General features: G+C 32.4%; 52 protein-coding genes, 2 tRNA genes and 1 pseudogene (1 of these 55 running past the window's edge). 31 read left to right on the plus strand and 24 right to left on the minus strand.

Features of this window, described 5'->3' with window-relative positions:
• Positions 1–137: 137 nt before the first annotated feature.
• Complete coding sequence (locus ACIQ06_RS09470) at positions 138–845, minus strand: hypothetical protein (RefSeq protein ID WP_396145759.1); 708 nt, start codon at positions 843–845, stop codon at positions 138–140.
• A 258-nt stretch (positions 846–1,103) separates the two neighbouring features.
• Positions 1,104–4,808 (minus strand): phosphoribosylformylglycinamidine synthase, encoded by a 3,705-nt coding sequence (purL, locus tag ACIQ06_RS09475; protein WP_396145760.1) that lies wholly within the window; start codon positions 4,806–4,808, stop codon positions 1,104–1,106.
• Between the two features lie 264 nt (positions 4,809–5,072).
• On the opposite strand from purL, the gene ACIQ06_RS09480 reads away from it, so the two are divergent.
• Together ACIQ06_RS09480 and ACIQ06_RS09485 are read left to right on the plus strand one after the other, a co-directional pair.
• The gene (locus tag ACIQ06_RS09480; protein WP_396145761.1) at positions 5,073–5,540 is read left to right on the plus strand and encodes a response regulator; all 468 of its coding nucleotides are present in this window, start codon (positions 5,073–5,075) and stop codon (positions 5,538–5,540) included.
• A 4-nt stretch (positions 5,541–5,544) separates the two neighbouring features.
• Entirely contained in the window at positions 5,545–5,820 is a 276-nt protein-coding gene (locus ACIQ06_RS09485; protein WP_396145871.1) for a helix-turn-helix domain-containing protein, read from the plus strand.
• A gap of 12 nt (positions 5,821–5,832) precedes the next feature.
• Here the strand turns inward: ACIQ06_RS09485 and ACIQ06_RS09490 are convergent, their stop codons facing one another.
• Positions 5,833–6,201: a helix-turn-helix domain-containing protein gene (locus ACIQ06_RS09490; RefSeq protein WP_396145763.1), complete on the minus strand. Its 369-nt coding sequence runs from the start codon at positions 6,199–6,201 to the stop codon at positions 5,833–5,835.
• A gap of 333 nt (positions 6,202–6,534) precedes the next feature.
• Here ACIQ06_RS09490 and ACIQ06_RS09495 point away from each other — a divergent pair, with 333 nt between their 5' ends.
• Positions 6,535–7,470 carry a hypothetical protein gene (locus tag ACIQ06_RS09495; protein WP_396145765.1) on the plus strand — a complete coding sequence of 312 codons (936 nt, stop codon included), beginning with the start codon at positions 6,535–6,537 and terminating at the stop codon, positions 7,468–7,470.
• Between the two features lie 182 nt (positions 7,471–7,652).
• Here ACIQ06_RS09495 and ACIQ06_RS09500 read toward each other — a convergent pair whose 3' ends face one another.
• Both ACIQ06_RS09500 and ACIQ06_RS09505 read right to left on the minus strand, forming a co-directional pair.
• Positions 7,653–11,507: a T9SS type A sorting domain-containing protein gene (locus tag ACIQ06_RS09500; RefSeq protein WP_396145767.1), complete on the minus strand. Its 3,855-nt coding sequence runs from the start codon at positions 11,505–11,507 to the stop codon at positions 7,653–7,655.
• Positions 11,508–11,847: 340 nt separating this feature from the next.
• On the minus strand, positions 11,848–13,356 hold the full coding sequence (locus tag ACIQ06_RS09505; protein ID WP_396145769.1) for a right-handed parallel beta-helix repeat-containing protein: 1,509 nt from the start codon (positions 13,354–13,356) through the stop codon (positions 11,848–11,850).
• 131 nt (positions 13,357–13,487) lie between these two features.
• Here ACIQ06_RS09505 and ACIQ06_RS09510 point away from each other — a divergent pair, with 131 nt between their 5' ends.
• From ACIQ06_RS09510 to ACIQ06_RS09525, 4 genes are all read left to right on the plus strand, one after another.
• On the plus strand, positions 13,488–13,916 hold the full coding sequence (locus ACIQ06_RS09510; RefSeq protein WP_298305333.1) for a hotdog fold thioesterase: 429 nt from the start codon (positions 13,488–13,490) through the stop codon (positions 13,914–13,916).
• The gene (locus tag ACIQ06_RS09515) at positions 13,913–14,971 is read left to right on the plus strand and encodes an isochorismate synthase (RefSeq protein ID WP_396145771.1); all 1,059 of its coding nucleotides are present in this window, start codon (positions 13,913–13,915) and stop codon (positions 14,969–14,971) included. Before ACIQ06_RS09510 ends, ACIQ06_RS09515 begins: the two co-directional genes overlap by 4 nt.
• 29 nt (positions 14,972–15,000) lie before the next feature.
• On the plus strand, positions 15,001–15,717 hold the full coding sequence (gene bshB1 / locus ACIQ06_RS09520) for a bacillithiol biosynthesis deacetylase BshB1 (protein ID WP_396145773.1): 717 nt from the start codon (positions 15,001–15,003) through the stop codon (positions 15,715–15,717).
• Between the two features lie 62 nt (positions 15,718–15,779).
• A tRNA-His gene (locus ACIQ06_RS09525) sits at positions 15,780–15,853 on the plus strand.
• Positions 15,854–15,910: 57 nt separating this feature from the next.
• Here ACIQ06_RS09525 and lpxD read toward each other — a convergent pair.
• On the minus strand, positions 15,911–16,900 hold the full coding sequence (lpxD, locus tag ACIQ06_RS09530) for a UDP-3-O-(3-hydroxymyristoyl)glucosamine N-acyltransferase (RefSeq protein WP_396145775.1): 990 nt from the start codon (positions 16,898–16,900) through the stop codon (positions 15,911–15,913).
• Between the two features lie 120 nt (positions 16,901–17,020).
• Here lpxD and ACIQ06_RS09535 point away from each other — a divergent pair, with 120 nt between their 5' ends.
• A complete protein-coding gene (locus ACIQ06_RS09535; RefSeq protein WP_344816712.1) occupies positions 17,021–17,482 on the plus strand; it encodes a hypothetical protein in 462 nt (153 codons plus the stop codon).
• 44 nt (positions 17,483–17,526) lie between these two features.
• Here ACIQ06_RS09535 and ACIQ06_RS09540 read toward each other — a convergent pair whose 3' ends face one another.
• Together ACIQ06_RS09540 and ACIQ06_RS09545 are read right to left on the minus strand one after the other, a co-directional pair.
• A complete protein-coding gene (locus ACIQ06_RS09540; RefSeq protein WP_396145777.1) occupies positions 17,527–18,558 on the minus strand; it encodes a M28 family metallopeptidase in 1,032 nt (343 codons plus the stop codon).
• Position 18,559: 1 nt separating this feature from the next.
• A complete protein-coding gene (locus ACIQ06_RS09545) occupies positions 18,560–19,678 on the minus strand; it encodes a DUF3667 domain-containing protein (protein WP_396145779.1) in 1,119 nt (372 codons plus the stop codon).
• 108 nt (positions 19,679–19,786) lie between these two features.
• On the opposite strand from ACIQ06_RS09545, the gene ACIQ06_RS09550 reads away from it, so the two are divergent.
• The 18 genes from ACIQ06_RS09550 to ACIQ06_RS09635 all read left to right on the plus strand — a co-directional run bounded on the left by ACIQ06_RS09550 (position 19,787) and on the right by ACIQ06_RS09635 (position 35,022).
• Positions 19,787–20,242, plus strand: a complete 456-nt coding sequence (locus ACIQ06_RS09550) for a DUF1801 domain-containing protein (RefSeq protein WP_396145781.1) — start codon at positions 19,787–19,789, stop codon at positions 20,240–20,242.
• A gap of 2 nt (positions 20,243–20,244) precedes the next feature.
• On the plus strand, positions 20,245–20,874 hold the full coding sequence (locus ACIQ06_RS09555; RefSeq protein WP_396145783.1) for a Crp/Fnr family transcriptional regulator: 630 nt from the start codon (positions 20,245–20,247) through the stop codon (positions 20,872–20,874).
• 64 nt (positions 20,875–20,938) lie between these two features.
• Complete coding sequence (locus ACIQ06_RS09560) at positions 20,939–21,748, plus strand: sulfite exporter TauE/SafE family protein (RefSeq protein WP_396145785.1); 810 nt, start codon at positions 20,939–20,941, stop codon at positions 21,746–21,748.
• 56 nt (positions 21,749–21,804) lie between these two features.
• The gene (locus ACIQ06_RS09565) at positions 21,805–23,223 is read left to right on the plus strand and encodes a rhodanese-like domain-containing protein (protein ID WP_396145787.1); all 1,419 of its coding nucleotides are present in this window, start codon (positions 21,805–21,807) and stop codon (positions 23,221–23,223) included.
• 134 nt (positions 23,224–23,357) lie between these two features.
• Positions 23,358–24,764, plus strand: a complete 1,407-nt coding sequence (locus ACIQ06_RS09570; RefSeq protein WP_396145789.1) for a rhodanese-like domain-containing protein — start codon at positions 23,358–23,360, stop codon at positions 24,762–24,764.
• 7 nt (positions 24,765–24,771) lie between these two features.
• Positions 24,772–24,969, plus strand: coding sequence for a hypothetical protein (locus ACIQ06_RS09575; RefSeq protein WP_396145791.1), 198 nt, complete (start codon positions 24,772–24,774; stop codon positions 24,967–24,969).
• Between the two features lie 2 nt (positions 24,970–24,971).
• On the plus strand, positions 24,972–25,274 hold the full coding sequence (gene trxA, locus ACIQ06_RS09580) for a thioredoxin (protein ID WP_344816703.1): 303 nt from the start codon (positions 24,972–24,974) through the stop codon (positions 25,272–25,274).
• Between the two features lie 11 nt (positions 25,275–25,285).
• Positions 25,286–25,552 (plus strand): heavy-metal-associated domain-containing protein, encoded by a 267-nt coding sequence (locus ACIQ06_RS09585; RefSeq protein ID WP_396145793.1) that lies wholly within the window; start codon positions 25,286–25,288, stop codon positions 25,550–25,552.
• A 1-nt stretch (position 25,553) separates the two neighbouring features.
• The gene (locus tag ACIQ06_RS09590) at positions 25,554–25,751 is read left to right on the plus strand and encodes a DUF6132 family protein (protein ID WP_396145795.1); all 198 of its coding nucleotides are present in this window, start codon (positions 25,554–25,556) and stop codon (positions 25,749–25,751) included.
• A 96-nt stretch (positions 25,752–25,847) separates the two neighbouring features.
• On the plus strand, positions 25,848–26,039 hold the full coding sequence (locus ACIQ06_RS09595; RefSeq protein ID WP_396145797.1) for a hypothetical protein: 192 nt from the start codon (positions 25,848–25,850) through the stop codon (positions 26,037–26,039).
• Positions 26,040–26,139: 100 nt separating this feature from the next.
• Positions 26,140–26,475: a hypothetical protein gene (locus ACIQ06_RS09600; protein WP_396145799.1), complete on the plus strand. Its 336-nt coding sequence runs from the start codon at positions 26,140–26,142 to the stop codon at positions 26,473–26,475.
• Between the two features lie 56 nt (positions 26,476–26,531).
• Positions 26,532–26,732 (plus strand): hypothetical protein, encoded by a 201-nt coding sequence (locus ACIQ06_RS09605; RefSeq protein WP_396145801.1) that lies wholly within the window; start codon positions 26,532–26,534, stop codon positions 26,730–26,732.
• An 80-nt stretch (positions 26,733–26,812) separates the two neighbouring features.
• Positions 26,813–28,411 (plus strand): hypothetical protein, encoded by a 1,599-nt coding sequence (locus ACIQ06_RS09610; RefSeq protein ID WP_396145803.1) that lies wholly within the window; start codon positions 26,813–26,815, stop codon positions 28,409–28,411.
• A 136-nt stretch (positions 28,412–28,547) separates the two neighbouring features.
• On the plus strand, positions 28,548–29,861 hold the full coding sequence (locus tag ACIQ06_RS09615) for a TolC family protein (RefSeq protein ID WP_396145805.1): 1,314 nt from the start codon (positions 28,548–28,550) through the stop codon (positions 29,859–29,861).
• A 46-nt stretch (positions 29,862–29,907) separates the two neighbouring features.
• Positions 29,908–30,996: an efflux RND transporter periplasmic adaptor subunit gene (locus ACIQ06_RS09620; protein ID WP_396145807.1), complete on the plus strand. Its 1,089-nt coding sequence runs from the start codon at positions 29,908–29,910 to the stop codon at positions 30,994–30,996.
• Between the two features lie 174 nt (positions 30,997–31,170).
• On the plus strand, positions 31,171–34,365 hold the full coding sequence (locus ACIQ06_RS09625; RefSeq protein WP_396145809.1) for an efflux RND transporter permease subunit: 3,195 nt from the start codon (positions 31,171–31,173) through the stop codon (positions 34,363–34,365).
• A 132-nt stretch (positions 34,366–34,497) separates the two neighbouring features.
• A complete protein-coding gene (locus tag ACIQ06_RS09630; RefSeq protein WP_396145811.1) occupies positions 34,498–34,803 on the plus strand; it encodes a hypothetical protein in 306 nt (101 codons plus the stop codon).
• A gap of 27 nt (positions 34,804–34,830) precedes the next feature.
• Complete coding sequence (locus tag ACIQ06_RS09635) at positions 34,831–35,022, plus strand: DUF2892 domain-containing protein (protein WP_344816746.1); 192 nt, start codon at positions 34,831–34,833, stop codon at positions 35,020–35,022.
• 53 nt (positions 35,023–35,075) lie between these two features.
• On the opposite strand, the gene ACIQ06_RS09640 is transcribed toward ACIQ06_RS09635, so the two are convergent.
• Positions 35,076–35,684: an RDD family protein gene (locus tag ACIQ06_RS09640; RefSeq protein ID WP_396145813.1), complete on the minus strand. Its 609-nt coding sequence runs from the start codon at positions 35,682–35,684 to the stop codon at positions 35,076–35,078.
• Positions 35,685–35,802: 118 nt separating this feature from the next.
• Here ACIQ06_RS09640 and ACIQ06_RS09645 point away from each other — a divergent pair, with 118 nt between their 5' ends.
• On the plus strand, positions 35,803–36,234 hold the full coding sequence (locus ACIQ06_RS09645) for a hypothetical protein (protein ID WP_396145815.1): 432 nt from the start codon (positions 35,803–35,805) through the stop codon (positions 36,232–36,234).
• 121 nt (positions 36,235–36,355) lie between these two features.
• On the opposite strand, the gene ACIQ06_RS09650 is transcribed toward ACIQ06_RS09645, so the two are convergent.
• The 4 genes from ACIQ06_RS09650 to ACIQ06_RS09665 all read right to left on the minus strand — a co-directional run bounded on the left by ACIQ06_RS09650 (position 36,356) and on the right by ACIQ06_RS09665 (position 39,536).
• Positions 36,356–37,168, minus strand: a complete 813-nt coding sequence (locus tag ACIQ06_RS09650; protein WP_396145817.1) for a type II CAAX prenyl endopeptidase Rce1 family protein — start codon at positions 37,166–37,168, stop codon at positions 36,356–36,358.
• Positions 37,169–37,253: 85 nt separating this feature from the next.
• Positions 37,254–37,883 carry a hypothetical protein gene (locus ACIQ06_RS09655; RefSeq protein ID WP_396145819.1) on the minus strand — a complete coding sequence of 210 codons (630 nt, stop codon included), beginning with the start codon at positions 37,881–37,883 and terminating at the stop codon, positions 37,254–37,256.
• Positions 37,884–37,890: 7 nt separating this feature from the next.
• Positions 37,891–38,679, minus strand: a complete 789-nt coding sequence (locus ACIQ06_RS09660) for a prolipoprotein diacylglyceryl transferase (protein ID WP_396145821.1) — start codon at positions 38,677–38,679, stop codon at positions 37,891–37,893.
• Positions 38,680–38,882: 203 nt separating this feature from the next.
• Positions 38,883–39,536 carry an outer membrane beta-barrel protein gene (locus ACIQ06_RS09665; protein WP_396145823.1) on the minus strand — a complete coding sequence of 218 codons (654 nt, stop codon included), beginning with the start codon at positions 39,534–39,536 and terminating at the stop codon, positions 38,883–38,885.
• A 777-nt stretch (positions 39,537–40,313) separates the two neighbouring features.
• Between ACIQ06_RS09665 and ACIQ06_RS09670 the strand changes: the two genes are divergently transcribed.
• Both ACIQ06_RS09670 and ACIQ06_RS09675 read left to right on the plus strand, forming a co-directional pair.
• A complete protein-coding gene (locus tag ACIQ06_RS09670) occupies positions 40,314–41,141 on the plus strand; it encodes a sensor histidine kinase (protein ID WP_396145825.1) in 828 nt (275 codons plus the stop codon).
• Positions 41,138–41,785 (plus strand): response regulator, encoded by a 648-nt coding sequence (locus ACIQ06_RS09675; protein ID WP_396145827.1) that lies wholly within the window; start codon positions 41,138–41,140, stop codon positions 41,783–41,785. The genes ACIQ06_RS09670 and ACIQ06_RS09675 overlap by 4 nt, the downstream gene beginning before the upstream one ends.
• A 71-nt stretch (positions 41,786–41,856) precedes the next feature.
• Here ACIQ06_RS09675 and ACIQ06_RS09680 read toward each other — a convergent pair whose 3' ends face one another.
• Complete coding sequence (locus ACIQ06_RS09680) at positions 41,857–43,476, minus strand: hypothetical protein (protein WP_396145829.1); 1,620 nt, start codon at positions 43,474–43,476, stop codon at positions 41,857–41,859.
• Between the two features lie 132 nt (positions 43,477–43,608).
• Between ACIQ06_RS09680 and ACIQ06_RS09685 the strand changes: the two genes are divergently transcribed.
• A complete protein-coding gene (locus ACIQ06_RS09685; protein WP_396145831.1) occupies positions 43,609–44,307 on the plus strand; it encodes a DUF1826 domain-containing protein in 699 nt (232 codons plus the stop codon).
• Here the strand turns inward: ACIQ06_RS09685 and ACIQ06_RS09690 are convergent.
• The 5 genes from ACIQ06_RS09690 to ACIQ06_RS09710 are packed head-to-tail and all read right to left on the minus strand — an operon-like array spanning position 44,304 to position 51,403.
• Positions 44,304–46,223, minus strand: coding sequence for a beta-L-arabinofuranosidase domain-containing protein (locus ACIQ06_RS09690; RefSeq protein WP_396145833.1), 1,920 nt, complete (start codon positions 46,221–46,223; stop codon positions 44,304–44,306). The two genes, ACIQ06_RS09685 and ACIQ06_RS09690, sit on opposite strands and share 4 nt — an antisense overlap.
• A gap of 8 nt (positions 46,224–46,231) precedes the next feature.
• A complete protein-coding gene (locus ACIQ06_RS09695; RefSeq protein WP_396145835.1) occupies positions 46,232–48,385 on the minus strand; it encodes a GH92 family glycosyl hydrolase in 2,154 nt (717 codons plus the stop codon).
• Positions 48,376–49,740 (minus strand): sugar porter family MFS transporter, encoded by a 1,365-nt coding sequence (locus ACIQ06_RS09700; RefSeq protein ID WP_396145837.1) that lies wholly within the window; start codon positions 49,738–49,740, stop codon positions 48,376–48,378. The genes ACIQ06_RS09695 and ACIQ06_RS09700 overlap by 10 nt, the downstream gene beginning before the upstream one ends.
• Before the next feature lie 3 nt (positions 49,741–49,743).
• Positions 49,744–50,625 carry a sugar phosphate isomerase/epimerase family protein gene (locus tag ACIQ06_RS09705; RefSeq protein WP_396145839.1) on the minus strand — a complete coding sequence of 294 codons (882 nt, stop codon included), beginning with the start codon at positions 50,623–50,625 and terminating at the stop codon, positions 49,744–49,746.
• Positions 50,576–51,403 carry a phytanoyl-CoA dioxygenase family protein gene (locus ACIQ06_RS09710; protein WP_396145841.1) on the minus strand — a complete coding sequence of 276 codons (828 nt, stop codon included), beginning with the start codon at positions 51,401–51,403 and terminating at the stop codon, positions 50,576–50,578. Before ACIQ06_RS09710 ends, ACIQ06_RS09705 begins: the two co-directional genes overlap by 50 nt.
• A gap of 255 nt (positions 51,404–51,658) precedes the next feature.
• Between ACIQ06_RS09710 and ACIQ06_RS09715 the strand changes: the two genes are divergently transcribed.
• Positions 51,659–52,501: an AraC family transcriptional regulator gene (locus tag ACIQ06_RS09715; RefSeq protein ID WP_396145843.1), complete on the plus strand. Its 843-nt coding sequence runs from the start codon at positions 51,659–51,661 to the stop codon at positions 52,499–52,501.
• Positions 52,502–52,760: 259 nt separating this feature from the next.
• Here ACIQ06_RS09715 and ACIQ06_RS09720 read toward each other — a convergent pair.
• From ACIQ06_RS09720 to ACIQ06_RS09740, 5 genes and pseudogenes are all read right to left on the minus strand, one after another.
• A tRNA-Ser gene (locus ACIQ06_RS09720) sits at positions 52,761–52,845 on the minus strand.
• Between the two features lie 158 nt (positions 52,846–53,003).
• On the minus strand, positions 53,004–54,134 hold the full coding sequence (gene ribB, locus ACIQ06_RS09725; RefSeq protein ID WP_396145845.1) for a 3,4-dihydroxy-2-butanone-4-phosphate synthase: 1,131 nt from the start codon (positions 54,132–54,134) through the stop codon (positions 53,004–53,006).
• Between the two features lie 576 nt (positions 54,135–54,710).
• Positions 54,711–56,150, minus strand: a pseudogene (locus tag ACIQ06_RS09730) (LptF/LptG family permease); the annotation flags it as partial.
• 5 nt (positions 56,151–56,155) lie between these two features.
• Positions 56,156–56,797 (minus strand): outer membrane lipoprotein carrier protein LolA, encoded by a 642-nt coding sequence (locus ACIQ06_RS09735; protein WP_396145847.1) that lies wholly within the window; start codon positions 56,795–56,797, stop codon positions 56,156–56,158.
• A gap of 1 nt (position 56,798) precedes the next feature.
• On the minus strand, positions 56,799–57,671 hold the final stretch of the coding sequence (locus ACIQ06_RS09740; RefSeq protein ID WP_396145849.1) for a DNA translocase FtsK. The gene runs 1,635 nt beyond the window's last position; only the last 873 of its 2,508 coding nucleotides appear in the window; the start codon falls outside the window, past its right edge — the gene reads right to left on this strand; the stop codon is at positions 56,799–56,801.

Consider the following 57,671-nt stretch of genomic DNA (forward strand, 5'->3'; position numbering starts at 1 on the left):
AATTTACGATTTTGAACTTTAGCTAAAAAACAAACCTCTATTAAATCGCTTTAAAAGAGGTTGTTTTTTTATAATTTACGATTTTATTTTTAAAAAATGGTGGTTGTGCAACGGTTACCGCTGTTGGGAGAAGTGCTTCATTCTTCATTATATTCTATATTGATTTCTACAAAATTTTCAAGACCAGTTGCCTTCGTTTCTTCTAATTTTTGTTTTAAGCGTTCGGAGATTAAATATTCTGAATTATGTACATCGTGAATTAGAAATAAATCTTTAGGTTTTTTATGTAAAACTAATTTATAATAACTTACTCTGTCTGATAAATAAAAACGATTTTCAACATTAGAAGCATAATCATTTGCATTCTTTATTGATAACATTTCTATATTATTTCCCCACTCAAATTTTCTTGTATTTTCATTAAATAATCTTTCTTCGCTAAAAAATTTAGACTTTTCAAAATCAATCATTGAGTAATCAACATTACCTCTAACTAGTTGTAATAAATAATAATTATAATCAATTCCTTTAAATTCATAAATTGGTAATTTATACAATTTGTGATTCATTAAATTAAAATCTAATATTATTTTTTTTATTCTTTCTGAAATAATAAATCCACAACCATTCATTGTAGATGGGTAAATAAAATCGACCAATCTAAAGCCTCTTTTAAAAATTAATTTTGAAAACACAGGTTCTTTAGAATAAAACTCCCAAACATTCAAGTTCTGTTGAGAAAATTCATTGTCGGGATTGTATTTTGGATAATAATTTGGTTCGAAACCATCAATTATTGCTGTGTTTTTACTTTCTGTTGATGTACTTAAAATATAATATTTCATAATTTTTCAACTTAGTTTAATTTTTTGTGAGCGTTTTGCACTTTTTCTGTTTTTTTGAAATGTTTCAAAACCAAATTTTCTATAAAATCTATAGATTATGTAATTCTCCGGTTTTTTGGGCATTTTTGCCAACTTGTATTTAGCCGCCACAAACAAACATTGATAAATACCTATAACTGTTTGTAACTATTCGTAAATATATAAAAATCCTTAATTGCTTTAACACAATTAAGGATTTCAAATGTTTTATAAAACGAGTTATTGTTTTTCAATCCAAAGTCTTGCATTGACAAAAGCTTCAATCCACGGCGAAACTTCATCTTTTTTATCGGTTGGATAATACGCCCAATTCCAAGGAAAAGTAGAACGCTCAATGTGTGGCATCATTACCAAATGTCTTCCTGTTTTGTCACACATCATCGCTGTGTTGAAATCAGAACCATTTGGATTGGCAGGATAACCTTCGTAAGCATATTTGGCTACAATGTTGTATTTATCTTCAGCATAAGGTAATTTGAATTTTCCTTCACCATGAGAAATCCAAACACCAAGAGTAGTTCCAGCCAAAGTATTCAACATCACCGAATGATTTTCTTGAATCGTTACTGAAGTAAAACCGCTTTCGTGTTTGTGCGAATCGTTATGATGCATTTTTCCATGAACTTCATGTTCCGGATTGATTAATTCTAATTCCATAAACAACTGACAACCATTGCAAATTCCAACAGAAAGCGTGTCTTCACGTTCAAAGAATTTTTTCAGAGCAATGTTTGCTTTTTCGTTGTATTTGAATGCTCCAGCCCAACCTTTAGCCGAACCCAAAACATCCGAATTCGAGAATCCACCAACAGCTCCAATAAACTGAATGTCTTCCAAAGTTTCTCTTCCCGAAATCAAATCGGTCATGTGAACGTCTTTTACATCAAATCCAGCTAAGTACATAGCATTCGCCATTTCACGCTCAGAATTACTTCCTTTTTCACGAATAATAGCCGCTTTCGGACGAGGTTTTGTAGCATCAATCACAGGTTTCAATCCTGTAAAATGACTTGGAAATTGATATTGTAAAGGTTGATTAGGAATATTTTCAAAACGCTCTAGCGATTTTCCGTTTTTAGTTTGTTTTTGGTCGAGTAGGAAAGAGGTTTCAAACCACATTTCTCTATAATTTGAGATTTGAAATTTGAGATTTGAAATTTCAAGAATACCACTTTCTACAACATTTCCTATTTTGAATACATCCATTCCTTCAAATGCTTTTTCAAAAACAGTATCGTCATTTGCTTGAAGTACGATTCCGATATTTTCTGCAAATAGAACTTTGACTAAATCTTTTTCTTTGAAAGCATCAAAGGATATTTTTGCACCCAAATTTACATCAGCAAAACACATTTCTAATAAAGTTGTGATTAAACCACCACTTCCAATATCGTGTCCTGCAGCTATTTGTCTGTCTTTAATTAACTCTTGAATTGTATTGAATGCTTTTTTGAAAAATGCAGCATCTTTAATAGTTGGAGTTTCCGAACCAATTTTATTTAAGGTTTGGGCAAACGAACTTCCACCCAATTTGAAATCATCTTGCGATAAATTGATGTAGTAAATAGAACCTTTGTTTCTTTGTAAAACAGGTTCCACCACTTTAGTAATATTAGAACAATTTCCAGCAGCCGAAATGATTATGGTTCCAGGAGCAATCACTTCATCATTCGGATATTTTTGTTTCATTGAAAGCGAATCTTTTCCTGTAGGAATATTGATTCCCAATTCGATAGCAAATTCTGAACAAGCTTCAACAGCTTCATATAATCGTGCATCTTCACCTTCATTTTTACAAGCCCACATCCAGTTAGCAGAAAGTGAAACCGATTTTAAATTATCTTTTAAAGGCGCAAAAACAATATTTGATAAAGCTTCGGCAATCGCATTTCTACTTCCAGCTTTTGGGTCAATCAATGCCGAAATAGGAGCGTGCCCAATTGATGTTGCAATTCCTTCTTTTCCGTTATAATCCAATGCCATTACACCAACGTTATTCAATGGTAATTGCAATGGTCCAGCACATTGTTGTTTGGCAACTTTTCCACCAACACAACGGTCGACTTTATTTGTTAACCAATCTTTACAAGCAACAGCTTCTAGTTTTAAAACTTCTTCTAAATAAGCCGGAATATTTTCTTGCGAATAGTCTAAATCACTATAATTTCTAACAATAGTTTTGTCAGTCATAATGGTTTTAGGCGAACTTCCGAAAAAGTCTTCTAGCGCATAATCCATTGGTTTTGCACCAGTAGTTTTCGACTCAAAAGTAAATCTGTGGTCATTAGTAACATCACCAACTTGATACATTGGAGAACGTTCTCTGTCGGCAATTTTTTGAAGGGTATCGATATCTTTTTTACCAATAACCAATCCCATTCGTTCTTGCGATTCGTTACCAATAATTTCTTTAGCAGAAAGCGTTGGATCTCCAACAGGTAATTTATCTAAATCGATTAATCCACCAGTTTCTTCAACCAATTCTGATAGGCAATTCAAATGTCCACCAGCACCATGATCGTGAATAGAAACGATTGGATTGTTATCGCTTTCTACTAATCCACGAATGGCATTTGCAGCTCTTTTTTGCATTTCAGGATTTGAACGTTGAATCGCATTCAATTCAATTCCAGAACCAAAAGCACCAGTATCAGCAGAGGAAACTGCAGCTCCACCCATTCCAATTCTATAATTTTCACCACCAAGAATTACAATTTTATCGCCTTCTTGTGGTTTCTTTTTGATGGCTTGATCTAATTTTCCGTAACCAATTCCACCAGCTTGCATGATTACTTTGTCGTAACCTAGTTTCCTTGCATCGGAGCTTGTGGCAATCGTATCGGAGGCTGAGGCACTCGAAGCCTCACTATGCTCAAATGTCAAAACCGAACCAGTAATCAAAGGCTGTCCAAATTTATTTCCAAAATCAGAAGCTCCATTGGATGCTTTTATCAAAATATCCATTGGAGTTTGGTACAACCATTTTCTTTCAGGCATACCATTATTTTCATATGAACGATTGTTGGTCAATCTTGAATACGATGTCATGTAAACCGCAGTTCCAGCTAAAGGAAGTGAACCTTGTCCTCCAGCTAATCTATCGCGAATTTCTCCACCAGAACCAGTTGCTGCGCCATTAAAAGGTTCGACAGTTGTTGGGAAATTATGCGTTTCAGCTTTTAAAGAAAGTACAGAATCAAATTCTTTTTCTTGGTAAAAGTCAGGTTTATCAGCACTTTTGGGAGCAAACTGAGTCACTTTCGGACCTTTTACAAAAGCCACGTTATCTTTGTAAGCAGAAACAATATCGTTCGGATTTTCAGAAGATGTTTTTTTGATTAATTTGAATAAAGAACTTTCTTTTTCAACACCATCAATGATAAATGTTCCGTTGAAAATTTTATGACGACAATGTTCAGAATTAGCCTGTGAAAAAGCAAAAATCTCTGAATCAGTTAGTTTTCTATTTAATTTTTTAGATAGATTTTCTAAATAAATTACTTCTTCATCGTTTAGCGCCAAACCTTCTTGTTTGTTGTAAGTGGCAATATCTTCTATTTCTAAAATTGCTTCTGGTTGAATGTTAATAGTAAAAATATCTTGATTTAACTCCGTATATTTTTGCGAAAGCATTGGATCAAAATCAGAGAAATCACTTGAAACTTTTTCAAATTCTTCAATTCTGATGATGCCTTCGATTCCCATGTTTTGGGTGATTTCGACAGCATTGGTGCTCCAAGGAGTAACCATTGCGGCACGTGGACCAACAAAAAAATCCGCAAGTACGGATTTATCTATTTTATGTGCGTTGCCAAAAAGCCAATTTAATTTTGAGATAGTTTCTGCAGATAATTCTCCCGAACCTTCGGGATTGGTTTGAACAGCAAATACAGTAGCGGTTTCGTTTCCGAAAAAGTGAATCATTGTGTTGTGTTGTTGTGGTAGAGACAAGTCATCGACTTGACCTTACATTGTTGTGGTGCAAATTTAAGTCAAATAGTGTGGAGTGCCAAAAAAGAAGTAAATAGTTTTTATTAAATAATTAAAGGAGTTTTTATTTTTTCTCTAAAATAGTATTAAAATTTATAATTTTACTTTCTAAAAATAATGATTTAAGAAGGAAACCATTATTTAATAAATTTTTTAATCTTGGTTAAGGAAAAATAAGGAATATAAAATAAAACTTATATGAATAAAAAAATAGTTATTGTAGATACTGATTTAAATTCGATAAACTTTATCAAAGAAAATTTAGACCAAGAAAATTATGAAATTTTTGCTGCCAGTAGTACCGAAGAAGCAATAATTTTAATTGAAGAAAAAATACCCTGCTTAGTTTTGATTGATGTTGAAATGAATCTCGATAATGATAGAATACCACTAGGTGACTATCTTTTAAAGAAGGATATTGTACCTTATATTTATATGTCAAAAGAAACAACTATTATAAATATAGATATTACTAAAAAAACTCGCCCTTACGGTTTTCTAATGAAGCCCATTAGAAGTTTTGATTTGACTACATCATTAACATTTATATTAAATAATTTTTCACACCGAAAAATAGATATTGTTAGAGAAGAAATTTTAATTCCAGACATAGCTACTGTTGCTGTAAAAAAAAGCCATAAGTTATATAAACAACAATTACACTAATAACATAACACTTGACCAATTAGCCGAACTAACCAATCGCGATAGAAGTTATTTAATTAGATGTTTTAAAGATAAATTGAAAATATCACCATATCAATACATCTTAAAATTGCGAATTGATGAAGCCATGAGACTAATTGAAAACACGGATGACGCGCTATTATCAATATCTAAAAAATTAGGGTTTAGATCTCATCGCAATTTTTGTGATGCTTTTAAAAAGCAAACTGGACACACACCAATAAACTACAAATACATTAAAAGTATCCGAAAAGGCTAAAACTCTTTGGCACTACCCTTTCAAAATCTTTTTAATTTCTTCTAAACTTTTATCTTCAAAAAAAGCAGCAGGATTTACAACTTCTTCATCAATTAACTGCAATTGATGCAGTTGATGATGTGATGGTAAATCTAGATTACGCAAAGCAAATAAATCGTTGGGTGTGCAATTTAAGTGAGTGCAAAGTGTGGTGAGTTGCCTAAAATTTATTTGTACCGCTTCACTTTTTAACATCTTGTTAGCCGTATTACTGTTAATCCCTATTTTAAGTAAAAAAGCAAACGGACGAACGATGTTTCTTGCTATTAAAATAGGCGCAAGATGCAAAACTATACTACTATTATGAGGTTTTAAGCTACCTCGTTTCTTTTTTAGTGACATAAATTATAAATTTTATTATAAATATATAATAATTGTATACAATTGTATATTAAAAGTAACAAATTAATTTATATAAGTATAAATATAATTATTAATAATATAATTTAATTTATTAAAAGTAATTTTTTATATATTAAAAATAAAATTATATATATTAAAAGTATTAATTTGCACATTAAAAATATATTTTTATTTATTAAAAGTATTTAAAAGTTATTGAATGAATTTATTTTTAGATTAATTTAAATTTTAAAAAAATGTTAACGCATAATTATTTTAAAACAGATTTATTATTTTAGTAATCCTATTTCTAATCATTTAAAAACTTAAATTATGACAAAAGATCAAGAAGCTTTTTTTGGTATGGTGCTTAAAGTAAAGAACTTTAATGCTAAGAATGCTACAAGTATGACTGCTGTGCCTGCTGTTGCAGGGTTTTACACACAGTTAAATACTCTAATTACACAACTTATTACTGCCGATGTAGGCAGTAGAGCCGACCTTACCGGGTTTGCGCTTTCTAAATCGGTAAAACGAACTACACTTGAAACATTGAGTTTAAAAATTAGTAATGCAATTAGTTCTTACGCTTTAGTAAACAATGATGTCGTTTTGCAAAAAAGAGCAGATTTCCCTACTAGTAAATGGTATTCGTGCAGTGAAGAGGAATTGGTTACTCAAGCCAATATTATTAAAAATTTAGCAACACCAATAGCAGCAGCTTTAGCGCCGTTTGGAGCTGCTGCAACAGATGTTACAGCACATGGCACAGCACTAAATGCTTTTACAGACGCTATTTCTGACCCAACTCTCGCTATTGACCAGCGCAAGGAAGATAATGAAAAAGTGGTTGAAACTATAGACCAACTACGTACTTTACTAAATGAAAAGCTTGATGTATTGATGCGAAGTTTTGAGGTAAACAATCCTAGTTTGTTTGGTTTGTATCGTTCGGCACGCGCTATAGATTCTAATGGTTCTGTAATGGCGCCAACTACCATAGCAGATGTTTTGGCTAACACTACTAAGACGGTTCATACAGCAACACTATACAGCCCAGATACTTTTTATACAGTACAAAACATGGGTAATGAAGCGGTGTTGTTTAGCCTTTCTGCTGTAGTTGATACCGAAGGTGAAGAAAAAGTATTATTAAGCCCTGGAGAAACTCGCTCAAGACTTGCCGAAAATCTTTCACCAACTGGTGTTTATCTTACAGTGAAAAATGCGGCAGCTATTCCTGTAAAAATTAGGGTTTGGGTGGAGTAGTTTAAATTTTGTATTCTGTTTCAAAGGTCGTTCAAAAGTTTTGAGCGACTTTTTTGTTTTAGTAATTGCAAAAAAAAAGTGAGTGCAAAAATACTTTTGCACTCACAATTTTTAACCCCTAAATTTTGGTTTATGAAACAGATTTCAAACTTAATGAAAACGTTTTAAACTTACAAATTATTTTATTGTTTTATAAGTTTTAGTTGAACCGTTTTTTCATCATTCTTTACTTTAGCAATGTAGTAACCACTTGAAAATTGCGAAAGGTCGATTGTTACATTAGATCTGTTGTTTACTGTTTCACTAAAAACTTTTGCACCAAATAAATTGTAAACTTCTATAGTTTCATATTTTTCATTAACGTTTTCTAAATTGATAGTAAAGACACCATTACTTGGGTTTGGGTAAACAATTAAGTTCTCATCATCTAAAGTATTCTTCATCAAAGAAAATGATTCTATTGAAGTTGAATTAGTAGTATCTTCATTACCTTTTAATAACTGTTGTGGTATTACCTTTACTGTGACAATACCATTAGTGCAAGTAGTTGGACTGCCTGAGGCACAAATTTTATATACAAGTGAATAGGTTCCTACAGGAACAGTTGAACTAATTGTAATTAAACCATTTGATATATTAAGAGATATTCCTTGATGAGTAGAGCTAACAAATGATAAAATGGAATTTTGAACGATAGCTGAAGTACCGTTATATGTATCATTTGACCTAACATTAATATTTGAAGTACTAGTTACTCCAGATTGTACTGTTACTAAATCAGGGTTGGCAACCAAAACAGGAGGATTAACAATAACAGTTACTGTACCATTAGTACAAACGCTAAGGTTATTTATAGCACAAATTTTATAAACCAAATAATAAGTGCCAGGAGGAACAGTTGTTGGGTGTACAGCAACCCCACCACTTGTAGAACTAAGTAAAATACCTGGATGTGTAGTACTTACTAAAGTTAATTCCACATTTATAAGTGCAGCTGCCGTAACACCATTGTAAGTGTCATTTGAAAGAACACTACTATTAGGAATACTATTTACACCAAATGTAGTAATCACTATATCAGGATTAGTAATCAAAACTGGAGGAGAAACAATTATTGTCACAGTACCAATTACGCAAACTGTTGGACTTGAAACTGCACAAATTCTATATTTCAAAGTATATGTTCCAACAGGAACATTTGCATTTACATAAATCGAACCTGTTGTCGTATTTAAAAGAATTCCTGAACTCGTGCTGCTCACAAGAGATAAATTTGTATTTGATGCAGTTGCAACTGCGCCATTGAATGTATCATTTGCACGAACATTTGAAATTGATACACCTGCAACACCAAACATTGCTGTTCCACTATCTGAATTTGCTACTAATTGAGGAGCTGTAATAGTAATTGTAACTATACCATTAACACAAGTTGTTGGGCTAGCAATAGCACAGATTCTATAAGTTAAAGTATAAGTACCTACAGGAACATTAGCTGCTACATTAATAGCACCTGTTGAAGTAATTAAAAGAATTCCTGCATTAGTAGAACTTACAAACGACAATGTTGTATTAGAAGAAGTTGCAACCGCTCCATTAAATGTATCATTAGCACGAACATTTGAAATTGGCATACTTGCACCACCAAAAATTATAGTTGCACTGTCTGAATTTGCTACTAATTGAGGTGCAGCAACTGTAATAGTAACAACACCATTAACACAAGTCGTTGGGCTAACAACTGCACATATTCTATAAGTCAAAGTATAAGTACCTACAGGGACATTAGCAGCTACATTAACCGCACCTGTTGAAGCATTTAAAGTTATTCCTGCATTAGTAGAACTTACAAACGACAATGTTGTATTAGAAGATGTTGCAACTGCTCCATTGAATGTATCATTAGCACGAACATTTGAAATTGGTATACTCGCAACACCAAACATTGTAGTTGCACTATCTGAATTTGCTACTAATTGTGGTGCAGCAACTGTAATAGTAACAACACCATTAACACAAGTTGTTGGGCTAACAACTGCACATATTCTATAAGTCAAAGTATAAGTACCTACAGGAACGTTAGCAGCTACATTAACTGCACCTGTTGAAGCATTTAAAGTGATTCCTGTATTAGTAGAACTTACAAACGACAAAGTTGTATTAGAAGATGTTGCAACTGCTCCATTGAATGTATCATTAGCACGAACATTTGAAATTGGCGTACTTGCAACACCAAACATTGTAGTTGCACTATCTGAATTTGCTACTAATTGAGGTGCAACAACTGTAATAGTAACAATGCCATTAACACAAGTTGCTGGACTAGCTACTGCGCAGATTTTATAGGTTAAAGTGTAAGTACCTACCGGAACATTTGCAGCTACATTAACTGCACCTGTTGACGCATTTAAAGTGATTCCTGTATTAGTAGAACTTACAAACGACAAAGTTGTATTTGAAGATGTTGCAACTGCTCCATTGAATGTATCATTAGCACGAACATTTGAAATTGGCGTACTTGCAACACCGAACATTGTAGTTGCACTATCTGAATTTGCTACTAATTGAGGTGCAACAACTGTAATAGTAACAATAGCTGTATCACAGTTTGAAGTATTTCCAACTTCACAAATTTGATAAGTTAATGTGTAAGTACCGGCAAGGACATTAGCGGCAACATTAATAGCGCCAGTTGTGGTATTTAGAGTAATACCTGTATTTGTTGAGCTTATAGATGATAAAACTGTATTTGTAGAGGTTGCTGCTACTCCATTAAATGTATCATTAACTCTAACATTTGAAATAGGCGTACTTGCTGTACCACTTACAATATTCGCAACATCATCATTTGCAATTATTGGAGAAAGTGGTGTCGAGCATGTGGTTATAGTTTGTAAAAAAGTAGTTGAATTATTATTATTTCCAGAACCTAACTGACCAAATGTATTATCACCAGAACCATATAAAGTAGAATTGTTTTTAATTAATAAACTAAATCTATTTCCAACGCTTACAGTTTGCCAATCATTTTGAGTTCCAATTTGAGAAGGTATGATAGAATTTGTTGTTGTAGAATTTCCAAATTGCCCATTTGAATTAGTACCCCATGCCCATATTGTTCCATCAGTTTTTATAGCAAAGCTTGAATCGATGTAACCAATACTTACAAATTTCCATGAATTGGCAGATGAAATTAGAGTTGGAGTATTTCTATTGATATTTGTACCATCACCAAGTGCATAGTTACTGTTTAAACCCCAAGTGTAAAGTTTTCCATTATTTTTTATAGCTGCCGAAACATAATATCCTCCAGATGCTGAAATAGAATTCCAATCGTTATCTACTCCTACTTGTATTGGTGAACTTCTATTTACAGATGTTCCATCTCCTAGATTTCCATACGGATTATTTCCCCATGCCCATAATGTACCATTATTTTTGATTGCTAAAGAATAATTTACACCATTGTAAATTGTTTTCCAATCATTAGCTGTTCCTATTTGAATTGGTGAATATACATTTGAGGTAACAACTCCATTTCCTAAACAACCAAATATGTTATATCCCCAACCCCATAATGTTCCATCAGTTTTAATAGCATGAATGCATCCACCACTATTTGCCATTACTATTTTCCAATTGTTTGCAGTTCCAACTTGGGTAGGTAATAAAAAGTTAGTATTACTTGTAGATCCATTACCTAATCTACCATTATAGTTAAAACCCCAAGACCAAAGTGTTCCGTTTTGTTTTATCGCAAAGGCACAATTTATTGAAGTAGAAATTGATTTCCAATCATTTGCTGTTCCAACTTGACTAGGTATGTTTCTATTTATTGTGGTGCCATCTCCTAATTGTCCACCATTGTTTTCGCCCCAAGCCCATAAAGTGCCATCAGTTTTAATTGCCAGTGAATAGTAGCCTGATGATGATACAGTTTGCCAACATTGTGAGTAACCAATGAAATTTGAAATTAAGATTAGTGCGAAAAGGATTTTTCTTAAAGATTTTGCTTTATTTTTAAAAATATTTTTCATGATTTTATATGATTTAAAATGATTTTTTAACAGTTAATTTTTTAAATGCACATAAATCTCAAGGAGAACGAATATACAATAAGTATAATTTTTTCATAAACTGCGATGTTTTTTTAAATAACAACGCAGGCTAACTCTCATTTACTTATGCCAGAAGCCCGACCAAAGGCAGCAACAAAAAGCAAAAGGAACGCCTGCGTATTCGCAGACGTTTCCACTTTACCTTTCCCTTGTTGCTTTTTAATATGGTCGTATTTCTGGCAAGGAAAATTTTAAAGCGCAAACGCTATTATGTGTTTAATTTTTATCTTATTTCATTTTCAAATTTATCTAATGTATTTTATGGTATATATTCATAAGCACCAATTGTAGGTGGATTACTTCTTGGATTATTAATTATATCCTTTGAAACTTGAGGTATAAACGGAGTAGTACTATTTATTGCTGCAGAACCTGCAAGTACATTTAATTGATGTTTAGCTACGTTTTTAAAATTAGGGTTACCTGTAAAAAAGTTGTTAGTTCCAGTTAAAGCTAATTCGTTACTGGAGTTGTGTTTGATCAAATTATTGTTAAATGTACAATTTTGATTACTACTAGTATCAATAAATTTTTTAAATATTTCTTTTTGATTAGAACCATAAATGATACAATTTTTAAAAAATGTAGTAATAAATGGGTTAGTAGTAGTTTCATCAAGATAATCATCTAAATATACTGCTACTTGTTTGCTACTATTCCAGTTGTTGTTAAATGTGCAGTGGGTAAAATTATATTTTCCTCCAAAAACAAGTCCAACACAAAACTGTCCGCAATTATTTATTACGCAATTTATACCTTCTATTTCTGATGCTAAAGAATAAATACCTGCATAACTACAATTTAAAATTTTTGAATTGTTAATTTTCAACTTTGCAGTATTAGGATTGTTTATCGCATCAAGAGGTCTATTGTAAATACCAATTGTCGCATTTTTTATTGTTAAATGATTAATAAAATTTTGATTTGTTGAAAAATTGATAACTCCAAACCATTGACCAGGAACATTGTCAAAAGAATATTCTAATCGATCTCCTTCAAATATAACTTCGTCTTCAATGTTATTATTAATGGGGTCTCCAATATTTAATGTTCCATTTTGGGCAACCATAATCCCAGCTCCATCATGAAAATAGACTTTAGCACCTGGTTCAATGTTAAGAGTTTCGCCATCAGGTACAAAAGCAAAACCATAGATTACATAGGGTTTATTAGTGTTCCAATTGAGAAGAGGACCACTTAATATTTTTCCTCTAGGATATGCAGGTTGTTGATTTGTACCAAAGTTGTACGGAACAGTTTCATAGTTATATCCACCTACATTATTTAATGTACGATTTGGATAAATGAAAATAGCATCTTGAATTAAAGTCACCAATTCAACCGTTTGCGGCGCTCCAGTTACATTAGTAAATTGTATTTGGTCAGTGTAAAGAAAATCAGTAGGATTAGCACTTGCAACATCACTTGTAACTTCAATGAAAACAAACAAACTGTCTTTAGCAAGCAATTCTACATTACTAAAGATTTTACCTTGAGCACCAGCATCTCCAGTCATTCCGTCAATCATTAATCGGTACTTAGAGTTGATGCCTTTTCCTAATTGAACTTTAGGAATTGAGATATCTTTGTCACTTTTGTTGTAAACTTTTAATCTGTAGGTACTTGAACCAATGTTAGTAAAAACTGTATCCAAATAAACGGTGTCTTTTGAAAATGATAATCCGCCAGTATTCGGTTCAAATTCAAAGTCTTTTCTACAAGAACTTAGAGCAATAGTTATAAATAATAAAAAAAGTAATTTACGCATGGATCACTGAATTTTGGTAAATGTATGTAATAATTTGAAAATTCAAAAATAGATAACGTCAAAAGTTACTTATTAGTTTACTTACTAATCAAGTAATTTAAAAATGACTAATTTTGTATAAAATTATTGCTATGTCATTTGATAAAGAAAAGATGTTACAACTATGTAACGAGTGGTCTAAAAATACTTTGATGCAAACATTAGAGATTGAATACATCGACGCTGGAGAGGATTTTCTAGTGGCAACGATGCCTGTAAATCCAAGAGTGCATCAACCCATGGGATTGTTGCATGGTGGAGCTTCTGTTGCTTTAGCAGAAAGCGTTGGAAGTGCAGCATCTATTATGTTTGTTAATCCAGAAAAACAAGAGGTTCGTGGAATTGAGATTTCTGCCAACCATGTAAGAAGTAAACGTGAAGGAATGGTAACAGCGACAGCCAAAATCCTTCACAAAGGAGCAAGTATTCACCTTTGGGAAATTAGGATTGTAGATGAAGCCGATAGATTAATATCGTTATGTAAATTAACGAATATGATTTTACCAAGTAAAGGACGATGAGTTTCTTATTTCAAAAAGTAAAAGAGCAGTTTAATAACAAACTTCCATTTGTTTGTTATTGCAAACCCAATTCCGACAAGATAATTGCTTTTCTTCAGAAAAATGATGCGTTATTTGAACTTGAAAATGATAGAAGTGGTTTTGCATTTGTATCTTTTGATAATCAAAAGCGGTATCTAATTCCTGAGGATAATTCGGATATTTATTTTGAAACAATATCAAATTCTGATTTTATTTTTGAAAATACTTTTAAATCAGAAACCAATTTAGAGGAAAAAGTTAAGTTTGAGAGTTTGGTAAAAAAAGGAATTGACTCTATTCAAAATGGAACATTTGAAAAAGTAGTTTTATCAAGAAAAGAGATTACACAAGTTGATAATTTTGATATTGAATTGGTTTTTAGAAAACTACTATTTAATTACAAATCGGCTTTTAAATATTCTTTTTATCATCCTAAAATTGGTTTTTGGATGGGTGCAACACCAGAACAGTTTTTAAAAATTGACGAAAATTTAATTAAAACTGTTTCTTTAGCTGGAACACAATTAAACACTGGTTTAGAATTGATTAAGTGGCAAGATAAAGAAATTGTTGAACAGCAAATAGTTACCGATTTCATTGTAAATAATTTAAAATCATTTTCAGAAAATGTAACTTATTCGAAACCTTATAATCAACAAGCTGGAAATTTAGTGCATCTTAAAACAGATATTCAAGCTGAAGTTGAGGATAGGATTAGTATTCCGAATATTATCGATTCTTTACATCCAACACCAGCTGTTTGCGGATTTCCAAAAGAGGTTGCCAAACAATTTATTCTTGAAAACGAAGGTTATAATAGAGAATTTTATGCAGGATTTTTAGGAGAATGGAATAAGGATTTTCAAACCTTTAAAGAAGAACAAACGGATTTATTTGTGAACTTGCGATGCATGAAAATTGAAAATAAAGAAGTAAATTTATATATTGGTTGCGGAATTACAAAAGATAGTAATCCTGAAAAAGAGTTTATTGAAACACAAAACAAGTCTTTGACTATTAAAAATGTATTATAAAATTAGATAATCATTACACAATATTAAAAATGAAACTAGATATATTAGCATTTGGCGCTCATCCAGACGATGTCGAATTGGGTTGTAGCGGAACTATTGCCAAAGAAATTTCTCTTGGGAAGAAAGTCGGAATTATCGATTTGACTCGTGGTGAATTAGGAACTCGTGGTTCAGTTGAAATTCGTAATTCGGAATCAGCTAAGGCTTCTCAAATTCTGGGTGTTTCTGTTAGAGAAAATCTTGATATGCGAGATGGTTTCTTTGTAAACGATGAAGCACATCAGTTGAAAATCATCGAAATGATAAGAAAGTACCAACCTGAAATCGTGCTTTGTAACGCTATTGATGATAGACATATCGATCATGGAAAAGGAAGTAAATTAGTTTCTGATGCTTGTTTTTTATCAGGTTTACGAATGATTGAAACAGAATGTAATGGTGAAAAGCAAAGTGCTTGGCGACCAAAAGTTGTATATCATTACATTCAATGGAAAAATTTGGAACCCGATTTTGTAGTAGATATTTCAGATTTTATGGAAGTTAAAATGCAATCAATTTTAGCATATGGCTCACAATTTTATGATCCAAATTCTAAAGAACCAGAGTCTCCTATAAGTTCGAAAAATTTCTTAGATAGTGTAAAATATAGAGCCCAAGACTTAGGAAGAATAACTGGTGTTGCTTACGCTGAAGGATATACTGTAGAAAGATATTTGACAGTCAATAGCTTAAGTGATTTGAAATAATTTTTTTAAATTTTTCTTTGTAAAATAAAACTTTTGCAATACATTTGCACTCGTTAAAAATGGTGGTTGTAGCTCAGCTGGTTAGAGTATTGGTTTGTGGTGCCGAGGGTCGCCGGTTCGAACCCGGTCAGCCACCCTTAATTAAAAAGCCTTGAAGAAATTCAAGGCTTTTTTCGTTTATATAGTTTAAATGTTATTCTGTAGCCATTCGTTTTAAAATTGCCCATTGTTTTAAGGCTGTTCGAGCGTCTACTGCTGGATATCCTAAAACAGTTTTTCCTGCTTCAACATCGGCTGCAACTCCAGAACCTGCTCCAACTATAGCTCTGTCACCAATAGTTAAATGGTCTTTTATAGAAGCACTTCCTCCAATCATAACTCCATTTCCTAAAGTTACTGAACCAGCAAGACCGCTATTTCCTGCCATGATACAGAATTTTCCAAGTTTACTATTGTGTCCAATTTGAACTAAATTATCAATCTTACATCCATCACCAAGAATTGTTGAACTGAATTTTCCTCTATCTACAGAAGAGTTTGCACCAATTTCTACATTATTTCCAAGTATTACATTACCAATTTGTGGAATTTTTGCCAATCCTCTTTCAGGACATGGTCTAAAGCCAAAGCCATCAGCGCCAATAGTACAATTAGGATGTAAAATACAATAGGCACCAACATGACATCTTTCACGTACCACAGCTCCAGGCCAAATCACAGTATTGTTTCCAATAGTCGATTCGTCAAGAATGGTTACATTAGGATATAAAGTAACATTTTCGCCTAAAACTACATTTGGACCAACATAACATCCAGCTCCAATTCTAGAACCATTTCCAATTTTTGCAGAGGCATCAATGGTAGCTGTTGGATGAATTTCGTGACTAAATTGTGGAGTAGGTGGTGCAAACATCTCAAGAACTTGAGACATCGCTAAATCGGCATTTTTTACTTTTATGAACACTCGATTTTCACCTGGTTCTATTGAAATATCTTGGTTTACTATCGCAGCACAAGCTTTTGAAGCAGCCCAATATTTTTCGTATTTTTTATTTCCAATGAAAGAAATTTCATTTTCAGTAGCTACTTCTAATTGCTCTGGAGCAGTTATCGTGTTGTTGGTAGTTCCGATAATTTCACCATTTAGAATGGCATTAATTTCCTGAATTGTATAATTTTTCATTTAATTTGGTTTGGTTATAGCTTTCAAATTAAGTAAATAGTTTTCATATTCACTAATTATTAGTTAAATGCCTTATTTATTTTTGAAAATATTTTACTTTTGTTTCTACAATTTTAAAAGATGAAATATTTATTAATATTATTTTTAGCTCCAATCTTAACCTTTGGACAGATCGAAAGAGCAATTAAGCTTAAAGTTGCTGTGATGCAAAATTTTGTTGCCAAAGGAGCAGAAGGTGAAACTATGTTCTGGCAAACAAAAGGTAGGATTACTTTCGGAATTGTAAATTATACTGAAGAACAAAATCCAATTTTTAAGGATTTATTCATTAGTCAATATAAAGAATTACTTGTTATTTATAACAAAATGAATGTTTCCGAAGATGAAAGAGATACGGCTCTATATATTAAAACCTTGATTCGTCAAGAGCAAGATTATAGAAATCTATTAACCAAAGAACAACTGAAATTATATCTAGATAAATTAGCCGATTTCGAATTAAATAATCCACAAGCACATGATTCTTATTCGTCTTTATTTTTTTCAGAAAAATTATTAAAGGAATTTATTTCAAAATTCTAATATAAAAAAAAGCTCTGAATATTCAGAGCTTTTTTATTTATAATCTATTTACCATCTTTATCTACTACTATTCGTGCCTCTCTGTTGGCTATTTCCCATACAATTGAAAAGGCTAATTGGGTTCTTTTTGCTAATGCATCAAACTCAATTTTATCGACTTCATCAGTTGCTTTATGGTAATCAGCATGAACTCCATTAAATAAAAATACTGATGGAATTCCATTTTTAGCAAAGTTATAATGATCGGAACGATAGTAAAAACGATTTTTATCGTTTCTGTCATTGTATTTATAATCCAAAGTTAATTTGGTGTATTTATTATTTACTGCTTCGCAAATATTGTATAAATCGGTTGAAAGATAATCGGAACCAATTACATAAACATAATTGTTTGAATCAGCATGTGCTTCATCACGACGTCCAATCATGTCAATATTTACATCAGCAACAGTATTAGCTAAAGGAAACAAAGGATTTTCAGAATAATATCTTGAGCCATGTAATCCGTGCTCTTCTCCAGTTACGTGAAGTATTAGTATGGAACGTTTTGGTCCGTGACCTTCTTTTTTGGCCTTCTGAAAAGCTTGTGCAATTTCTATTAAACCAACAGTTCCAGAACCATCATCATCGGCACCATTATAAACTTCGCCATTTTTCATTCCAACATGGTCATAATGTGCCGATACAACTATAATTTCTTCTGGTTTTTCAGAACCTTCAATGAAAGCCCAGATGTTTTCTGAATCAGGTAGTTTAGGACTAAACCCTTTTTTCATGTATTCAGAAGGCACTTTTTGGTAATAGCTATCAGCTCCTTTTGGAAAAGGAATTCCCATTTTTTTGTATTGTTCAATAATATAGTTTCCTGCTTTTTTTTGACCTTCACTTCCTGTATTTCTGCCTTCCATTTCATCGGATGCAATAACGGTGAGATTAACTTTAAGTTCTTCAGCAGTGATTGAGTTAACATAGCTATTAACATCTAAGGGTTTAGCTGTTTTGGTAGCTGGACTTTTTTGAGTTCCAGAACACGATAATAGTATTAGCGCTAAACCTGTAATTAGTATTTTTTTCATATTAGTGAATGGTTATAAATGAGTAGATGATGAAAAACATTAAAACAAAAAACATCAAAATTGTATTTAGAAATAGAAGCAAACTACTTTTTATGAATGATGTTATTCGAGTACCTTGATAGAAATTTTTACTTGCTCTGTAAAAGTAATATATAAACCAAATAGGAATAATTAAGTTCAATGAAATATCAATGGTTTCTGTAACTCCATTTTCTCCAAATAGATAAATAAATTCAATTAAAAATGTTGAAATTAAAATTATTAAAAGCATGAAAGAAAAGTAATGCAAAGTAAAAATACCATGATCAAAATAGTACCATTTCTTTTTATCATAAAAGAGCCATAATAAAAAGGCAAATAAAGGCATGTAAATAAATAATGCTTTTGGAATGTTGCGTTTGAAAGATTCTATAAATGCAGGAATTATTTCTTCATTGTCTTTATTTTGAGTTACTTTCATTAACTTTCTTGCAAACCAATAACTAACAGGATTTAACTTATCTTTTCCATATTTTTGTAAAGAATCCATTTGTTTGATGGATTTATATTTTTTACCACCAAATGCGAAATCTACCCTTTGTTTTTCTTCAGATTTTTGGGTGTAATCTAATAAAGTATCGTATTCTTTTTTAGATAATTTTCCTTCATTTAATAAGGATTTTAATTTTAATTCTTGAGGAGAAACGTCAACAGAATCTTCCTTGACTTCACTTTCTTTAATTTTTAAAAGTCCAACACTTGTTGTTTTAGACTGCTTTTTTTCTGTTTTAGCTTCCTCAGCTTTAATTTCTTCTTCAATATCACTTGGTAAAAGTGAAATTAGAAAAAAAGTAACAAAACTTATAAAAATATACAACCTTATAGGAGCAAGGTAAGACAATCGTTTTCCAGATAAATATTCTTTTGTAAGTGAAGCTGGTCGAAGTAATAGATTTTTAATAGTTTTCCAAAAAGCATTCTCATAATGCGTTAAATCTTCAAAGAAATGCACAAACAAATGATAAAACGTTTTACGAGATTCAGTGTTTTCTTGACCACAATTGGGACAAAAGCGACCTGCAACAACGTGATTGCAATTCAAACAAGTTTTATCTTCTCTTAAAGGACTTTTGTGCGACATAAAGTAAACGATATTTTATGTTGTAAAGCTATTAAAAAAAATTAGTTTTACTTTTGATACTATTAATTAGTTATAAAATTTTATTTTTGTTACAAATACATTTAGAATATGCAATCAAAAGCCACAACACCTGAACAATATTTAGCAGAACTCCCAGAGGATAGAAGAGAAGCTATGTCAAAACTTCGTGAAATAACGTTACAAAATCTTCCAAAAGGTTTTGAAGAGCAAATTAGTTATGGTATGTTGGGGTATGTTGTGCCACATTCTATCTATCCAAATGGTTATCATTGTACACCTGAATTGCCTTTGCCTTTTTTCGCCATCGCTTCTCAAAAGAATTCTATAAACATCTACCACATGATGGTTTATTCTGATAAAAATCTACACGATTGGTTTTCGGCTGAATATCCTAAATATTGTAAATCAAAATTAGATATGGGAAAAAGTTGCATACGCTTTAAGAAAATGAACGATATTCCTTATGATTTAATTGGAGAATTACTTTCAAAAGTTACTGTAGAACAATGGATTTCTGAATATGAAAATACGCTAAAAAAATAATAATGTTAGATATAGTAAAAGAAAATTACAGTGCCATTTTTGAAGAAAAACTTCTGGAAGAAATAGCTCAAGTAGCAAGAATCTATGATTTTAAGGAAGGAGATGTGCTGATAGATTTTGGTGATTATATCAAAAATATGCCATTATTATTGAAAGGCGCTATCAAAATTCTAAGAGAAGATTTTGATGAAGGTGAACTATTATTATACTTCATAGAAAAAGGAGATACTTGTGCCATGACAATGGCTTGTTGCCTTGGAGATACTAAAAGCGAAATTAAAGCTGTAGCCGAAACCGATGTGAAACTAATCATGATTCCGGTCAATAAAATGGAAGAATGGTTGGGAAAATACAAATCATGGCGCAATTTTGTTTTCAATAGCTACAACAATCGATTGAAAGAAATGTTAACAGCAATTGATAATTTGGCATTTATGAATATGGACGAACGTCTTTTGAATTATCTTTTTGAGAAAGCAAAAATCAATAAAACGAATCACGTTCAAAACACCCATCAAGAGATTGCCTATGATTTGCATACTTCACGTGTAGTAATTTCAAGATTGCTAAAAGCTTTAGAAAACGAAGGAAGAATAAAATTGCATAGAGCTTCCATTGAAATTGTTGTATAATTGTAACAATAGTTACGCAATTTAAAAGTATAAATACGAACCTTTGTTCCGCAAAATTTAATAAATGGAAATATCTCATATAATTGGATACATTTTAGCGGTTTTTGTTGGAATCACTCTTGGTTTGTTAGGAAGTGGTGGATCAATTTTATCGGTTCCCATTTTAGTATATGTTATGGGTGTCGAACCTATTTTAGCAACAGCCTATTCTTTATTTGTAGTTGGAACAACAGCATTATTTGGTGGAGTTCAAAAGGCAAAACAACAATTAGTCGATTTTAAAAAAGTAGTTTTATTTGGTGTTCCCACAATTCTAGCCGTATTCTTAACACGAAAATTCATTGTGCCCAATATTCCTGAAGTTATCTTTTCTACAACTTCATTTACATTGCATAAATCGGTTTTGATAATGGTTGTTTTTGCCATTGTTATGATTGCTGCATCTATCAGAATGATAAAACCTTTAAAAGAAAAAATCATTAACGATGATAGCAAACTAAACTATATTGCAATTTTTTATCAAGGACTTTTTATAGGATTGGTAGCAGGATTCGTTGGTGCTGGTGGCGGATTTTTAATTATTCCTGCCTTATTGTTTTTAGCAAAAACTCCAATGAAAATGGCAGTCGGGACATCACTTTTTATTGTTTCAGTTCAATCATTAATAGGTTTTATTGGTGATATTCGTCCAGAACAAAATTTGGATTGGAATTTAATTATAATCTTCACAGTTTGCTCTATAATTGGTGTTTTTATAGGGAGTTATCTTTCTAAAAAAATCGAAGGAGAAAAACTCAAAACAGGTTTCGGATGGTTCGTTCTCGCCATGGGAATTTACATTATCATCAAGGAGACTTTCTTTGGTAACATCTGATATTTATCATATTTTCTAATTTTTTGTTCCTCTATTTTTGATAAAATTTTTATCTTATGAAATTAGAGCAAATTTATACTGGATGTATCGCAGAAGCTGCCTATTACATCACTTCCAATGGAGAAGCAGCAATTGTTGATCCTTTAAGAGAAACCCAACCTTATTTAGATAGATTAGAACGTGATAATGTAAAGTTAAAATATATTTTTGAAACCCATTTTCATGCCGATTTTGTTTCAGGTCATATAGATTTAGCAAAGAAAACTGGAGCTACAATTGTTTATGGACCAACTGCAATGAAAACAGGTTTTGAAATGCACGTTGGAACGGATGGCGAAATTTTTAAAGTTGGCGGAATTGAAATCAAGCTTATTCACACGCCAGGTCACACTATGGAAAGTTCTTGTTTTTTAGTTTCAGATGAAGATGGAAAAGAGCAAGGATTTATTTCTGGTGATACTTTATTTATTGGAGATGTTGGTCGTCCTGATTTAGCACAACATGTCATTGCCGATTTAACTCAAGACAAATTAGCACGCCATTTGTATCATTCGCTTCGCACTAAAATTATGCCTTTATCAGATGATTTAATTGTGTATCCAAATCACGGTGCTGGTAGTGCTTGTGGTAAAAATATGAGTAAAGAAACTACTGATACACTTGGTAATCAAAAGAAAACCAATTATGCTTTGCAAGAAATGACCGAAGATGAATTTGTAGAAGCAATTTTAACTGGATTGACAACGCCACCACAATATTTTCCAAAAAATGTATTGATGAACATTCAAGGTTACGATTCGTTAGATTCAATCATGAAGAAAGGTCAAAAAGCATTTTCAGTAAATGAATTTGAAGTACTTATTAACGAAACGAAAGTTTTAATTCTGGATACACGAAGAGCCGAAATTTTCGCAAAAGGATTTATCCCAAATAGTTTAAATATTGGTTTAGAGAGCAATTTTGCTTCTTGGGTTGGCGAATTGATTTTAGACATCAAACAAGAAATTATAATTGTTGCAGAAAATAATGAAAAAGTAAAAGAAGCTATTATTCGTTTATCGCGTGTAGGTTACGACAATGCCATAGGATATTTAGATGGCGGATTTGAAGCATGGCAAAACGCAGGAAAAGAAATTAATATCGTTCACAGAATTACTGCCGAGCAACTTGAAAAACACTGCAATCAAGAAAAACAAATTATTATTGATGTTAGAAAAGTTAGCGAATTCCAATCAGAACATTTGGTAGATGCAATCAATATTCCATTAAATGTTTTGCACAATCATTTAGCTGAATTTCCTAAGGAAATGCCTTTCATATTGCATTGCGCAGGTGGTTATCGTTCCATGATTGCAGCTTCCATGTTAAAGCAAAAAGGGTTTGACAATTTTGTTGATGTCATTGGTGGTTTCGCAGCTATAAAAGACACCAATTTGGCTAAAACAGATTACGTTTGTCCTTCTACATTGTTATAGAAAAATTATTTAGTTTATTTTTAAAAAGCATCAGTTATTTAATTGATGCTTTTTATTTGTTAAAATGTAACAAAAGTTACGCTATTATCGTTCAAAACTGATTAATTTTACATTATCAAATTAATGATATAGGTATGATTATAGAACAAATTTATACAGGTTGCTTAGCACAAGGTGCTTATTATATTGAAAGTAATGGTGAAGTTGCTATTATTGATCCACTTCGTGAGGTGCAACCTTATGCTGATAAAGCTACTGCCAATGGAGGCAAAATAAAATACATTTTTGAAACCCATTTCCATGCTGATTTTGTTAGCGGACACGTTACGTTAGCTGAAAAAACAGGTGCTCCAATTGTTTTTGGACCCAATGCCAATCCAACTTTTGAAGCTCATATTGCTAAAGATGGTGAAGTTTTTCAATTGGGAGAAATAACAATTACATGTCTTCACACACCAGGACATACTATGGAAAGCTCGTGTTATTTATTGAAAGATAAAAACGGAAAAGATTATGCGCTTTTTAGTGGCGACACCTTATTTTTAGGAGATGTTGGTCGTCCTGATTTGGCTCAAAAAGCTGCTGACATGACGCAAGAACAATTGGCTGGAATTCTTTTTGATAGTTTGAGAACTAAGGTGATGACTTTAGCAGATGACGTAATTGTCTACCCAGCGCATGGTGCAGGAAGTGCTTGCGGAAAAAATTTAAGTAAAGAAACTGTAGGAAGTATTGGTGACCAAAAGGCGACTAATTATGCGCTTCGTGCCGATATGACACGTGAGGAATTTATAGCAGAAGTTACCGATGGTTTATTGCCACCTCCAGCTTATTTTCCTATGAATGTGAAGTTGAATAAGGAAGGCTATGGTAACGTAGAAGATATTGTAAGAGAAGCAAAAGCTTTTGACGCAAAAACATTTGAATTAGTAGCTAACGAAACAGAAGCTTTAATTTTAGATGTTCGTAACCAAGATGATTTTGAAAAAGGACATATTCCGAAATCAATATTTATTGGTATTGATGGACAATTTGCTCCTTGGGTTGGTGCTTTGATTTTAGACATCAAACAAGAAATTCTTTTGGTAACACCAGAAGGTAGAGAAGAAGAAACTATCAAAAGATTAGCAAGGGTAGGATATGACAATACTTTAGGTTATTTAAAGGGTGGATTTGAAGAATGGAAAAAAGCTGGATTAGAATATGACACAATTACTTCTGTTACGGCACAAGTTCTCGAAGAGAAAATGAAAGAAAAGGTACCAGTTTTTGACGTAAGAAAGCCAGGTGAATATGCTTCTGAACACATTTTAGATGTTCCTTCGACACCTTTAGATTTTTTAAACGAACATTTAGCAGAGTTTCCTAAAGAAGAAGATTTTTACTTGCATTGCGCTGGAGGTTATCGTTCTATGATTGCTGCATCGATATTAAAAGCACGTGGTTATCATAATGTAATCAACGTATTAGGTGGTTTTGCTGCCATAAGAAATACCGGAATAAAAACAACAAATTACGTTTGTCCATCTACATTGAAATAAATAAAAAATGAAACAATTACTTTTTACCAATTGGCATTTTATGCGATTCCTTAGAGTAGCATTGGCTTTATTTTTATTTTATAATGCTTATCAAACGCACGAATGGTTTTTTATAGTTTTTGGAATCTTCTTTTTGTTTCAAGCCATTTTTAATATGGGTTGCGGACCAAATGGATGTAATGTAAATTACGATAAAAATAAATAATTATGAACGATTCATTTAAAGATATTATCAATTCTGACAAACCTGTTTTAATAGACTTTTTTGCCACTTGGTGTGGACCATGTCAAATGCTTGGACCAGTTTTGAAACAAGTAAAAGACAGTTTAGGCGACAGAGTTTCTATTATTAAAGTAGATGTGGATAAAAACCAAGAATTAGCCGCTATGCAGCAAGTTCGTGGTGTTCCAACAATGATGTTGTATCAAAGAGGACAACAACTTTGGCGTCAATCAGGAGTTTTATCTAAAGAAGAAATTATTCAAATCATTTTAGAAAAAACAAATTAATAAATAAAAAAATGGAAACAATTTTTGAAGTTGAGAATATAAAATGTGGAGGTTGTATGAACAGTATTAAAACAGCTTTATTAAAAATTGATAACGTAGAAGAAGTTACCATTGATAAAGAAATTGATACCATAGTTATAAAAGGAGCCGTGAATAGAGAAACAATTATTGCTAAACTAAATGAGTTAGGTTATCCAGAAAAAGGAGACAATACATTACTTCGTCAAGCCAAATCCTATGTAAATTGTGCTATTGGAAGAATGAGTGAGACTAAATAATATGAGTAAAAAAGCAATTATTATAACAGCAGTTGGAGTTGTAATTGGAGCAATTGCAGGATATGCCTACTATCATTATGTAGGTTGCGCTAGCGGAACTTGTGCCATAACCTCTAAACCATTGAATAGCACATTATATGGTTCCTTAATGGGAGGATTGTTATTCAGTTTATTTGTAAAGGAGAACAAGAATAAATAAAAGTTAATTTATTTTTGTTTAATGAATAAAATAGTATATTTGGAACACTATTTGATATAAATAAGTAAAGAAACATTAATTTTAAAAATATAAAAAATGAAAAAAGTAGCATCAATGTTAGCTGTAGTAGCGTTTTTATTTTCAATGAATGTAAACGCTCAACAAGAGCCAAAGCAAAAAAAGAAAAAAGCTAAAACTGAAAAAACAGCTTCAACAACAGAAGAAAAAAAATCTTGTAGTGAAGGTGAGAAAAAAAGTGGATGTTGTGCTTCAAAAAAAGCAGCATAATTAGCTAAGATATTTTTAAAAAAGCGTTCAAGAAATTGGACGCTTTTTTTATGTAACATTTGTCACATTTTTATTTATTTTTATTGATTAAATTTGCTATATGAAATATTTTGCAATTTTATTATGCTTCTATTTTAATGCCTTAACCATTCTTCCATCGGTTAAAGCTATAAAAATGCAATTTGCTCAAAAAGAACAAGTTTCATGCAATAAATCCAATTCTGATTGCGAACCAACTAAAGGTTGTGAGAAAGAAAAATGTCTCTTAAGTTATAGCTTAAATAGTCCAACATTTTTAGTATTTGCTTCAACATATTCTTTTGTAAACAACATAAGTTTTATTCCAAAAAAGGAAAATATTTTATACCACAAAAACTTTATTTCTAATTATAATGTAACTATTTGGCAGCCGCCAGAATCGTTTTTAGTGTCTTAAAGAAATGTAATTTTATTAATTACAACAAATCAATTTAAAATTTAAAACATAAAAAAATGAAAAAATTAGTTTCAATATTAGTAACAATAGCTTTCTTATTTTCAATGAATGTAAATGCTCAACAAGAGCCTAAACAAAAAAAGAAAAAAGCTAAAACCGAAAAATCATGTTCTTCAGAAGAAAAAAAATCTTGTGGTGAAGGTGAGAAAAAAGGAGGCTGTTGTTCTTCTAAAAAAGCAGAAGAGAAAAAAGCGTAATTTTTTAATGTAATAGTGATGATTAGTGTCAGTTTTTAATTGGCACTAATCTTCTATTATACAATTTTAAAAATCTTAAAATGAAAACATTATATAAAATTGTATTGCTTTTAATCTCAAGTTTTGCCATTTCGCAAACTACTTTTGATTATCAGGTGCAATTAAATCCGATAACCATTCCGAATTTTCCTGGAATTCATTCGTATGCATTTGCACAACACAATGGTAAATGGCTCATTATTGGAGGTAGAGTAGACGGAATTTATGCGCGCCAACCTTTCAATGCTTTTCCAGCTGCAAGTAATAATACCAATATTTTTGTGGTTGATATTGCTACCAATCAGTTTTGGTCGGCTTCTGTAAATTCTTTGGCAACTGCTTTAAAAGAACAATTGCAAGCAACTAACTTCAATTTTTACCAAGATGACACAACTCTTTATTTAGTTGGTGGTTACGCGTTTTCGGCTACAGCCAATGATCATATCACGTTCAATAAAATGACATCAGTTGATGTGCCCAACTTGATAAATGCAGTAATTGCAGGAACTTCAATTGCTAGTAATTTCAAGCAAATGACTGATGAAAATCTAGCGGTCAATGGTGGACATTTAGCCAAAATTAATAATACGTTTTATTTAGTTGGTGGGCATCGTTTTGACGGACGCTACAATCCAATGAACAATCCCACTTTTACGCAAACCTACACCAACAGCATCAAGAAATTTCAAATTGACAATTCAGGTTTGCAATTGAGTATTTCAAATTACCAAGTCGTTACGGATGCGGTTCATTTACACCGACGTGATTATAATTTGTTGCCTCAAGTTTTTCCTAATGGAGAATTGGGTTACACGATTTCATCAGGGGTTTTTCAAATTAATGTCGATTTGCCTTTTCTTTATCCTGTAGATATCAAAGAAACAGGTTACTTTCCGCAAACCACATTCAATCAGTATTTGAGTAATTACCACAGCGCTGTTTCTGCTTTGTATGATGCGACCGAAAATAGAATGCACAATTTGTTTTTTGGTGGGATAAGTCAGTATTATTATAACGGAACCACTTTGATTCAGGATAATGCGGTTCCTTTTGTTAATACAATTAGTCGCACAACACGCTTTGCAGATGGTTCTTTGCAAGAATATCAATTACCAGAAACAATGCCGAGTTTAAAAGGTGCTAGTGCTGAATTTATTCCAAATGAAAGTTTACCCCATTTTTCAAATGAAGTAATAAAATTGGATGAAATTACAGCAAATGAATTTGTAATTGGTCATATTGTAGGTGGTTTGAGCAGTCCGACGCAAAATCCGTTTAGCGTGAATCAAACTAGTACAACATCGGCAAGTGCAACCATTTATGAAGTAAAATTGATTCGAAATCAACCATTAGGAGTTCAAGAAATCAACGGAAAAAATCCATTTTCTATGTCGGTTTCTCCAAATCCAACTCAGAATAACGTTGTAAAAATCAACTTTAATATGGCTTATGAAACAACAATTGATTATTTCGTAACTTCATTAGACGGAAAAATAATTACTGACGGTGAAGTTTCAGATGCCAAACAAGGAGAAAATTCAATGAATTTTGAAATCGATGGCGTTGCAAATCAAACTGTTATCATAACTTTTATCTTTAATGATAAATTCTATGTTTCTCAAAAGGTAATAGTTAACTAAATAAATCATACTATTTATTCAAAAAGCGTTCAAGAAATTGGACGCTTTTTTTGTAACATTAGTTACTCTGTAACATTTGTAACTGTAAAGCCATTTTTACCGTTCTACTTTTGCTTTATAATTCAGATATAAAATTATGAAGAAAATAAGTTACATCATTTTTACAGGAACAATTTTGAGTTCGTTTTTTGGTTTTAGTCAAGATACTTTGGCTATTTCTAAAGGTGAATTATCTCAGAAACTATCCGAGAAGAATTTACAAATAAAAATTGCCGAAAAAACCTATCAATCGGCAAAGGCAGATTACAATCAATCCAACGCACTCTTTTTGCCCAACATCAATGTGTCGCATACCGGAATTTCTACTACCAATCCATTGATGGCTTTTGGTTCTAAATTGAATCAAGAGATTTTGACTATGGCAGATTTTAATCCAGCGCTGTTAAATGATCCAGCTAAAACGCAAAACTTTGCTACCAAATTTGAAATCCAACAACCTTTAATCAACGTTGATGGTTTGTTTGAAAGAAAAGCTGCAAAATCTAAAATGGAAGCATTTCAATTGCAAACTGAACGTACTAAAGAATATTTAGAATTAGAAGTTTCTAAAGCGTATATGCAATTGCAATTGGCTTACAGAGCTGTGAAAGTTTTAGAAAAAGCCAATACAACTGGGAAAGCCAATTTGAAGTTAGTTGATAATTATTTCAAACAAGGAATGTTGCAAAAAACCGATTTATTGAACGTTCAAGTTCGAGTTAATGAAATCGCAAACCAACTGCAATATGCCAAAAGTAATGTGCAAAATGCGTCCGATTATTTAGCTTTTTTATTGAATGAAGATAGTAATGGGAAAATCTACAAACCATCGGAAGAATTAGATAATGCAATTGTAATTGAAGAAATAAACACTTCATTATCAGATAATAGAAAAGATATTCAAGCGATGAGTAAATCGTCTGAAGCTTATGCTAAAATGTTAAAATCGTCTAAAATGGCTTTCTTGCCAAGATTAAATGCTTTTGGAAGTTATGAATTGTACGACCAAAACTTTTTAGGAACTGCTGCCAAAGGATATCTAGTTGGAGCGCAATTATCATGGAATGTTTTTGATGGATATAAATCGATTGGGAAATTTCAAAAGGCAAAAGCCGAATCGCAAAAAGCCGATGTTGAAAAAGACCAATACAAAAAACAAAGTCAATTGGAATTAAACAAAACCAATCGCCAATTAAAAGATGCTGAAAATAAAGTAAATCTGTCAAAATTAGCATTGGAACAATCCCAAGAAGCTTATAGAATTCGTCAAAATAGATTCACACAAGGATTAGAAAAAACAACCGATTTATTGCAATCAGAAACTCAAATGATTCAAAAAGAATTAGAGCATTTGCAATCGGTTTTCGAGTATAATTTCACTAAGCAGTATTTGCAATTTTTAACTAGATAAAAAGAGTATTAAGATTTTAGTATTAAGTATTAAGACATATCAAATCATGAGAAAAACAATAACCATTCTAACACTTTCAACGTTCTTATTCTTGTCATGCGGAAAGGAAACGAAAGAAACTACTAACAACCAACCAGCAATTGCAGTTCAAGTAAGCGGAATTTCAGCAGATAATAACGGCGAATTTGTAACCGCAAGTGGAAAAATTGAAGCCGAAAACAGTGCGAATGTATCAACTAGAATGATGGGTTATGTGACTAAAGTTCACGTAAAAGTGGGACAAAAAGTAGGAGCAGGACAACTTTTAGTTAGTGTAAACAACACCGACTTACAAGCCAAAAAAGCTCAAGTAGACGCTTCAATTCTACAAGCTACTGCCGGATACAATAATGCCAAAAAAGATTACGAACGATTTACAGCTTTATTCAATCAGCAAAGTGCTTCTCAAAAAGAATTAGACGATATGACTTCGCGTTACGAAATGGCTAAAGCAGGTTTAGAAGGCGCTAGACAAATGCGAAACGAAGTAATGGCGCAGTTTTCATATTCCAATATTACGGCTCCATTCTCTGGCGAAGTTACTAATACTTTTGTAAAAGAAGGTGATATGGCGAATCCAGGAATGCCTTTAGTTAGTGTTGAAGGAGTTTCAAGAATGCAAGTAACTGCAATGGTTTCTGAAAGTGATATTGCTCAAATTACTAACGGAATGGCAGTAAAAGTTTTAGTGAAATCAATCAACAAAGAAGTGGCAGGAAAAGTTTCCGAAGTAAGTGGTTCGGCTAAAAATACTGGCGGACAATATTTAGTAAAAGTTACTTTAGACGCTACCGACAAAGCCATTTTATCAGGAATGTTTGTGAATGTTCAATTTCCAATAGCTAACAAGCCAAAAGCGGAAACAACTGTAAAATCAGATAAAGTAATGGTGCCAGAAAGTGCTTTGGTAAAACAAGGTCAACTTACAGGTATCTACACAGTAGCCAACGGAAAAACAGCCATTTTAAGATGGATAAGAACCGGAAAATCATTCGGAAACCAAGTAGAAGTTTTATCAGGATTATCGGCTAACGAACAATACATCGTTTCCGCAGAAGGTAAATTGTATAACGGAGCTTTGGTTAGTGTTCAGTAATCAGTAATCAGTGTTCAGTGTTCAGTGTTCAGTCGCAGTATTCAGTCGCAGTAATCAGTCACAGTATTTAGTGTCACACTGAGCGCAGTCGAAGTGCTTTTTAAATATAAGTTTTTAGTTTTTAAGCATTGCCTTTTAAACTCATAAACTTCTAAACTCATAAACTAAAAAAAAATGCAAGAAGGTATATCAGGTAAAATAGCCCATTTTTTTATCAACTCTAAATTGACCATTCTATTGATGGTTGGTTTGATGATAATCGGCGTATATAGTTCGTTCTTAATTCCGCGTGAAGAAGAACCACAAATTAATGTTCCCATGGCCGATGTTATGATTGGTTATCCAGGAGCAAGTCCGGCAGAAGTGGAAAGCCGTGTTATAAAACCATTGGAAAAAGTATTGTCCAACATCAAAGGTGTTGAGCATTTACATAGTATGGCTATGAATGGTCAAGCCATGATTATTGTGCAATTTTACGTAGGTGAAGATTCAGAACGTTCGTATGTAAAATTATACGACGAGTTAATGAAAAACGAAAACATGTTTCCAAAAGGAGTTTTCAAACCTATGGTAAAAACGCGTTCTATTGACGATGTTCCCATGATGGGATTGACCCTTTGGAGCGAAACTTTAAACGATTTTGAAATTCGTCAAATTGCCGAAGAAGTAACTTCTGAAATAGAAAAAGTAAAAGACGTTGCCATTACCAAAGAAATTGGAGGAAGAACTCGTGAGCTAAAAGTAGTTTTAGACAAAGATAAAATGGCTGAAAATGGCGTGGATGCTTTGTCGGTTATGCAAATGATTCAAGCCAATAATGGAAGTTCTCAATCGGGAAGTTTTGTTTCAAATGATAAAGAATACTTGCTTACAACAGGACAATTTCTATCGAATTCAGAAGATGTTGAGAATTTAGTTGTTGGTGTAAATGCAAACATGCCAGTGTATTTAAAACAAGTCGCTGCTGTTCAAGATGGTCCTTCAACACCAAGAAGTTACGTTTCGTTTGGTTACGGAAAAGCTAATGAGAAATATATTAAAAACAAATCAGAATATCCAGCCGTTACTATTTCTATCGGGAAAGTAAAAGGAGCTGACGCGATGAAAATTGCGGACAAAATCCTTGAGAAAGTAGATGGTTTGAAGAAAACTTTAATTACCGACGATGTTCATGTGGAAGTTTCTCGTAATTATGGAGAAACGGCTTCTCACAAAGTAGGAGAATTATTAATGCACTTAGGAATTGCGATTATTGCAGTTACGCTTTTAGTTATGTTAGCTATGGGTTGGCGTGGTGGATTAGTGGTATTCTTTTCTGTGCCATTAACGTTTGCATTGACCTTGTTTGCTTACTACATGTTGGGTTATACGCTGAACAGAATCACACTTTTCGCCTTAGTTTTCGTGGTCGGAATTGTAGTAGATGACAGTATTATCATTGCCGAAAACATGCACCGACATTTCAAGATGAAGCGATTACCATTCAAACAAGCCGCTATTTTTGCGATTAATGAAGTTGGAAATCCTACCATTTTAGCAACATTTACCGTTATTGCAGCAATTCTTCCAATGGCGTTTGTGTCAGGAATGATGGGACCTTATATGAGTCCGATGCCAATTGGAGCTTCTATTGCGATGTTACTTTCATTGTTTGTGGCTTTAACGGTTACGCCTTATTTGGGTTACCATTTATTACACGAAAAAGACGAACAAGAACACAAAGCCGAACAAGGATTAGAAACGTCTTGGATATATAGAGTATATAACAAAATTGAGCGTCCGTTTCTAGAAAATTCTACTAAACGTAGAGTGATGTTGGGAATTACGGTTGTACTATTAGTAGGTTCTGTTTTGATGTTTTTCACCAAATCGGTTTTGGTAAAAATGTTGCCTTTTGATAACAAAAACGAATTCCAAGTGGTAGTTGATATGCCCGAAGGAACTACGTTAGAAAGAACGGCAGCTGTGACACAAGAAATTGCTCAATATCTTACAACCATTCCAGAAGTGGTGGATTATCAAAATTACATCGGAACTTCTGCACCAATTACGTTCAACGGTTTGGTTCGTCATTACGACTTGCGTGGAGGAAGCAATATGGCCGATATCCAAGTGAATCTGTTACACAAAGAAGACAGAGATTTACAAAGTCATGATATTGCCAAATTGGTTCGTCCAGAAGTGCAAAAGATTGCTAAAAAATATGGTGCAAATGTCAAAATTATCGAAGTACCACCAGGACCACCAGTTTTATCAACATTGGTTGCCGAGATTTACGGTCCAAATTATAAAGACCAAATTGCCGTTGCCAATCAAGTAAAAGGTATTTTAGAAAAAACCTCTGATATTGTAGATGTCGATTGGATGACTGAAGATAATCAAACCGAATATCGATTGGAAGTGGACAAAGAAAAAGCAATGCTTAACGGAATTGCACCACAACAAGTAGTTGGAAATCTGACTTATTTGTTGAAAGAATATCCAGTTTCTAATTTGTATGATGAAAATTCTAATAACAGTGTTGGAATCGTATTGTCTCTTGATGATAAAGACAAAACATCGTTACAAGACATTCAGAATTTAAAAATTAAAGGAAGTCAGGGTAATGTAGTTCCAGTTTCCGATTTGGTTAAAGTGGTTGCTGATACTTTGCAAAAAACAATTTACAGAAAAGACCAAAAACGAGTAGTGTATGTAACAGCTGATATGGCAGGAACATTAGAAAGTCCGGTATATGCTATTTTGGGAATGAACGAAGAATTGCAAAAAATGAAATTGCCAAAAGGCTACAAAGTCAACGAATTGTATATGGATCAACCATCAGACGAAAGTGATTTCACGGTAAAATGGGATGGAGAATGGCAAATAACCTTAGAAGTGTTCCGCGATTTAGGAGTAGCTTTTGCAGTTGTAATAGTGATTATTTATATGTTGATTGTAGGTTGGTTCCAAAATTTCAAAACGCCTATGGTTATGATGATGGCGATTCCACTTTCGTTAGTCGGAATTGTATTTGGACACTGGTTATTGGGCGCATTTTTCACAGCCACTTCGTTCATCGGTATGATTGCTTTGGCAGGAGTAATGGTCCGAAACTCGGTCTTGCTTATCGACTTTATCGAAATCCGACTGAACGACGGAATTCCATTAAAACAAGCCATTATCGAGGCAGGAGCAGTGCGAACCACACCAATCTTACTAACAACAGGAGCCGTTGTAATTGGAGCCGTAATCATCCTATTCGATCCAATTTTCCAAGGATTAGCTATTTCATTAGTTTTTGGAGCCATTGTTTCAACAATTCTTACTTTGATTGTAGTGCCATTAATCTACTACATCACTGAAAGAAAAAAATGGGAGAATAATTAGTGGTCAGTGTTCAGTGTTCAGTATTCAGTCAATTGTCACACTGAGCTTGTCGAAATGCATTTTAAATATGAGTTTTAGTTTTTAAGCTATGCCTTTAAACTCTTAAACTTTTAAACTCTTAAACTTTTAAACATGAAACTATTATTAATAACAGCAGTAGCCGAATTTGAAAACGAAGTAAAACAAATTCTAAAAAAAGCACAAGTCAAAACGTTCTCTTATAGAGAAGTTACAGGCTACAGAAACACTTCAGAAGACGCCATTGAAAGCAATTGGTTTGGCACAGAAATGAACGAAAATGAATCCATAATGTTTTACGCCTTTGTAGAAAAGGAAAATGTTGATATAGTTTGTAGCGCAATTACAGAATTCAATGCAAAACAAGAAACATTATCACATATCCATTCCGCAATTCTAAACATAGAAAAATCTAATTAATTTGATATTTAATATCTAAAATCTAATATTAAAATGAAAACAAGAATTATTCACGCTGTTGCAGGAACTTTTATCCTTATAAGCATACTTTTATCTTTATATGTAAATCAAAATTGGTTGTGGTTTACTGCCTTTGTCGGTGCTAATCTTTTACAATCATCCATTACAAAATGGTGTTTGATGGCCGATATTTTGACTAAATTAGGAGTGAAAGATTAAATCAATTAATTGCTTTAAATAAAAAATGGTTCTCTAAGTGGGAACCATTTTTATTATTTATTCATCACTTCTTTTATTTGCTTTAAGTAGTATTTCTTTACCACAGCGGTATCACCACTTAAATCAGAAATACTTCTTTTTCTTTCGTTGAACATAAAGATGAAAAAACTTGTAAATAACAAAGCGTTGATGCAAATCATTTGGATATAAAACATACTTGAATTCATACTTTGCAAGTATTCCGATTGCTTCATCCAACTCAAATCATTGTATACCTTTGCATCGGCTTTACTTACTGCAAATAGGGTATTAATTATCGCAATAAGTCCAAGTAGTAAATTGGGCAAGTACCTTCTAAAGGCGTCACTATAGGTTATAGCATCACCATTCATTTTCAATATATGCAATCCTAAAGCAAGTTTGCCTGGTGTAGCAGCAAATCGGGCAGGGAAGTAGATGTGGTAGAAAATGGTAATGACGTTACTAACCAAAATTCCTGCATAGACATTATTTAGATCCATACTATTAAAAACAAAAAATCCGACAGATATTGGAGCAAGGATGATTCCATCAAGGAGTAAAGCAGCAAATCTATAGCCAAAGTTACCATAAATACTTTCGTAACTTCCTTCTAAATGAATAGGTAATTGCTTGTCTTCCATGAGATTGTTGGTGTAAATAATATAGTTTTAATAGCACTATTTTATACTTCAAACCTATTTATTTTTTTTGAATAATACAACTTTAGTTTTTTGTATCTTTATACATAAAAAAATAGCAATGAGTAGTTTTATTTCTGTTATGAATCTTAGGGCAAATAGAGCTATGCCTTTGAATCGAGTGCTAAACACTACGAATAAATTTACACTATTGCTATTCGAACCTATGGAAGAAAAACTGCATCCAGAATGCATTAAAATTAGCATCACAGAAGAAGAGCATAGCGAAGAATTTACTATTGATCTCAATTACAATGCAACTTTAAAAGCTTATGATTTCCATCAAGTCAATAGAACATTCTATCCTAAATTTCAATCCATAAAAGTTGAGGTTGTAGTAAATGAGGAAGATATAGACAAAGACCTTAAATACAGTTTTACACTAATTATAAAAGAAGATAGTGACGACGACGGTGATGGCTATTTCATCAAAATTCCTAAATCTTCACCAGGGAAAACAGTAAGTTCTAAACACCTTGAAAAAGTAGAATAAAAAAGCCCCAAAAATGATATTTGGGACTTTCAACAAAAAACTAACCTCAAAATTTATTTTAGTTTAGCACGGATTGCAAATCCGCTCTATCGGGTTTTACGGATGAAAAATATAGTTAAAACTAAAAATGTAGTAAATCTTTTTGCCAAAGTGCAAAGAGATCCATTGTAATTGCTATACTGCAATGGATAAAAACTCCTAACCAAATGTTTTTACTTTTTAAAGCAAAAGTTCCGAGTACGATTCCAGCAATTATTGCGGCTATAGCTTCGGGCATTGGTTTTGCAAAATGAATCATACAATAGGGTATTGTCATTATAAAAACAGAGTAATATCCAAATCGGTTTTTTAATCCATGAAGTAAAAATCCACGGAAGAAAAATTCTAAAGTAAAAAATTGAAAGAAATATTCTATTTCCCAAATCAAGAATTTATAATTTAAAAGTTCATTTTGATTTAATTGGTAAAAAGGATATTTAGTTTGAAAACTAGTGTTGAAAGATATTGTAAACACAACCGGAATCATGACTACCAACATAATCAAGAATAACTTGTAGTCTTTGAATCCATTTTTAAAGTTTAAACCGTAATTTTTTAAAGGTTCTTTAAAAATGATTTTGATAATAAAAATTGGAATCAAAAGATAGCTAATAGTTAAAACTAAATTCCAATGAGTCAATCTATACAATTGTGCAAATTGACCTTCGTAGAAAAATTTATTTACTGCAGTAGCACTTTTAGAATTTATAAGATGAACCAAATTGACAGTGAATTCAAACGAGCTACAATAATTTATTAATAAAAGCGAAATCGCAACCGTGATACAAACAATGACTACTTTAAAATCAAATTTTTTTGCATTTTCAGAAGCACGAAAATTTTCGGAAGCACTTTCGGTTTCATTAAACGTTGTTATAAAAATTTCTTTTATCATGGAGATTTAATTTTAGTATAAGAATTTAAAAAAAAGCGATAAAAGAATTTCTATCGCTTTTCCAAACTAACAATCAAACATTTTTTTATTGAAATACAATATCAATATAAGGAATTCCAAAGTTTACTGCTGGTCCACCTGTACCATAAAAGTTAGAACTTGTAATTGTAAATCCACCAGAAGAAGCCGGAAATCCGGTACTTGAGCTTGTAAATCTCAAAATTCTACCGATGGTATTGCCAATGTTACCACCATAACCTCCAGTAGGAAGAGTTCTTCTAATAGTATACGATTGAGTGGCAATTAAATTAACAGGAGTGATGCTGACATAACTTGTTGCAGATGATCCAAATAAATGATTTCCAGTGTAAATTACAGTATTTGTTGCGGTGTCCACAATTTCGATAGTATAAGGAAGATTACTTGCAAATAGTGTAGCATTACCTTGATATCCAATACTACAAATGGTTTTGTTTGCATTTACATTAAAAGTGTATTCATGGGTTAATAAATCCATTGTAGACATATCTTGAAATGTTGGATTTGCAGTTGCGGTCGCTGCGAAAACTTGTTGAAATAAAGTATTAGTTGTAGAACATGTTGGAGTTGTAGCAACTGGATCTGGAACTGAACTACCACAACTTGGGCCAACAATAAAAGTTGCAACAACAAGTAATGTAATTGGTAAGCCAATTTTTATAAAGATTTTTTTCATGTTTTAATTATTTAAGGATTAATTTATTTTGTTTTAATTTTTTGTAAAAGAATAATGAGATGATTAAAAGTAAAAAAGCGATGAATTGTGAATGAGATAAATATCCATCAATGATGTAGCCTCTTTTATCACCTCGAAAAAGTTCTAGAAAGGCTCTGCATAGCGCATAGGTAGATAAGTATAAAATAAAAACTTGTCCGTTGAACGATTTATATTTTTTTATTATCAAAAGAAAAATTATTAAATAGAGTAAGATAATAGCTTCATAAAGCTGTGTAGGATGAACAGAAATGTTATTAGAAGTTGGAAAAATTACTCCCAAAAAACTATGGGTTGGCAAACCATAACAACAACCTGCGCAAAAACATCCAATTCTACCCAAACAATGCGCTATTAATGTGGTTATTGCTAAAATATCTAACATTGGTAAAATAGCAATTTTCTTTTTATTTAAGTACCAAATAACTGTTGGAATACAAGTTACAAACGATCCATAAAAGACAAATCCACCCGAAAAATTATCCAATAATAAACTTGGATTATTCCAATAAAAAAGAGGCTTTTCCAAATAGTAAAATAATTTTCCACCAATAAATCCAGCTATAAAAATCATGTAGAAAAACGAATTAGATAATTCAATTCCTAAATCTTTTTTTGCACTCCATTTGGTGTATAAAGTGGCAACCAACGAACCTAATGCTATGCAAAAAGCATACGTGTATACAATAACTTGCTCTACATGAATAAAGTTAGCTAACAAATCGGGAAGATTAAAATGAAATAAGTCTCGGTGCATATTGATTTATTTTTTACAAAGATTAGAAGTATTGATTTTTACAGTTAATCAACGGAAATAACATCCGTTAAACGTCGGGAAAATGATGGAATTATTTACTTTTATAAATTAAATTCAATTTGTGACATCATAATTTCTATTTTTCACCTACTCTATACAGTTTTCAGGATTCCTGTTTTTTTAATAAAATGCTTTTTTTTGTTTTATCTTAATAATGTTACATGTCCAACATAATCATAAGATATACCAACGCTTAAACCATTACTTCCATAGCCAGCACTAATGCCTAAAAAACTATTTTTTGTTAATTTAATTAGATTAGCTTTTGCATTCACCTGCCACATTCCCACAACACTTTTATCTTTAGCTTCATATACTGTTTCTAGAAATAAATCTTGTTCATAAGCATCTACTCTTACATAGTTGGGTGATGGATTAATCCCTATTCCAGCCATAGCATTGAATTCAAATTGATGTTTTTTTCCTAATCTTATGCTTGGTCCAGTCATTACTGAAATTTGTGACCATGATATAGAACCCGGTGGATCTGGAATAGGAATGTATCTTGGTGGTGTTTTTCGTTTTCTAGTAATACTTGCAACTCCATCGTCATCAAGAGAACCTGTAGAAAAGCCAATTCTTGAAGTAATTCCCCAAGTATCACCCCAACGATGTCCTACACCAAAATTTACTCCGTTGCCTGCAAATAATAGTTGACTTGGATTTTGATTTTCTTTTAAAGAAGAAAAGGTATAACCTGCATCCAAACTAAATTGATGGTAGGGTTCCCATTTTTTTTGAGCAAAACTCATCGCTGTTACGAATAACAATGCGATGATTGTGATTTTTGTTTTCATTATAAATAGTTTTTTGTTTTCCCTACTCTAAAAAGCTTTTCGGGTTCCGCTATACTGCTTGTGAAAGCACATTACAAAACTGCAAACTATCTTAAAATCAATCGATGAGTATTTAACTAAAAAGGATTAGGTTATTTAACGGAAAATAATACCGTCGTTTAACGGATAGAGAAACCGTTAATTAACTAATGATAAAAAAGTAGGAAGTTGGTTACTTTGTATTAAATTTGAAATTAATTTTAGATATAATTTATTTTAACAAACATTAAAACAAAAATAATGGATGTAAATAGTAATAGCTTTACTTCAATCTGCTTCTTTACATTAGGTTTTTTATCTCTAATGTTAATTCTTAGTGTTTTTCTAAATTATTATTTAAAATCATCATTATATAAATATTATTCAATTTACATTTCAACTATTTTAATTTTTGTTGTAGGTGTTTTTTTGGTTAAAACAAAAAGTTTTGAGAAAGAAAATAAATATATCTTGTTAATATTATTAGATTTAATTCAATCGATAGCAAATTTGTTTTTTTGTTTATTTATTTATTTTTCATTGGTAAATAAAAATGAAGTACATAAAAAATTAAAAATATTTGTCAATTTATTTTATCTCTTAGTAGGAATTCAAATAGCAATTGCAATTATTTTTCCTGATTTTTTTAGAAAAAATTTCACACTATTTTTAATAGTTAGAATTTTAATTATATTAATTTCAATACCATTTTTTGTTTCAACAATTAAAAATTTTAAAAATCATTATTACAAATTTTTAATGATTGCTATATTGGCTTTATATATCTCTGGCCTATTTGCCTTAGTTGAAACTTTAAATGCATCTGGGAATAAATTTAAAGATGGATTTATTTACTTATGTTTTGGTTTTTTTGTTGAGAACACCTCTTTTTTAGGTTTAATTGTATATAATTACTTTAATGAAATCAAACTTAAAATTAAAATAGATAGAGAACATCAAAACGAAATGCATAAAAATCAAATTGAAATTCAAACGGAAACCATGCAGCACATTGGTAGAGAAATTCATGATAATGTAGGACAAAAATTAACTTTGGCTAGTTTATACACACAGCAGTTGGCTTATGAAAATAAAGCACCTCACATCAACGAGAATATCGAAAATATTAGTGCTATCATTAACCAATCGCTTTCTGAGTTGCGTGCTCTTTCTAAAAACCTTACCGATAATACTATAGACACTAATTCGATTACGGTTTTATTAGAAGAAGAGTTTCAAAAGGTAGCCGATTTGAAAGTGTGCAAAGTTAATTTTAGTTCTGATGCTACTCATTTGGTTTTACCTTATAAAACGAAAAGTGTCTTGCTTCGAATTGTGCAAGAATTTCTCCAAAATAGTATTAAGTACTCGAAATGTAAAAATATTGTAGGTCTTTTGTCAAAAAACGAGGAGACGATTACACTATCTATTGCTGATGACGGAATAGGTTTTGATGTTACCAAAAAATCGGATGGAATCGGGTTGAGTAATATTAAAAAACGTACCGAAATCATTGGTGGAACTTCAACTTTAAGGAGTAATGCTCAAGGAACACATTTGTTAATTTCAATTCCAATACTATCATGAAACATTCTATTGTTATCGTTGATGATCATGTGCTTATAGCCAAAGCTTTACGAGGTATTATGGCCAATTTTGTAGATTTTGAAGTCTTATACGAATGTGAAAACGGAAAAGAACTTCAAGACAAATTTGCTTCTCCAAACAATATTCCAAGTATTGTTTTGCTTGACATTAGTATGCCCATCATGAATGGCTTTGAAACTGCATTGTGGCTAAAAGATAACCATCCCAATGTTTTGGTAATGGCTTTGAGTATGCAAGACGATGATGATAGTGTGATTAAGATGATAAAAAATGGTGCTAAAGGTTATTTGCTAAAAAATACACATCCAGCAGATTTAGAAAAAGCTTTAAAGTCATTAGTCGCTAATGGTTATTATTATCCAGAATGGGCGGCAAGTAAGGTTTTTGCTAGTATTGGAACACCATTAAAAGTAGAAGATTCTGTAATTACATTAACCGATAGAGAAAAGGAATTTCTAAAGTATTCGGTAACCGAAATGAGTTACAAAGAAATTGCCGAAAAAATGTTTTGTAGTCCAAGAACGGTGGAGAGTTATCGCGATAATCTTTTCGAAAAATTAGAGCTTAAGAGTAGAGTAGGACTAGCTGTTTATGCCATCAAAAATGGTTTTGATACTTTGTAAATCATTTTTTACTTCATAAAAAAAAAGGATAACACTTTCGAGTTATCCTTTTTTTAATTTATCTAAACTTATTATTTACATTCGTCTAGCGCTTGTGCAAATGATAAGATACTTTCTAAGTTGTTTTTAAACTCTTTTTTGTCGACTCTCGCTAATAGTTCCGGACAACCTGCAGCTAATTCTTCAAAACGTTTTTTCGGACCTAACATCCAAGAGGCTGAGGCATTCGATTTTCCTTCCGATTCGTTGGCTGCTTTTACTATAATTTCGCCATTAAAATATTGGTAAACCGACATCTTTTTACCAGCATACATTTCTTTAACGAATTTTTTGCTAGCTCCAGAAAGCGTTACACCACCATTATCAGTAGAAACTTTGAAGGTAACAGTTGCAAATTCTTCACCATTACTTAGGATTAGTTTATTAACTTCATTTGCTTTAAAACTTCTTTCAGAGAATTTTCCTTGGAAATCTTTTACAGTTACCATCACGGCATCACTTAAGTTTAATCCTCTGCTTTTTGGCATATAACCAGTAATGGTATCTTTTTTAATTGTCAAGATATACGCAAGAGTATAGTTTGGATCAGTTTCAATACTGTAAGGTGCTGATTGCGAATAAGAAGGATTTGAATTGTACGTTTGTTGAGGTGCATTTTCTTCAAATATGAAATTCTTAGTATCAACAGGGAAGTGTCTTGTTTTTAATTGATTAACATTAAATAACGCAAGGTTGTTGTCATTTTCTTTAATCATTGTTTTTCCATCTCCTGGATCGTAATCGTTGGTTACTAAGATATTAGCCCATTCGTTCGATTTAGCTGGTTGGTCTAAATAGTTGTAGATTTTAGCTAAATTGTAGTAAGCACTATAACGTATTTTTCTATCAGCTTTAGAATCAGTTGTATATTTGTTAGACAATGATTTGAAATAGTTGATTGGTGCTTCCAATTCTTTTTCAAAACCATCTATTGGTTCAGCAAAGTTCATTTTGTCAAAAACCGCTTTGGCTTGTAAGTAAGCATTGTATTCAGCCGCTTGCTCAGGGTGTTTTTTATTTGCTAAAACCCAAAATTGGTCTTTACCTTCTTTTACTGGGTAACCAAATTCGTTGTTTAGTTCGTTATTCAAACGGTTCACTACTTCATTCAAATAGTTGTTTATTATAGTACTTTGAAGCGAATACTGACCATTTTGTGCTTGGTTGTAATTCTCAGTTTCAGTTCCTTTTATGGTATTAGAACCGTTGAAGCTGATGATTTTGTTGATTTTACCATCACCACTTACCACTTTTGCATTTCCTTGTTGGCTATAAGAAACCACAGGAGTGTAATAGTATCTAGTAGATTGAACTCCGTTTCTATCTTTGTTAGTAACCGTTCTAGTAGTTACTTCTTTTTTGGTAACCACTGGGTTCTGAAGCATTACTTCAACACTCATATAACCATTTTTTTCTCTTTTTTCTAAACCAGAGATGGTTACTTGGTTTTCAATAAAGTACTTCGATTTGTTGTACAACAAAGAGCGGTCGAAAGAAATTAAAAACGAATAGTTTCTATTCTTCTTATCCAATATAGGTTTCGTAGGAAGTTGTACATACGAGTAGTTGATTTCAAACGGATCTAAATCGGTAGATTGTGCAAAAAAACTACAAGTCGTAAACAGGAATAATGCTAAAAAAACTTTTTTCATAAGTAAGGTTTAATTTTTACAAATATATAAAAAGTTCGTTAGTTACAACCAACCAATGTTTTTATTAAAAAACTAATTTTTAGAGGGTTTATGTACTAATTTTGCAAAGCATTGCCTAACTTATTTACCTAAATGAACCCTACATTTTCTAACAGCAAACAAATTGGAATCGTTACCTCTTTTTCGGAACTGATACAAACCGATTTTGAAGGAACTCGCAATGCGCTGTGCTGGTACCGAAATTTGGAAGGCGATTTTAAAGAGCTAGTAAGTAAACTCCAATTAAAAGAAAACATCACCGAAGTAACTCCCAAAGACCTATTGGCACTACAACTTTCGTCACAAGGAAATTGCGCTAGGGAAATTATCTTAAAGGATTTACAAGAACTAACCGACTTCGGAGCAGCTCCAGTGCTCAACTTACTCCAATGCTACGAACGCGATACCGACTTCGATTTCATTACTACCGATGTGTATTCCTTTCATGTAGACCGTTCGCCTATAGCCACAGATACTTTTTTATGTACCTATCACGGAGCAGCAAGCGACCTCATTGCCAACGATGAAGCCCAACAAAAAATACTCGTTCCCGAAATTAGAGCCCAGTTAAAAGACCTCCACGATGGACCAGAAGCTGAATTTGAAGACTTTTTAAAAGAAAATTATTTCGATTTGCATTACCAAGCGCAACCCAACGCCACTCCAATTAACTTAGGAGTAAGGCATCTTTGGCGTTTGGCAGTAGACCATCCAACACAACAAGTGCCACCATGCATTCACAGAGCACCAATTGAAATTGATGGAGAATTTCGGCTGTTGTTGATTTGTTAAAAACTTACTTGTCTCAAGATGGTTTTACCAAATGGAATAAGCTTGATGTTTTCTATTTGTTGCGTTTTTTTATTTTTTGCTTTGATTGTAATTTGACCCTTATTGAAGGAAGCTTGGTTTTCTTCAATAAATTCAAAACGATGGTTGTCTTTTGGTTTATAGGTTAAATCATCAAAATTGGTGAAATAAGATTTACCCTTTTGTTCAAAAGCTTCGATAGGTTTAGCATAAAATAACGCACCATAGCTGAAATAGTTTTCGTTGTTCAAGTCTTTTTTTATTTCAATTTCGGCTTTGAATTCTAAAGTTAGCGCCTCTTGTTTTTTAAATTTTCTATTGAAGACAATAAAGTCGTTTTCAATGGTATATTTTTCATTCGTTACAATCTGTTTCACCCATGAAGGTTTTCTAATTTTTAAAACAAAGGAAGCTTGCTTTGGATTTGAAATTTTGAAAACGAATTTGTTCTCATAAGGATATTCCGTTACCGTCTCGATGGTGATGGGTTTATTTTGAATCTTAATGGTTACACTATTAGGCATTAGAAGCACATTTACTAAGGTATTTTTATTTTCTTTCAACCAAGCTTTTTCAATAAAGTAAGGCGTAATTCTACCAGCATTTGGATTGCAACAAACGGCAACATCTTGATGCGCAGGAGAATATTTATATCTGGTTTGATTTCGATTAGCTTCAACTTCACCATTCTTAGTTCCTTCCATCTCGAAAGAATTATCTGTTTTTAAATAAGCAATACAAGAATGATCTGGGTTTCGTGAACCTTGAGCTGCATTGTAGAAAATAGTTTCAATTGCTTCGGCAGTTTTTGAATTTCCTTGCTTTTGAAACAAAACTGTATAGCTGTCTAATAATTCGTGTAAAGAACAATATTCATAACCAGTATGAGTCGCATCTGCAGTTCGTTCAGCAATCCATTCGTCTCCAATGGCACCACCAGTTAGGGTTGTAGTATTTTCAATTCGTTGAATGTAAATTTGAAGTGCTTTTTGTAGTTCTTTATTATCAGAAGCATAAGCCGCAACTAGTAGCGGTCGTAAATGCTCATAAGTATGCACACCATGCGATTGTAATTTGTAATTGGGATTTAAAATATTGCTCAATTGCACATCTTTTTCTGATTGATAGGTTTTGCTAAAATCTTGATACAGAAACAGCGCATAATCGGTGTATTTTGTGTCACCAGTAATTTGATACATTTTATCCAAAACATCAGTGAATGTTAATCCATGAGAAACACCACCATTGAAGGCTGTTCCAGAAGAAAACGGACTGGATTGACCAATAGGATAATTCGTCATTACATTATCAACCGCTTTCACAATAGCGTTCCACAACTTCTTGTCTTTTGAGTATTCGTAATAAGCAAGTAAACCTCTATACATTGTGGCTTTAGACCATAATTCGCCATTTTCTGAGTTGAATTGGTAGCGCAAATCTTTATCATAAATACCAATATAACCGTCTTTATCTTGAGTTTTTAAAACGTCTTGAACGTACTTTTTTACTTTTTTAAGTCCAATTTTATCATTCAATAAAATTACGTTTCTAATGTAACCATCCCACCAATTGGATTGGGTTTCGCTGTTCCACCATTTGTATTGTTCACTGCCTTCAGCATCGCCTTCTTTATTGTTTCCCAAATCTTTGACTTCGCTGTTCTTGTGCAATCTTCCTGAGCCATAAATGGGATCGTTGATTAAGTTAGGTACTAATTTATCTAAATTGCCCACAAAACCATCAACATCTTTTTGCATTTGTATTTTTATCCAACCCGAAGGTTTAATGCTTCCAAATGGTAATATCTGATATTTTTCTTCGACTTTATTTGAATCTTGATTTTGTGAATTCATAGTGTAAGAAGCTAGAATTACTAATGTTATATATAAATTTTTCATAGAATAAATTATTTATTGGTCATTTGAAAATTAAGAGTGCCACCAGTCATGATTTCTGAATAGGTTATGAATGGTTTTGTTAGTGATGTACTGTTCAGTTGGGCGTTTTCTTGATATATATTCTCGTTAGAGAAATTAGTTGCTTCAATGGTAAAAGTTTTATTGTTTTTTAAATGCAAAGTTGCTTTTTTAACTTGTGGAGTACCAAGAACAAATTCGCCATTGGCAGGATTTACAGGATAAAAACCTAACGTTGACAAAATATACCAAGCCGACATTTGTCCGCAATCGTCGTTGCCAATCATACCATCAGGCGTGTTGTTGTGAAATACGTTAATGATTTTATGGATGTATTTTTGTCCGATTTTTGGTGTTTCTGAATACGCATACAAGTAAACAATATGATGACTAGGTTCGTTACCATGAGCATACTGACCAATCATCGCTTCCTGACCCAGAAATTTGTTTGGATTTAAACTTTCAATAGTAAAGAAATCATTGAGTTTTTTTGTGAATTCCTTTTTTCCGCCCAATAGATTTTTCATGCCATCGATGTCGTATTGTGCTGGAGTCCAAAAATATTGCCAAGCATTGGCTTCAGTATAATCGCCAGGATTGTTCATAGGTGACGTTGCTGTTAATGGATCAAATGGAGTTCTCCAATTGCCTTTGGAATCTTTACCTCGAAATAATTTTGTTTCAGCATCAAAAAGATTTTTATAGTAATTGGCTCTTTTTTGAAACTCTGATTGATTTATTTTATCGTTTAAATTTTCAGCCATTTTTGCAACACAATAATCATCAAATCCACTTTCTAGAGTTCTTGAAACGGCTTCATTATCCAGTTTGTCAAAAGGATAATAACCATATTGATTGTACAATTCCCAATCGGAATTAATGTGACTTTTAGTTGAAGTTTCAATCATAGCTTTGAGTGCTTCGTCTTTATCAAAACCTTTAAATCCATTAGTATAAGCCGATAAAATCATAGGAATAGCATGATTGCCAATCATACAATAATTGTCTTGTCCCCAAGCCGTCCAAATGGGTAAAAATCCAGCGGCTTTGTTATGTAAAAGCATTGTATTAACTATTCCATCAATTTTTTCAGGAGCTATAATTTGAAGTAATGGAAACGCACCTCTGTAAATATCCCAAATGGATAGAGTAGAGTAGTAGGCTTTATTTGGCGCTAATGCAATCTTATCATCAGCTCCGCGATAGTTGCCATCAACATCAGCAATATTGGATGGTTGCAATAGTAAATGATATAACGAAGTATAAAAGATTTCCTTTTGTTTTTGTGGCGCTTCGATGTCAATTCTATTCAAATAATTATTCCAAACTTTTTCGGCGTTTTGTTTTACTTTTTCAAAGTTCCAATGTGGTATTTCTGATTTTAAATTTTGTTTAGCTCCTTCAATACTTACCGTTGATAATGCAATTTTTATTTGTAAAACTTTATTTTTTGGCAAATTAAAATCCAAGATGTATTTGGGTGCATTTTGCTTTTTCTCTTTCGAAAGTTCTTTAGATGCAACAAATGGCGTTTGAAATTGAATTGTAAAAAAATACTTTTTAGTTACCCAACCTTTGGTTTTGCAATACCCAGAAATAGTAGTTGCATTTTCTGTTTTAATATCACTTTCTAGAACCAAACTATCATTAAGGAATTGAAATCCGTGTTGGAAATCAAGCAGTAATTTTGCGGTTTTGTTTGGATATTTATATTTATGAAAAGCAACTCTTTCCGAACAAGTGAGCTCTACTTTGATGTCGTCTTTTTTGGTTAATGAATAATAGCCAACACTAGCTTTTTCAGAATTTTTATGATAACTATTTTTAAGTTTTAACTTTTTTTCATGGAATGGAAGCAACAAAATGTTACCCATTTCACCAATTCCTGTTCCGCTGAAACGCGTTTGTGAAAATCCCAAAAGCAAAGTGTCTTTGTATTGATAACCGCTTGTATGATTCCAACCAGCGATATTGTTATCAGGTCCGGGTTGTACCATTCCAAAAGGCATTGAAGGTCCTGGAAATGTGTGTCCGGTGCCATCCGTACCAATAAAGGTGTTTACAAATTTGGCATTGTTTTGAGCATTTATATTCCAAACACAAAACAATAATAATCCGCTAAAGAGTGTTTTTCTTATTTCCATAAGGCATCCATTTGTTCTAGACTTTTATTTTTGGTTTCAGGTACTTTTTTCCAAACGAAGAATAAAGAAAATAAGCAGATTACAGAAAACAAATAAAACGGAAAGGCGCCATTAAAATTATCTTTCAACCATTGGTTTTCAATCAAACTAGGGAAAACTTGTGTTACCACAAAATTGGCTACCCATTGAATAAAAACACTAATCGCTAATGCCAAACTTCTTATCTTATTTGGAAAAATTTCTGATAGTAACACCCAAACAATTGGTCCCCAAGAAATGCTAAAGGAAGCCATAAAAAGTATTAAAAAGGGTAGTACATAATTCCCAACGGCTTCATTGTAAATAAAAATACCTACTGCTGCCAACGAAATAGTCATTCCAGCAGAGCCAATATAAAGCAACGGTTTTCTTCCCATTTTGTCAACCCATTTAATGGCTAATAAAGTAAAAATTAAGTTTACAACACCTAAAATACTGGTTTCTAATAAAGAAGCGTCGGTTGAACTGCCTAGACTTTTAAAAATTTCTGGAGCATAATATAATATAGCATTGATACCGGTTAGCTGTTGTAAAATTGAAAGTCCAATTCCAACAAACAGTGCTTTTTTATATATTGGATTTACTAGATGGTTCCACTGACCTTTGTCTTCTTGTTCCAATGAATTTTGAATTTCAGATTGCACTTGAGCCACGTCTTCTGGTGCGTTTATTTTTTCTAATACAGCAACAGCTTGTTCCGATTTTCCTTTTTGCAATAACCATCTAGGGCTTTCTGGAATTAGAAATATAAAAACGAGAAATAGAATAGAAGGAATGATCTCAGAACCAAACATCCAACGCCATCCAATGTTCAAATTCCATTGGGCATCACCTTGTAAAGCAATAAAGTAATTCACAAAATAAACCACAACAATACCGATAACAATGGCTAATTGATAGTTGCCTACCAAAGCACCACGTCTTTTTGGAGGAGCAATTTCAGCGATATACATCGGTACAACCATAGAAGCTATGCCAACACCAACGCCGCCCACAATACGAAATAGCACAAACATTGTGAATGAATTGGGTAGCGCCGTTCCAACAGAATTTAGAATAAAGAGAATAGCTGTAATTAGCATTGTAGCTCTTCGTCCCAATCGGTTACTCAAATAATCAGAGAAAAATGCTCCAATTAAACAGCCAACCAATGCACTTGAAATAGCCCAGCCAGTTTCAACAGGAGTCAAATGGAAATATTCGGTTAGATTACCAATGGCTCCAGAAATCACAGCCGTGTCATAGCCAAATAATAAGCCGCCAAGTGCTGCACTCAAAGCAATAAAAAGAATATAATTTTTGTTGTTTTTATCCATTGGTTAAAGGTTTTGTTGTAAATAGTGTTTCATTTCAAGATTGATTTCCCATTGATTCGAAAGCGGTTTCTTTGTGAAAGGTTCTTGAGGCATATAAGGAAATGGTCCAAATTCGGGTGTAATGGTTATTTGAGAATAGTTTCTTTTCTTTAGAATTTCAATAATTTCTTTCCACCAACTTAAATAGCGTTCTAAATGTGTGTTCCATTCTGCTGCGAAAGGATGGTTCACTTGCGGACTTTGCTCAAAGCCAACACGAGCATGGATGTGTTTTATATTGGGATAAATTTTGGATAATAACTCTTTTTGGTCTTCCAAATTACTTTCTGAAACCACGCAAAAATGAGAGAAATCAGCGATCAATTTTAATTTTGGGTAGATGTCGATATATTTTAAAAGTGTTTTTAAATGAAATGAAAATCTGCCGCGATGAATTTCATGCCAAATAGGAACACCTGAATTTCTTGAAATATGCTCCGTGATTTCAATTATTTTGCAATTATCGCTAAAATCGTAAAAATCTTTCCCAGTATGCGAGTTAATGTAGTTGGGTTTTAAAGTGATTAAAAATTCCAATCGTTTTGTAATTCTTTCAATGTATTCATCGACCGTTTCGTTTTTATTGGATAACACTTGTTGCGCAATAAAAATAAAATTAGGATTAATAGTATTTCTAATATTCACTAATTCTTCAAGAAATTCCGCCACAAAATTTGCATCATCAGGAAAATTGATTTCCACACCTTCATAACCATTGTTCACAACATTGGATAGAAATTCTTTTGCCGATTGATGTTCGCAACCCCAATAGGTACAAGTATATTTTACATCCATATTAGTTAGAATATAAAATTGGATTAATAGGAGAGTTGATGATTTCTCCAATTTTTGCACCCGGACACCAAGTATTCCAATCGTGTATCTGGTTTTTATTTTCAGGATTTTTTAGAATCATGTCTTTATCCATATAAATGATGGTCATGACTTTTCGCATTTCGTCAGTTACATTAGCACCAGCACGATGAAACACCCAACCCGAATGGAAACTAATCTCACCAACATTAAAAGGTTCAATAACATGTTTGAAATCAGTAACTCGTAATTTTTTTTGAATTAGTTCCTCACTCTCGTCTCCAATTTCCAATTCGCGTCCTTCAACAATTGTATGACTTCCAGCACTAAATTCTAATGGACCCATTTCTAGTGGCGTTGCTTGTAAAGGCATCCATGCCGTAACCGTTTTATCAGTCTCTAATGGCCAATAATATTGATCGGCATGCCAAGGAGTAATTCCACCGGCACCTTCTTTAAACAAAGCTTGGTCATGGTATAAACGAACTCCGTTTACTTCCATTAAATTGGATGCGATTTTAGCTATTCGTTTGCTAAAAATTAATTCTTTTACAACATCGTTTTCCAACCATAAATTGAATAATTGTAGAAATGCTTTTCCATACGTTGTTCTATCCTCAAGCGCTGTTTCCTCTTGATTCATTGCGTTTACTTGTTTTGTAATGGCATCGTTAAAGAATAGAACAGTTTCTAGGTTTAGAACTTCCTTCAATTTGATATATCTATTTTTTTGATAGAAATCAATTTGTTCTTGCGAAAGCGAATAAGGCGTTTCAAGAAATTCTGATATTGATTTTGGTAGTGTTTGCATATTCTAAATTATTAAATTAAAGTAAATTAAAATGGAACATTCTATTTTAGGAATTTCAAAACTATTCATTCGTTTTGGTAAGATTTAACATTAATTTGTTTAATTATGACACTATATTGAATTATTTTTGAATAATTATAAATTTTAAAGTTTATAGTATATTATGAAATCGCCATAAACAAACTCGTTTGCTTGCAAACACCAATGAAAATAAAGCGATAACATATGACCTTTAAAAAAAATGAATATTTACATATGAAAGCTACATTAGAGAACATCCCATCAGAAAAAGGAACTTCGAGTTTTTATGCTTATCGTTTTCAGGTTCCCTTTTTCGAATTCAAATGGCATTATCATCCAGAATTTGAATTGACCTACATTGTTAAGGGCAGTGGTTACAGAATTGTTGGAAACTCTTATGAATATTTTAGCAATGGTGATTTAGTTTTGTTGGGAAGCAATTTGCCGCATACTTGGTCTGGTAAATTAGAGGATGACGTAAAATCGGATGCAATTGTAATTCAGTTTTCTAAGGAATTTATATCACCATTCTTAGAACTCAATGAAAGTGTATTGATTAAGAATATGTTAGTTTCTTCAGATAGAGGAATAAGTTTTGAGATTGATGAAGCGTTAGTTTCAGAAATTACAGATTTGACCGAAGCGAAAGGAGTGGATAGAGTATTAAAGTTGATTTCGATTTTGGACGTACTCTCTAAAAAGCAAGCAAGGTTGATTGCACCAAATGCTTTTCATAATGTTGTATCTAAAAAAAATGAGCTACGGATTAATAAAGTTTGTTCGTTTATACAAAACAACTTTTATAATAAAATTTCTCTAAAACAAGCAGCAGACTTAATTTATTTGACCGAAAGTAACTTCTGTAAATTTTTCAAAAAAGCCACAGGAAAAACCTATTCTGATTATTTAAATGAGTTAAGAATAAACGAAGCTTGCCGCATGTTGGTCCAATCAGAAAAAACGATTAGTCAAATATCTTTTGAATGTGGTTTTGAAACGCTTAGTTATTTTAACAGAGTTTTCTTCAATAAAAAAGGAATGACACCTTCTACATTTAAAAAAGAAAATCTAATTTGATATTCGGATAATAAACTTCAACTATTTAGAAGTTCAACGTTGGCTGAGGCTCTCGACGTTGGCTGAGGCTCTCGAAGCCAATGTTGGGGATTAACTACGTTTTTCCCAGAGAGGGAATCCTGAGCAAAAGAAAACTTTACTGATTATTACATAATCAGTAGTTTTTTTATTTCAAAAAAACGACTTTCAAAAGCAAAGCTTTTGAGCCATTTTTTTGAAATAAAAAAACCGATTAGCTATGCTAATCGGTTTTCTTTTGCGGAGAAAGAGGGATTCGAACCCCCGGACCTGTTACAGTCAACAGTTTTCAAGACTGCCGCATTCGACCGCTCTGCCATTTCTCCAGTAAGATGCACATACTTCCGTATTGCGGATGCAAATATAGTAACCTTTTTTTGTTTTCCAAATAGATTTTAAACAAAAAAACGATTAATTTTTATTATAAAAACTAATCGTTTCATTTTCTATACTTTAGAAACTTAAATTCTGCGTTTTTTTTGCATTAATAACCCACGTAATCCGTGATTTCTAATCCATATCCTATCATTCCAACACGTTTTGTGTGTTGCGTATTGGTGATTAATCGTATTTTAGAAATGTCTATGTCGTGCAATATTTGGGCTCCAATACCAAAATCTTTCGCATCCATTCTAATTTGTGGTGCATTAATAATTCCTTGTTCTTGCAATACTTTAAGTTCTTTTAAACGATTCAATAAATCTAAAGATTGTACTTCTTGATTAATAAAAATAACGGCTCCTTTGCCTTCTTCGTTAATCAATCGGAACATATCATCCAGTTTCTTGTCGGCATTGTTGGTCAAGGTTCCTAAAATATCGTTGTTGATTTGCGTTGAATTGATACGCGTCAGGATAGAATCGCCTTTACTCCAACTTCCTTTAGTTAATGCAACGTGAACTTGTTTATTTGTGGTTTGTAGATAAGCTCGCAAACGAAATTGTCCGAAACGAGTTTCTATCTCAAAATCTTCTTTCTTTACAATTAAGCTATCGTGTTGCATTCTGTAAGCCACCAAAGCTTCAATAGAAACTAATTTTAAATCAAACTTCTTTGCCACTTCAACCAATTGTGGTAAACGAGCCATTGTTCCATCTTCATTCATGATTTCAACAATAACACCTGCCGATTTGAATCCAGCTAAACGTGCAAAATCAATTGCAGCTTCTGTATGACCAGTTCTTCTCAAAACGCCACCTTGCTTAGCAACCAACGGAAAAATATGACCAGGACGCGCTAAATCATAGGGTTTTGTATCGGCATCAACTAAGGAAAGAATAGTTTTTGCTCTATCGGAAGCAGAAATTCCTGTAGTAACACCATTTCCTTTTAAATCTACAGAAACCGTAAAAGCAGTTTCCATGTGGTCTGTATTGTTTCTAACCATCGGGTGTAAATCCAATTCTTTACAACGACTTTCAGTTAATGGTGCACAAATTAATCCACGACCATGTGTCGCCATAAAATTAATCATCTCGGGAGTTACTTTTTCGGCAGCAGCCAAGAAATCGCCTTCATTTTCTCTGTCTTCATCATCAACAACAATGATAACTTTACCTTGACGGATGTCTTCGATAGCTTCTTCTATAGTGTTGAGTTGTATGTTATTTGACATGTTTAAATTTTTAAAATCTGGTTAAGATCGAAATTCAGCAATAGCTTCTTTCAAAACTTTATTGTTGTATAAGTAAACGAATATAAAAAAAGGAAAACCAATGATAAATGCCATCGCAAGACCTGGTTCAATTTTTCGTCCAATTGCATCGCCTATTTCATCAATTTTTTTCTGAGATAAATACATGGAAATGTAAAATAATAAAGCACTAATTCCGAATAATAGAAAGAACCAAATCGACCTATTGTTGTTCATTACCAAAGAAGTAATTAAAGAGATTACATAAAAAACTAAAGTTAACTTCACTGAAGAATAATAGGCAGTTACATTTTCATAAAATGTGTTGTAATCTATGTTTTCTAAGTTATTCTCTGCTTTGAGTTGTTCTTGGGTAATACCTCGCCCATCAAGGATTTTAATGGCTTTTATGCGATAATCATAAGAATAATTAAATTGCTTAGAATTTTTAACAATTCTAACCAATACATCATCAGAATATCCTTTCAGTGTTTCAAATTCTTCGTCTTCGATGATTTTATAATTTTCAATATCAACAATGGCTTTTGGTTGTTTGATTTCTTTTTTAGATTCAAATTTGGCAAAAAGTTTTTGAAACGGAACAAGTATGCCATCAAAATTGATTGCCGCACCAATATCGGTTGTGGCTCTGTAAGTTAAGAAAATAGCCAAAGGCGTTAATATAATTGACGACATCCAAACGCCCATGAAAGGAGTCATTCCGTCTTCTTGAGCTACTCTTTTTCCAAAAGTATTGATAAAATGGAATACAATAAAAATCGCTACTGCAAATACAATTGGTAATCCCAATCCACCTTTTCGGATGATAGAACCTAGTGGTGCTCCAATAAAAAACATCAATAAACATGAAAAGGCAATCATGTATTTGTCATGTAATGCAATCCAGTGTTTGTTGATACTTTTCTGTTTAGCTTGCATTTCAAAAATGGAACTGTCAATAGAAAAAACAGTATTTTCTATATTACTAAAAGCAATTTTTACCACCTCACTTTTCTGACTATCAGTAAGATTAGCCAATAAATTATTGGATGAAACTTTAGTTCTTACTTGTGTGCTATCGGGTTGATAGTAAGTGTTGTTTATCCCAGTTCGCAAATAAATATTTTCGGTGTAGGAGCGAAGGTCTTTTTTGTAATTAGTATTAAGTGAATCAATGGTAAATCGTAACTCACTTATATTAAGCATGGTATTAGTGTTAGAAATATCCACTTCATCCATACTCGATTGATTCAATTTTGATAAATCAATATTTATTACATCACGTTTGAAGGTTCCTTTAGCAAATGGAATTCTAGGACGTTCTTCATATTTCTTAGGAATAATGTCTTCGTAGTAATTTCCATCTGTTAAAACTAATTTTAGAGTATTTGAAGATTCACTACTTATTAGTTCACCTTTTTTAGCTTTAATTACGGTTGTATTTCCTTCACCATTAGGAAGTTTCCTGTGAATGGTTACTCCAGTAAGAAAGTTTCCTTTCTCACCTGATTTTTTATCTACTTTGATGGTATAATTTCCAACTTCACTAAATTGACCTTCTGCAATTGCCATTGCTGGCTTAACTTGAGCGATATTTCGTCTAAAGTTGATGAACTTGTATTCTGCGTAAGGAATTACATTGTTGGCAAAGAAAAAGGATAAAATGCTTAGTAAAATAATAAATACTGTGATGCTTCTCATGGTTCTCTGAAAAGAAATTCCAGAAGATTTCATTGCGGCAAATTCGTAGTTTTCTGCCAAGCTTCCAAAAGTCATAATAGAAGCCAATAATACAGATAATGGTAATACTAATGGAACAATTCTTGGCATAGAGAACAGTAAAAATTTTACGACCAAAAGGAAGTCTAAATCTTTACCTGCCAACTCAGAAATGAAAAGCCAAACAGTTTGAAGTATGAATATAAAAAACAAGATTACAAATACCGTAGTAAATGTAATCAGGAATGATTTTAATAAATACTTGTCTAATATTTTCACAAAAGCTAATCTAATTTATTGATGTAGTAGTTAGGATATTTACTCGCTACAAATGTAAATTGATTTTTTGACAATGGCTGATTGGTTTTGAAAGAATTAACAGTCAATGTAGTTTTTGTTCCATTTTTACCTACTTCTATAAGGTTGTAAATGGTTTTAGTTTGAATATCAATTCCCAATAAAACTTCTTTACGTTGGTCTTTAGCGTTATTAGGAATTAGTTTGATATATTGAATTTTACGTCCTTTAATGTTTTGTGAAATATCCATAGAATATTTATAACCACTATTAAAAAAAGTTAGCATTTTGGCAGGCGTAATAGCTTTATCATCTTTGTCATTTACACTTGAAATAGTAACTTCTTCATCTTCAGGATTGATAGTATATGATTTCTTACCGTCGTAAATTTTAGTTACGCCCATAAAATTAAGGACATACTTATTTCCTTCTAAAGTAACATTTCCTTTGCTTTCTTGGTTGATGTTTTCTTTGGCGTTATTCAAAGTGTATTTAAAATCAATAACGATGTTCTTGTAACTTTTGATTTTTTCAGTTACATCGTCTAAAAGTTCTTTAGCTTTTTTATCTTGTGCATTAGCGGTTAGACTAACAAAAAGTAGTAACGCAATTGACAGAAATTTATTCATTTTAATTATTGTTTTGTTCATTGTTTAAAAATTGATCTAAAGCTACCAAGTCTGGAATGTTTACACTTCTAGCTTTGCTACCTTCAAAAGGTCCAACAATTCCGGCTGCTTCTAGTTGATCTATTAGTCTTCCGGCACGATTGTAACCTAGTTTCAATTTTCTTTGCAATAATGATGCCGAACCTTGTTGAGCAGTTACAATTATTTCTGCAGCTTCCCTAAACATAGAGTCTCTTTCAGAAATATCGATATCTAATTTCATGCTACTTTCTTCACCAACATATTCTGGAAGCATGAAAGCACTTGCATACGCTTTTTGAGAACCAATATAATCTACAATTTTCTCAACTTCAGGTGTGTCTACAAAAGCACATTGTACACGAACTAAATCATTTCCATTAGAAAACAATAAATCTCCACGTCCAATCAATTGGTCTGCACCACCTGAATCTAAAATCGTTCTTGAGTCAATTTTTGAGGTAACTCTAAACGCAATTCTTGCAGGGAAGTTGGCTTTAATCATACCCGTAATTACATTAACCGAAGGTCTTTGTGTGGCAATGATTAAGTGAATTCCGATAGCACGAGCTAATTGAGCCAAACGAGCAATTGGTGTTTCCACTTCTTTTCCGGCGGTCATAATTAAATCGGCAAACTCATCAACCACCAATACTATATAAGGTAAAAATTGGTGTCCATGTTCTGGATTTAATTTACGCTGTTTGAATTTTTCATTGTATTCTTTAATGTTTCTAACCATCGCATCTTTCAATAAAGAATAACGGTTGTCCATTTCGATACAAAGCGAATTCAAGGTATTGATTACTTTACTATTATCGGTGATGATGGCATCTTCAGAATCTGGTAATTTTGC

The sequence above is a fragment of the Flavobacterium sp. genome, from assembly GCF_044341265.1.
In the GTDB taxonomy this organism is placed as follows: Bacteria; Bacteroidota; Bacteroidia; order Flavobacteriales; family Flavobacteriaceae; genus Flavobacterium.

Bases quoted from the DNA above. Each gene is read 5' to 3' on its own strand.
- ACIQ06_RS09470 (WP_396145759.1), bottom strand. From the start codon at position 845: ATGAAATATTATATTTTAAGTACATCAACAGAAAGTAAAAACACAGCA.
- purL (WP_396145760.1), bottom strand. From the start codon at position 4,808: ATGATTCACTTTTTCGGAAACGAAACCGCTACTGTATTTGCTGTTCAA.
- ACIQ06_RS09480 (WP_396145761.1), top strand. From the start codon at position 5,073: ATGAATAAAAAAATAGTTATTGTAGATACTGATTTAAATTCGATAAAC.
- ACIQ06_RS09490 (WP_396145763.1), bottom strand. From the start codon at position 6,201: ATGTCACTAAAAAAGAAACGAGGTAGCTTAAAACCTCATAATAGTAGT.
- ACIQ06_RS09495 (WP_396145765.1), top strand. From the start codon at position 6,535: ATGACAAAAGATCAAGAAGCTTTTTTTGGTATGGTGCTTAAAGTAAAG.
- ACIQ06_RS09500 (WP_396145767.1), bottom strand. From the start codon at position 11,507: ATGAAAAATATTTTTAAAAATAAAGCAAAATCTTTAAGAAAAATCCTT.
- ACIQ06_RS09505 (WP_396145769.1), bottom strand. From the start codon at position 13,356: ATGCGTAAATTACTTTTTTTATTATTTATAACTATTGCTCTAAGTTCT.
- ACIQ06_RS09510 (WP_298305333.1), top strand. From the start codon at position 13,488: ATGTCATTTGATAAAGAAAAGATGTTACAACTATGTAACGAGTGGTCT.
- ACIQ06_RS09515 (WP_396145771.1), top strand. From the start codon at position 13,913: ATGAGTTTCTTATTTCAAAAAGTAAAAGAGCAGTTTAATAACAAACTT.
- bshB1 (WP_396145773.1), top strand. From the start codon at position 15,001: ATGAAACTAGATATATTAGCATTTGGCGCTCATCCAGACGATGTCGAA.
- lpxD (WP_396145775.1), bottom strand. From the start codon at position 16,900: ATGAAAAATTATACAATTCAGGAAATTAATGCCATTCTAAATGGTGAA.
- ACIQ06_RS09535 (WP_344816712.1), top strand. From the start codon at position 17,021: ATGAAATATTTATTAATATTATTTTTAGCTCCAATCTTAACCTTTGGA.
- ACIQ06_RS09540 (WP_396145777.1), bottom strand. From the start codon at position 18,558: ATGAAAAAAATACTAATTACAGGTTTAGCGCTAATACTATTATCGTGT.
- ACIQ06_RS09545 (WP_396145779.1), bottom strand. From the start codon at position 19,678: ATGTCGCACAAAAGTCCTTTAAGAGAAGATAAAACTTGTTTGAATTGC.
- ACIQ06_RS09550 (WP_396145781.1), top strand. From the start codon at position 19,787: ATGCAATCAAAAGCCACAACACCTGAACAATATTTAGCAGAACTCCCA.
- ACIQ06_RS09555 (WP_396145783.1), top strand. From the start codon at position 20,245: ATGTTAGATATAGTAAAAGAAAATTACAGTGCCATTTTTGAAGAAAAA.
- ACIQ06_RS09560 (WP_396145785.1), top strand. From the start codon at position 20,939: ATGGAAATATCTCATATAATTGGATACATTTTAGCGGTTTTTGTTGGA.
- ACIQ06_RS09565 (WP_396145787.1), top strand. From the start codon at position 21,805: ATGAAATTAGAGCAAATTTATACTGGATGTATCGCAGAAGCTGCCTAT.
- ACIQ06_RS09570 (WP_396145789.1), top strand. From the start codon at position 23,358: ATGATTATAGAACAAATTTATACAGGTTGCTTAGCACAAGGTGCTTAT.
- ACIQ06_RS09575 (WP_396145791.1), top strand. From the start codon at position 24,772: ATGAAACAATTACTTTTTACCAATTGGCATTTTATGCGATTCCTTAGA.
- trxA (WP_344816703.1), top strand. From the start codon at position 24,972: ATGAACGATTCATTTAAAGATATTATCAATTCTGACAAACCTGTTTTA.
- ACIQ06_RS09585 (WP_396145793.1), top strand. From the start codon at position 25,286: ATGGAAACAATTTTTGAAGTTGAGAATATAAAATGTGGAGGTTGTATG.
- ACIQ06_RS09590 (WP_396145795.1), top strand. From the start codon at position 25,554: ATGAGTAAAAAAGCAATTATTATAACAGCAGTTGGAGTTGTAATTGGA.
- ACIQ06_RS09595 (WP_396145797.1), top strand. From the start codon at position 25,848: ATGAAAAAAGTAGCATCAATGTTAGCTGTAGTAGCGTTTTTATTTTCA.
- ACIQ06_RS09600 (WP_396145799.1), top strand. From the start codon at position 26,140: ATGAAATATTTTGCAATTTTATTATGCTTCTATTTTAATGCCTTAACC.
- ACIQ06_RS09605 (WP_396145801.1), top strand. From the start codon at position 26,532: ATGAAAAAATTAGTTTCAATATTAGTAACAATAGCTTTCTTATTTTCA.
- ACIQ06_RS09610 (WP_396145803.1), top strand. From the start codon at position 26,813: ATGAAAACATTATATAAAATTGTATTGCTTTTAATCTCAAGTTTTGCC.
- ACIQ06_RS09615 (WP_396145805.1), top strand. From the start codon at position 28,548: ATGAAGAAAATAAGTTACATCATTTTTACAGGAACAATTTTGAGTTCG.
- ACIQ06_RS09620 (WP_396145807.1), top strand. From the start codon at position 29,908: ATGAGAAAAACAATAACCATTCTAACACTTTCAACGTTCTTATTCTTG.
- ACIQ06_RS09625 (WP_396145809.1), top strand. From the start codon at position 31,171: ATGCAAGAAGGTATATCAGGTAAAATAGCCCATTTTTTTATCAACTCT.
- ACIQ06_RS09630 (WP_396145811.1), top strand. From the start codon at position 34,498: ATGAAACTATTATTAATAACAGCAGTAGCCGAATTTGAAAACGAAGTA.
- ACIQ06_RS09640 (WP_396145813.1), bottom strand. From the start codon at position 35,684: ATGGAAGACAAGCAATTACCTATTCATTTAGAAGGAAGTTACGAAAGT.
- ACIQ06_RS09645 (WP_396145815.1), top strand. From the start codon at position 35,803: ATGAGTAGTTTTATTTCTGTTATGAATCTTAGGGCAAATAGAGCTATG.
- ACIQ06_RS09650 (WP_396145817.1), bottom strand. From the start codon at position 37,168: ATGATAAAAGAAATTTTTATAACAACGTTTAATGAAACCGAAAGTGCT.
- ACIQ06_RS09655 (WP_396145819.1), bottom strand. From the start codon at position 37,883: ATGAAAAAAATCTTTATAAAAATTGGCTTACCAATTACATTACTTGTT.
- ACIQ06_RS09660 (WP_396145821.1), bottom strand. From the start codon at position 38,679: ATGCACCGAGACTTATTTCATTTTAATCTTCCCGATTTGTTAGCTAAC.
- ACIQ06_RS09665 (WP_396145823.1), bottom strand. From the start codon at position 39,536: ATGAAAACAAAAATCACAATCATCGCATTGTTATTCGTAACAGCGATG.
- ACIQ06_RS09670 (WP_396145825.1), top strand. From the start codon at position 40,314: ATGATTGCTATATTGGCTTTATATATCTCTGGCCTATTTGCCTTAGTT.
- ACIQ06_RS09675 (WP_396145827.1), top strand. From the start codon at position 41,138: ATGAAACATTCTATTGTTATCGTTGATGATCATGTGCTTATAGCCAAA.
- ACIQ06_RS09680 (WP_396145829.1), bottom strand. From the start codon at position 43,476: ATGAAAAAAGTTTTTTTAGCATTATTCCTGTTTACGACTTGTAGTTTT.
- ACIQ06_RS09685 (WP_396145831.1), top strand. From the start codon at position 43,609: ATGAACCCTACATTTTCTAACAGCAAACAAATTGGAATCGTTACCTCT.
- ACIQ06_RS09690 (WP_396145833.1), bottom strand. From the start codon at position 46,223: ATGAAAAATTTATATATAACATTAGTAATTCTAGCTTCTTACACTATG.
- ACIQ06_RS09695 (WP_396145835.1), bottom strand. From the start codon at position 48,385: ATGGAAATAAGAAAAACACTCTTTAGCGGATTATTATTGTTTTGTGTT.
- ACIQ06_RS09700 (WP_396145837.1), bottom strand. From the start codon at position 49,740: ATGGATAAAAACAACAAAAATTATATTCTTTTTATTGCTTTGAGTGCA.
- ACIQ06_RS09710 (WP_396145841.1), bottom strand. From the start codon at position 51,403: ATGCAAACACTACCAAAATCAATATCAGAATTTCTTGAAACGCCTTAT.
- ACIQ06_RS09715 (WP_396145843.1), top strand. From the start codon at position 51,659: ATGAAAGCTACATTAGAGAACATCCCATCAGAAAAAGGAACTTCGAGT.
- ribB (WP_396145845.1), bottom strand. From the start codon at position 54,134: ATGTCAAATAACATACAACTCAACACTATAGAAGAAGCTATCGAAGAC.
- ACIQ06_RS09735 (WP_396145847.1), bottom strand. From the start codon at position 56,797: ATGAATAAATTTCTGTCAATTGCGTTACTACTTTTTGTTAGTCTAACC.